The organism is Streptococcus sp. 27098_8_148 (assembly GCF_041432105.1).
Lineage (GTDB): Bacteria > Bacillota > Bacilli > Lactobacillales > Streptococcaceae > Streptococcus > Streptococcus parasanguinis_AE.
The window spans coordinates 229472-285684 of the sequence record NZ_JAPVYY010000002.1; the positions used below are offsets into that span (position 1 = coordinate 229472).

At 40.7% G+C, this 56213-nt stretch carries 60 protein-coding genes and 1 riboswitch (1 of these 61 cut by a window edge); of the genes, 9 read left to right on the top strand and 51 right to left on the bottom strand.

Annotated features, from left to right (window positions below; genetic code table 11):
* The 3 genes from lpdA to O3646_RS02640 form a co-directional block, all read left to right on the top strand.
* Positions 1-1419 carry the 3' portion of a dihydrolipoyl dehydrogenase gene (gene lpdA, locus O3646_RS02630; RefSeq protein WP_371610489.1) on the top strand. 288 nt of this gene lie to the left of the window's left edge, so only the last 1419 of its 1707 coding nucleotides appear in the window; its start codon lies beyond the left edge, outside the window; its stop codon occupies positions 1417-1419.
* A 229-nt stretch (positions 1420-1648) separates the two neighbouring features.
* Positions 1649-2638 carry a lipoate--protein ligase gene (locus tag O3646_RS02635; protein ID WP_003001407.1) on the top strand — a complete coding sequence of 330 codons (990 nt, stop codon included), beginning with the start codon at positions 1649-1651 and terminating at the stop codon, positions 2636-2638.
* 109 nt (positions 2639-2747) lie between these two features.
* A complete protein-coding gene (locus O3646_RS02640; protein ID WP_371610490.1) occupies positions 2748-3389 on the top strand; it encodes a hypothetical protein in 642 nt (213 codons plus the stop codon).
* An 84-nt stretch (positions 3390-3473) separates the two neighbouring features.
* Here the strand turns inward: O3646_RS02640 and xerS are convergent, their stop codons facing one another.
* The 14 genes from xerS to O3646_RS02710 form a co-directional block, all read right to left on the bottom strand.
* A complete protein-coding gene (gene xerS / locus O3646_RS02645; protein ID WP_371610491.1) occupies positions 3474-4544 on the bottom strand; it encodes a tyrosine recombinase XerS in 1071 nt (356 codons plus the stop codon).
* A 392-nt stretch (positions 4545-4936) separates the two neighbouring features.
* Positions 4937-5617: a zinc-ribbon domain-containing protein gene (locus O3646_RS02650; protein WP_371610492.1), complete on the bottom strand. Its 681-nt coding sequence runs from the start codon at positions 5615-5617 to the stop codon at positions 4937-4939.
* A gap of 164 nt (positions 5618-5781) precedes the next feature.
* Entirely contained in the window at positions 5782-6336 is a 555-nt protein-coding gene (locus O3646_RS02655; protein ID WP_371610493.1) for a helix-turn-helix domain-containing protein, read from the bottom strand.
* A 797-nt stretch (positions 6337-7133) separates the two neighbouring features.
* On the bottom strand, positions 7134-8117 hold the full coding sequence (locus tag O3646_RS02660; RefSeq protein WP_371610494.1) for an acetylxylan esterase: 984 nt from the start codon (positions 8115-8117) through the stop codon (positions 7134-7136).
* A 105-nt stretch (positions 8118-8222) separates the two neighbouring features.
* Positions 8223-8990: an alpha/beta hydrolase gene (locus O3646_RS02665; RefSeq protein WP_368397477.1), complete on the bottom strand. Its 768-nt coding sequence runs from the start codon at positions 8988-8990 to the stop codon at positions 8223-8225.
* A gap of 66 nt (positions 8991-9056) precedes the next feature.
* Complete coding sequence (gene ffh, locus O3646_RS02670) at positions 9057-10628, bottom strand: signal recognition particle protein (RefSeq protein ID WP_195412252.1); 1572 nt, start codon at positions 10626-10628, stop codon at positions 9057-9059.
* Between the two features lie 17 nt (positions 10629-10645).
* The gene (locus O3646_RS02675; RefSeq protein ID WP_037606554.1) at positions 10646-10861 is read right to left on the bottom strand and encodes a hypothetical protein; all 216 of its coding nucleotides are present in this window, start codon (positions 10859-10861) and stop codon (positions 10646-10648) included.
* Between the two features lie 2 nt (positions 10862-10863).
* On the bottom strand, positions 10864-11196 hold the full coding sequence (locus O3646_RS02680) for a putative DNA-binding protein (protein ID WP_003001435.1): 333 nt from the start codon (positions 11194-11196) through the stop codon (positions 10864-10866).
* An 80-nt stretch (positions 11197-11276) separates the two neighbouring features.
* Complete coding sequence (locus O3646_RS02685; RefSeq protein WP_371610495.1) at positions 11277-12221, bottom strand: 3-oxoacyl-[acyl-carrier-protein] synthase III C-terminal domain-containing protein; 945 nt, start codon at positions 12219-12221, stop codon at positions 11277-11279.
* A gap of 12 nt (positions 12222-12233) precedes the next feature.
* On the bottom strand, positions 12234-13499 hold the full coding sequence (locus O3646_RS02690; protein ID WP_070674138.1) for a F390 synthetase-related protein: 1266 nt from the start codon (positions 13497-13499) through the stop codon (positions 12234-12236).
* A complete protein-coding gene (locus O3646_RS02695; RefSeq protein ID WP_070674135.1) occupies positions 13465-14292 on the bottom strand; it encodes an MBL fold metallo-hydrolase in 828 nt (275 codons plus the stop codon). The genes O3646_RS02690 and O3646_RS02695 overlap by 35 nt, the downstream gene beginning before the upstream one ends.
* Positions 14267-15244, bottom strand: coding sequence for an NAD(P)-dependent oxidoreductase (locus O3646_RS02700; RefSeq protein WP_070674132.1), 978 nt, complete (start codon positions 15242-15244; stop codon positions 14267-14269). The genes O3646_RS02695 and O3646_RS02700 overlap by 26 nt, the downstream gene beginning before the upstream one ends.
* Positions 15241-16518, bottom strand: a complete 1278-nt coding sequence (locus O3646_RS02705) for a glycosyltransferase (protein WP_155169218.1) — start codon at positions 16516-16518, stop codon at positions 15241-15243. Before O3646_RS02705 ends, O3646_RS02700 begins: the two co-directional genes overlap by 4 nt.
* Before the next feature lie 239 nt (positions 16519-16757).
* Positions 16758-17456, bottom strand: a complete 699-nt coding sequence (locus tag O3646_RS02710; RefSeq protein WP_003007291.1) for a GntR family transcriptional regulator — start codon at positions 17454-17456, stop codon at positions 16758-16760.
* A 128-nt stretch (positions 17457-17584) separates the two neighbouring features.
* On the opposite strand from O3646_RS02710, the gene guaA reads away from it, so the two are divergent.
* Complete coding sequence (gene guaA, locus O3646_RS02715; protein WP_003001420.1) at positions 17585-19150, top strand: glutamine-hydrolyzing GMP synthase; 1566 nt, start codon at positions 17585-17587, stop codon at positions 19148-19150.
* Positions 19151-19323: 173 nt separating this feature from the next.
* On the opposite strand, the gene O3646_RS02720 is transcribed toward guaA, so the two are convergent.
* The 9 genes from O3646_RS02720 to O3646_RS02760 all read right to left on the bottom strand — a co-directional run bounded on the left by O3646_RS02720 (position 19324) and on the right by O3646_RS02760 (position 27061).
* Positions 19324-20334, bottom strand: a complete 1011-nt coding sequence (locus tag O3646_RS02720) for a DUF1002 domain-containing protein (RefSeq protein WP_368397474.1) — start codon at positions 20332-20334, stop codon at positions 19324-19326.
* Positions 20335-20572: 238 nt separating this feature from the next.
* Positions 20573-21175: a lysozyme family protein gene (locus O3646_RS02725; protein ID WP_003007284.1), complete on the bottom strand. Its 603-nt coding sequence runs from the start codon at positions 21173-21175 to the stop codon at positions 20573-20575.
* Entirely contained in the window at positions 21175-22149 is a 975-nt protein-coding gene (locus tag O3646_RS02730) for a nucleoid-associated protein (protein ID WP_118228179.1), read from the bottom strand. Before O3646_RS02730 ends, O3646_RS02725 begins: the two co-directional genes overlap by 1 nt.
* Positions 22150-22157: 8 nt before the next feature.
* Positions 22158-23414 carry a serine hydroxymethyltransferase gene (gene glyA / locus O3646_RS02735; protein ID WP_371610496.1) on the bottom strand — a complete coding sequence of 419 codons (1257 nt, stop codon included), beginning with the start codon at positions 23412-23414 and terminating at the stop codon, positions 22158-22160.
* Between the two features lie 38 nt (positions 23415-23452).
* Entirely contained in the window at positions 23453-24064 is a 612-nt protein-coding gene (locus O3646_RS02740) for an L-threonylcarbamoyladenylate synthase (protein WP_070594578.1), read from the bottom strand.
* Positions 24051-24887 (bottom strand): peptide chain release factor N(5)-glutamine methyltransferase, encoded by an 837-nt coding sequence (gene prmC, locus O3646_RS02745; RefSeq protein ID WP_371610497.1) that lies wholly within the window; start codon positions 24885-24887, stop codon positions 24051-24053. Before prmC ends, O3646_RS02740 begins: the two co-directional genes overlap by 14 nt.
* Positions 24887-25966 carry a peptide chain release factor 1 gene (prfA, locus tag O3646_RS02750; RefSeq protein ID WP_003007273.1) on the bottom strand — a complete coding sequence of 360 codons (1080 nt, stop codon included), beginning with the start codon at positions 25964-25966 and terminating at the stop codon, positions 24887-24889. The genes prmC and prfA overlap by 1 nt, the downstream gene beginning before the upstream one ends.
* A gap of 9 nt (positions 25967-25975) precedes the next feature.
* Complete coding sequence (locus O3646_RS02755) at positions 25976-26455, bottom strand: GNAT family N-acetyltransferase (RefSeq protein WP_371610498.1); 480 nt, start codon at positions 26453-26455, stop codon at positions 25976-25978.
* 21 nt (positions 26456-26476) lie between these two features.
* On the bottom strand, positions 26477-27061 hold the full coding sequence (locus O3646_RS02760; RefSeq protein WP_003001444.1) for a thymidine kinase: 585 nt from the start codon (positions 27059-27061) through the stop codon (positions 26477-26479).
* 114 nt (positions 27062-27175) lie between these two features.
* Here O3646_RS02760 and O3646_RS02765 point away from each other — a divergent pair, with 114 nt between their 5' ends.
* Positions 27176-27358 (top strand): 4-oxalocrotonate tautomerase, encoded by a 183-nt coding sequence (locus O3646_RS02765; protein WP_001117401.1) that lies wholly within the window; start codon positions 27176-27178, stop codon positions 27356-27358.
* Between the two features lie 59 nt (positions 27359-27417).
* On the opposite strand, the gene ilvD is transcribed toward O3646_RS02765, so the two are convergent.
* The 25 genes from ilvD to nox all read right to left on the bottom strand — a co-directional run bounded on the left by ilvD (position 27418) and on the right by nox (position 49211).
* Positions 27418-29136, bottom strand: a complete 1719-nt coding sequence (gene ilvD, locus O3646_RS02770) for a dihydroxy-acid dehydratase (protein ID WP_371610499.1) — start codon at positions 29134-29136, stop codon at positions 27418-27420.
* A 126-nt stretch (positions 29137-29262) separates the two neighbouring features.
* Positions 29263-30606 (bottom strand): MATE family efflux transporter, encoded by a 1344-nt coding sequence (locus O3646_RS02775; protein WP_371610500.1) that lies wholly within the window; start codon positions 30604-30606, stop codon positions 29263-29265.
* 110 nt (positions 30607-30716) lie between these two features.
* Positions 30717-31979: a nucleobase:cation symporter-2 family protein gene (locus tag O3646_RS02780; RefSeq protein ID WP_014713303.1), complete on the bottom strand. Its 1263-nt coding sequence runs from the start codon at positions 31977-31979 to the stop codon at positions 30717-30719.
* Positions 31979-32560 carry a xanthine phosphoribosyltransferase gene (locus O3646_RS02785; RefSeq protein ID WP_014713302.1) on the bottom strand — a complete coding sequence of 194 codons (582 nt, stop codon included), beginning with the start codon at positions 32558-32560 and terminating at the stop codon, positions 31979-31981. The genes O3646_RS02780 and O3646_RS02785 overlap by 1 nt, the downstream gene beginning before the upstream one ends.
* 90 nt (positions 32561-32650) lie before the next feature.
* Positions 32651-32746: riboswitch (purine riboswitch) on the bottom strand.
* A complete protein-coding gene (gene guaC, locus O3646_RS02790; protein WP_371610501.1) occupies positions 32736-33719 on the bottom strand; it encodes a GMP reductase in 984 nt (327 codons plus the stop codon). (Overlaps the previous riboswitch by 11 nt.)
* A gap of 182 nt (positions 33720-33901) precedes the next feature.
* A complete protein-coding gene (locus O3646_RS02795; RefSeq protein WP_070586192.1) occupies positions 33902-34627 on the bottom strand; it encodes an alpha/beta fold hydrolase in 726 nt (241 codons plus the stop codon).
* Between the two features lie 36 nt (positions 34628-34663).
* On the bottom strand, positions 34664-35236 hold the full coding sequence (locus tag O3646_RS02800; protein WP_343093092.1) for a hypothetical protein: 573 nt from the start codon (positions 35234-35236) through the stop codon (positions 34664-34666).
* Positions 35237-35289: 53 nt separating this feature from the next.
* Positions 35290-35883, bottom strand: a complete 594-nt coding sequence (locus O3646_RS02805) for a hypothetical protein (protein WP_343093073.1) — start codon at positions 35881-35883, stop codon at positions 35290-35292.
* A gap of 59 nt (positions 35884-35942) precedes the next feature.
* On the bottom strand, positions 35943-36410 hold the full coding sequence (locus O3646_RS02810; protein WP_343093072.1) for a hypothetical protein: 468 nt from the start codon (positions 36408-36410) through the stop codon (positions 35943-35945).
* Positions 36411-36428: 18 nt separating this feature from the next.
* On the bottom strand, positions 36429-36614 hold the full coding sequence (locus tag O3646_RS02815; RefSeq protein WP_343093071.1) for an endonuclease V: 186 nt from the start codon (positions 36612-36614) through the stop codon (positions 36429-36431).
* The gene (locus O3646_RS02820) at positions 36547-37014 is read right to left on the bottom strand and encodes an endonuclease V (protein ID WP_343093091.1); all 468 of its coding nucleotides are present in this window, start codon (positions 37012-37014) and stop codon (positions 36547-36549) included. The genes O3646_RS02815 and O3646_RS02820 overlap by 68 nt, the downstream gene beginning before the upstream one ends.
* A 65-nt stretch (positions 37015-37079) precedes the next feature.
* Complete coding sequence (locus O3646_RS02825; RefSeq protein ID WP_343093070.1) at positions 37080-37559, bottom strand: hypothetical protein; 480 nt, start codon at positions 37557-37559, stop codon at positions 37080-37082.
* A gap of 21 nt (positions 37560-37580) precedes the next feature.
* On the bottom strand, positions 37581-38309 hold the full coding sequence (locus tag O3646_RS02830) for a PoNe immunity protein domain-containing protein (protein WP_371610502.1): 729 nt from the start codon (positions 38307-38309) through the stop codon (positions 37581-37583).
* A 50-nt stretch (positions 38310-38359) separates the two neighbouring features.
* Positions 38360-39019, bottom strand: a complete 660-nt coding sequence (locus O3646_RS02835) for a DUF6572 domain-containing protein (RefSeq protein ID WP_343093068.1) — start codon at positions 39017-39019, stop codon at positions 38360-38362.
* On the bottom strand, positions 39016-39483 hold the full coding sequence (locus O3646_RS02840) for a hypothetical protein (RefSeq protein WP_343093067.1): 468 nt from the start codon (positions 39481-39483) through the stop codon (positions 39016-39018). The genes O3646_RS02835 and O3646_RS02840 overlap by 4 nt, the downstream gene beginning before the upstream one ends.
* Before the next feature lie 41 nt (positions 39484-39524).
* Positions 39525-39746, bottom strand: a complete 222-nt coding sequence (locus tag O3646_RS02845; protein WP_343093066.1) for a hypothetical protein — start codon at positions 39744-39746, stop codon at positions 39525-39527.
* The gene (locus tag O3646_RS02850) at positions 39746-40009 is read right to left on the bottom strand and encodes a hypothetical protein (protein WP_371610503.1); all 264 of its coding nucleotides are present in this window, start codon (positions 40007-40009) and stop codon (positions 39746-39748) included. The genes O3646_RS02845 and O3646_RS02850 overlap by 1 nt, the downstream gene beginning before the upstream one ends.
* A 422-nt stretch (positions 40010-40431) precedes the next feature.
* Positions 40432-40977, bottom strand: coding sequence for a hypothetical protein (locus tag O3646_RS02855; protein WP_049507749.1), 546 nt, complete (start codon positions 40975-40977; stop codon positions 40432-40434).
* Between the two features lie 434 nt (positions 40978-41411).
* Positions 41412-41609: a twin-arginine translocase TatA/TatE family subunit gene (locus O3646_RS02860; protein WP_023918087.1), complete on the bottom strand. Its 198-nt coding sequence runs from the start codon at positions 41607-41609 to the stop codon at positions 41412-41414.
* Positions 41609-42328, bottom strand: a complete 720-nt coding sequence (gene tatC / locus O3646_RS02865) for a twin-arginine translocase subunit TatC (protein WP_343093065.1) — start codon at positions 42326-42328, stop codon at positions 41609-41611. Before tatC ends, O3646_RS02860 begins: the two co-directional genes overlap by 1 nt.
* Positions 42315-44000, bottom strand: a complete 1686-nt coding sequence (locus tag O3646_RS02870) for an FTR1 family protein (protein WP_343093064.1) — start codon at positions 43998-44000, stop codon at positions 42315-42317. The genes tatC and O3646_RS02870 overlap by 14 nt, the downstream gene beginning before the upstream one ends.
* A complete protein-coding gene (efeB, locus tag O3646_RS02875; protein WP_118398258.1) occupies positions 43978-45183 on the bottom strand; it encodes an iron uptake transporter deferrochelatase/peroxidase subunit in 1206 nt (401 codons plus the stop codon). Before efeB ends, O3646_RS02870 begins: the two co-directional genes overlap by 23 nt.
* Positions 45184-45188: 5 nt before the next feature.
* On the bottom strand, positions 45189-46061 hold the full coding sequence (gene efeO / locus O3646_RS02880; RefSeq protein WP_118398255.1) for an iron uptake system protein EfeO: 873 nt from the start codon (positions 46059-46061) through the stop codon (positions 45189-45191).
* Between the two features lie 110 nt (positions 46062-46171).
* A complete protein-coding gene (locus O3646_RS02885) occupies positions 46172-47716 on the bottom strand; it encodes a ClC family H(+)/Cl(-) exchange transporter (protein ID WP_371610504.1) in 1545 nt (514 codons plus the stop codon).
* Positions 47717-47834: 118 nt separating this feature from the next.
* Positions 47835-49211, bottom strand: coding sequence for a H2O-forming NADH oxidase (gene nox / locus O3646_RS02890; RefSeq protein ID WP_003001563.1), 1377 nt, complete (start codon positions 49209-49211; stop codon positions 47835-47837).
* Between the two features lie 224 nt (positions 49212-49435).
* Here nox and O3646_RS02895 point away from each other — a divergent pair, with 224 nt between their 5' ends.
* The 3 genes from O3646_RS02895 to O3646_RS02905 are packed head-to-tail and all read left to right on the top strand — an operon-like array spanning position 49436 to position 52253.
* Positions 49436-50359, top strand: a complete 924-nt coding sequence (locus O3646_RS02895) for an FAD:protein FMN transferase (RefSeq protein ID WP_311638413.1) — start codon at positions 49436-49438, stop codon at positions 50357-50359.
* A 25-nt stretch (positions 50360-50384) separates the two neighbouring features.
* A complete protein-coding gene (locus O3646_RS02900) occupies positions 50385-50990 on the top strand; it encodes an NADPH-dependent FMN reductase (RefSeq protein ID WP_023918073.1) in 606 nt (201 codons plus the stop codon).
* An 18-nt stretch (positions 50991-51008) separates the two neighbouring features.
* On the top strand, positions 51009-52253 hold the full coding sequence (locus O3646_RS02905; protein WP_371610505.1) for an NAD(P)H-dependent oxidoreductase: 1245 nt from the start codon (positions 51009-51011) through the stop codon (positions 52251-52253).
* 37 nt (positions 52254-52290) lie between these two features.
* Here the strand turns inward: O3646_RS02905 and O3646_RS02910 are convergent, their stop codons facing one another.
* From O3646_RS02910 to brnQ, 3 genes are all read right to left on the bottom strand, one after another.
* A complete protein-coding gene (locus O3646_RS02910; protein ID WP_371610506.1) occupies positions 52291-52854 on the bottom strand; it encodes a TlpA family protein disulfide reductase in 564 nt (187 codons plus the stop codon).
* Between the two features lie 20 nt (positions 52855-52874).
* Positions 52875-53582, bottom strand: a complete 708-nt coding sequence (ccdA2, locus tag O3646_RS02915) for a thiol-disulfide oxidoreductase-associated membrane protein CcdA2 (protein WP_371610507.1) — start codon at positions 53580-53582, stop codon at positions 52875-52877.
* Between the two features lie 154 nt (positions 53583-53736).
* A complete protein-coding gene (gene brnQ, locus O3646_RS02920) occupies positions 53737-55053 on the bottom strand; it encodes a branched-chain amino acid transport system II carrier protein (protein WP_371610508.1) in 1317 nt (438 codons plus the stop codon).
* Positions 55054-55188: 135 nt separating this feature from the next.
* On the opposite strand from brnQ, the gene O3646_RS02925 reads away from it, so the two are divergent.
* A partial coding sequence (locus O3646_RS02925) for a YdcF family protein (protein WP_371610509.1) occupies positions 55189-56213 on the top strand: 1025 nt, incomplete at its 3' end.

Consider the following 56213-nt stretch of genomic DNA (forward strand, 5'->3'; position numbering starts at 1 on the left):
CCAGCTGCAGCAAGTGCTTCAAACGATGACAATAAGAGCGATGACGCTTATGATATCGTAGTGATTGGTGGTGGTCCTGCTGGTTACGTATCTGCTATTAAAGCAGCTCAATTAGGTGGTAAGGTTGCTCTTGTTGAGAAATCTGAACTTGGTGGAACGTGCTTGAACCGCGGATGTATCCCAACTAAGACTTACCTCCACAACGCTGAAATTATCGAGAACATCGGTCATGCAGCAAATCGTGGTATCGTAATTGAAAATCCTAACTTCACTGTTGATATGGACAAACTTTTAGAAACTAAATCTAAAGTTGTTAATACCCTTGTTGGTGGTGTTGCAGGGCTTCTTCGTAGCTACGGAGTGGATGTTCATAAAGGAATCGGTACCATTACGAAAGATAAGAATGTCTTGGTTAATGGTTCTGAATTGCTTGAAACGAAGAAAATCATCCTTGCTGGTGGTTCCAAAGTCAGCAAGATTAACGTTCCAGGTATGGAATCATCCCTTGTCATGACCAGTGATGATATTCTTGAAATGAATGAAGTACCTGAAAGTCTCGTAATCATTGGTGGTGGGGTTGTCGGGATCGAACTTGGTCAAGCCTTCATGACCTTTGGTTCAAAAGTAACAGTCATCGAAATGATGGACCGCATCGTTCCAGCTATGGATGCGGAAGTATCTAAGAACCTTCGTTTGATTCTTGAACGCAAGGGGATGACCATCTTGACCGATACAAAACTGCAAGAAATCATTGAAGAAGACGGAAAACTCCGTATCAAGGTTGAAGGCAAAGATGATATCATTGCTAACAAAGCTCTTCTATCAATCGGACGTGTTCCAGACCTTGAAGGTATCGGTGAAGTCGAGTTTGAATTGGATCGTGGACGGATCAAGGTCAATGAATACATGGAAACATCTGTTCCAGGCATCTATGCGCCAGGCGATATCAACGGTACCAAGATGTTGGCTCACGCTGCCTTCCGTATGGGTGAAGTAGCGGCTGAAAATGCTCTTAAGGGAAATCATGCTGTTGCAAAATTGAACTTGACTCCTGCAGCGATCTACACCCTTCCAGAAGTTGCAGCTGTTGGTTTGACAGAAGAACAAGCTCGTGAGAAATATGATGTTCAAATCGGTAAGTTTAACTTTGCGGCGAACGGTCGTGCCATTGCATCAGATGCAGCTCAAGGTTTTGTTAAGGTTATTGCAGACAAGAAATACGGTGAAGTTCTTGGGGTTCACATCATTGGTCCAGCAGCAGCTGAATTAATCAACGAAGCTTCAACCATCATTGAGATGGAAATCACTGTAGAAGAAATGCTCAAGACTATCCATGGGCACCCAACCTTCTCAGAAGTGATGTACGAAGCTTTTGCGGATGTACTTGGCTTGGCTGTTCATTCACCTAAGAAGAAATAATATTATTCTTTCTACTAAATTTTCTAAACGTACTACGGACGGCAGCGACCTCTCTTAGAGTTCCATGCCTAAAAATTGAGCCACTTGTCTCAATTTTTCCGAGAAATGTAACGAGTTATCGTTACATTTCTTTTTACTACTTCAGAAAATTCAAGTGAAATTCAACTATTTCTGTCTAATGCTCATCTTACTATGAGTAGGATTTATAAAACGAATTTTTGGAATTACTATGAAATACATTATTAATTATTCAAATGATACTGCTTTTAATATTGCTTTAGAAGAGTATGCCTTTAAGCATCTATTGGATGAGGATCAAATCTTCCTTCTTTGGATTAACAAACCTTCGATAATCGTTGGTCGTCACCAAAATACCATCGAAGAAATCAACCGTGACTATGTTCGAGAGCATGGGATTGAAGTTGTTCGCCGGATCAGTGGTGGTGGGGCTGTTTACCATGATTTGAACAACCTCAACTACACCATTATTTCAAAAGAAGATGAAAATAAGGCCTTTGATTTCAAGAGTTTCTCGACTCCCGTGATCAACACCTTGGCTCAACTTGGGGTTAAGGCTGAATTCACGGGTCGTAACGACTTAGAGATTGATGGTAAGAAATTCTGTGGAAATGCCCAAGCTTACATCAATGGTCGGATCATGCACCATGGTTGCCTTCTTTTTGACGTTGATTTGTCAGTCCTTGCCAATGCTCTCAAGGTATCTAAAGACAAGTTTGAGTCTAAAGGGGTTAAATCTGTTCGTGCACGTGTGACCAATATCATTGATGAATTGCCAGAAAAAATCACGGTGGAAGAGTTCCGTGACCTACTTTTGGACTACATGAAGAAAGAATACCCTGAAATGACGGAGTACGTCTTTTCAGATGAAGAATTGGCTGAAATCAACCGGATCAAGGAAACCAAGTTTGGTACCTGGGATTGGAACTATGGAAAGTCTCCTGAATACAATGTCCGTCGTGGCACCAAATTCCCAAGCGGTAAGGTTGAAATCTTCGCGAACGTCATTGAATCCAAAATCCAGGACATCAAGATCTACGGTGACTTCTTCGGTATCGAAGACGTTGCAGCAGTAGAAGAGGTTCTTCGTGGTGTCAAATACGAACGTGAAGACGTCCTCAAAGCCCTTCAAACCATTAACCTAGGTCGTTACTTCGCAGGAATCACTGCAGAAGAAATTGCTGAAGCAGTGGTGGAATAAAGTAAAAGATATCCATTTAACATGGATATCTTTTATCTTAAACTTGATATTCGAAAACTATGAGTGTACAATATAGAGGAAATCTGAACAAAAAAGGGGATTGAATTCGATGATGAAAATTCCAGTGGAAAATCTTGGTCTATTTGAACAGTTAGATCGTATAGTAGTGGCTTTTTTTAGCAAACAACAACCTTCCAGTCCTTACGATTTAAATGTCAGTATTACACAAGAACACCTTGACCAGAAAAAGCAGGAGCTAGAACCATTAGGTTATCAAGCTGTCCAACTACCATTAGGAATGGCTTTAGATAACGTCATCCAGCAACCACATTATGAAAACCTAATCATTGGTGGTCTTGCTCCTGAGGAAATAATCGTTAGCAAAGAAGAATTAATGCCTTTGAAAGATATCGTGGATAGCTTTTGTATTATGTACGCTGCAGCGAATAACAGATTGGAAAATAGTAAAGCTTATGAATTAATGAAAGATAAGACGGTTTATTTTATTGGTAAACTATTTACAGATTTTCCGAAGGCCGGTGATGAAATTGCTTATTTAGGAATTGATCGAATAGCGAGTGACGGAACACAATATGAAGCAGTTAAATGCTTTTTAACGGAAGAGAGTGCAGAGAAGTTCAATGATGAAAAAAGACCGGTCACCCCTGCAAACTTAGCCTATTTAAAATCATTCTGGGGAAAACCAGTCATTATTGAGCCACATCGTAATTATTGGATCGAATTTTTATAGAAATTATAAAAGAGCGTAAGATTCCATCAAAGATCTACGCTCTTTTTCTAACACTAAAACATTACATAATTTATATTATGTATCTTACAAGCTATCCAAGGCATTTTTTTGCTCGTCATTAACGATATGCGTATACAAGTCCGTTACCTGTGTGCTAGCATGTCCTAGCTGATGGCTGACCAAAACTTGGGATTTGGTTGCATCATAGAGACGGGTTGCAAGAGTATGGCGCAGTTTGTGGGGAGTTACGCGGACTTTAAAGTCTTCTGAATACTTGGCCACCATCTTTTCAACACTAGAAGCATCAATTCGGTTTGGAACACCTCGATACAAGGTCAGAAAGAGGGCTGTATCAGTCTTTTCTGTCCTGTATCGTTTGTCTCGAATAGCAAGATATTGCTCCAGATAAGGCTTAGCAAAGGCAGCAACATTGACTGAGTCTCGTTTTCCACCCTTTCGAGTGACGTCAATCACCATCATCTTAAGATTGAGGTCTCGAAGATCCAGGTTAACTGCTTCAGAAAGACGGACACCAGAGGCAAGAAGGAGTGCGATAATGGCTAAATCACGTTCTTTATTCTTATTAAAGGAAGATAAAGCGCGATTTGAGAGTGTTTGAGGGTATTCCTGGTCGATATAGTTAAGGAAACCTTCTGTCTCATCACCTAAAAAGAGTTTTTGCTTGATATTTTCAGCTCGAGCAGCTAAGGTTTCTTTCTTTTTCTTGGTAGCAACCTTCTTCATGACATTGCGGTAGAAATAAGGTTCCCCTTGCTCGTTTTCAACTTCCTCAGTCAAATACTTATACAGACTAGAAAGTGCCGAAAGGGTACGGTTAATGGTTGTTTGGGAAACCCCGTTTTTCGTCGTATTGGCATTGAGCAGAGGACGTTCACGCAAGTAAAGAATGAAGGATTCCATGTCTTTCTTGGTCATGTGCTCCAGAACGTCTAAGGGAATATTGGCCATGGTGTCAGCATCTGATATACCAGATTCCAAGACCCAGGTGAAAAATCGATCGTATTCCTTTAAGTATTCGTATAAGGTCGTAAAACTATATGGAACGGCCAGTTTTGATTGGTAATATTCTAAGACGTACCAAGGCATGACTTGTTTGAGTTTATCAATCCGTTCTAATAAGATCTCGCGTTTCATGTTTTTCTCCAAATCTTTCTATACTAGTAGTATAGCATAGCTAGATATATTTTTCAAGAAAATTATAGTTTTTCGGAAAGATGTTATAGGGGATCTATAGGACTGTTTTAGTTTTCTTTCTATACTGTATACCTTAGTGATGTAACTAAAAAAATTTTTTCGCCAAAAATTGAAAAAATGTACTTTATTTAAGTGAAAACTAAATTTTTTAGAAATCACAACTTTCACTAAAAATGTACTTTATTTAAGTGAAAACTGAAAATTATTTCATTTGTACATTCCGTAAAAATAGATTTGATGCATCAAATAAACTTCGTTTATGTATCTCCTCTAAAAATGTCGTTATCTCAACTCTCTGCATCTTAAAAAGCCAGTCATGATAGATTGGCTTTTTACTTATATGGAACAAAATGCTCTCGTTTTCGTCTGCGACCTTTACAGATAATGCAAGGTTCCATGCTACGTTTTTCTAATAGAATTCTTTCCTTAATCATTTTTTTGTATCTATGGTTAGGATTGTTTTTGCACTTCCACCAAACTCTAATTTGACTTTTACCTGTTACTCTTTCTGGATTAGCAAGAAGTATATTATTTAAATAATCCCATTCGCTCATTAGGTGAGGATGCGTTTCTTTTAGATTGTTTTGAACTACAGGAATTATCCGATCCGTGCAATTTGGACAAACATTATCTGTACTAGGTGGATTGCTCTTCAGATATCGTTCTAAAACAACATTAAGTCTTTCTCTGAAATTATAATGACATGTATTGCAATGCCAAAGATAGCGTTTATTAGATTTAGTATTTAATACGATTTCTTCCGTAGAATGATTATTCTCAACATCCCACATGCTATCCAAGTCAGGATAAAGGTCTAGTAACGTGTTTAATCCCTTTAAGGGTTCTTCGTCACTACAATAAGGGCAGCTATTTTTCACTTCTCGCCTTATAGGAATTGAACAAAGGTATTCGCCATGGCATTTGGAACAACACCACCAATATTTTTTAGTCTCAATGTTTGTTTGTGCAAGAAAAATAGGCATGTTGTTTTTCTTACTCCATTCTTCAACCAAGATTGGTTCGTTGTACAACGCATTGTTTTTGAAAATACTAGTTACCCATTCACAAAAGTTTGGGCAGGTTTGAAAATTCTGATTGTCTAGTTCACTATAACTTGTAATTTTTTATTTACTTAAAACTTTTCTTTGCCAACTTTTCTCATTACATTTTGGACATTTCATATATCTTGTAGTTCCAAAGTGCATTGCAAAATATACTTTACTGTATTTTGGAACATATTTATTATGGCATTTTGGCATTCATAATAACCTGTTTCTGTTTCTATTTTTAATGCAAATGAAACACCTATTATTAAAAGAACGAATGCTAATATAAACAACAATATTCTTGCTATATTATTCTCTATTAAAAATGATGTAACAAAAATTAGTGTTAAAAAAGATATTGTTGAGCCAAAACCAATAAAATTTTCATACATCATTAGTTTTTTATTTTGCATTTCTTCCTTTTTTGCCATTTCTAACAAATTTTTTTCTGCTATCTTATTATAATTATTCATATCAATCATCTCCCCACTTAATAATTCATTTACACTTATTTTAAGTTCATTACATAAATCTAGCATAATTGATGAATCAGGCATTGCTTTTCCATTTTCCCATTTAGATATAGCCCTATCTGTAATATTTAACTTTTCTGCAAGTTGCATTTGAGTCAAATTATTCTTTTTCCTACTTTCAGCTATAAATTTTCCAATTTTAATCTGATCCATAACTTTCACCTCCTTCAATTTAAGTGTAAATTATTATTATTAAAAAGTACACATACCATTGGTTGAGTGGGATATTTTTTATATCAACTAATGGTTGAATAAGTGTAAATTGTCTTTATAATAGTGATACAATTAAGTCAACAATTAAGTCAACAATTAAGCAGACAATTAGTCCAATAAGTTCTCCAATAATTGAGCCTTTTATATGAAACCAATAGTTATGATATTCTTGTATCATATCTTCCGTACCTTCTATTATAAATTGTTTACTATGGCAAAACCATATTATCATTAAAAAACTGCATAAATTTATCAGCCATAGTAGCTCCTATCATTTAAAAGTTTATACATAGTATTTTTACAACAATCCTTTAGCTTCATATAAATTCAATTATAAAATTAGGAATTTTACATTTAGAATTATTGTTCTATCTATTATTCATTATACCATCAACAAAATAAAAATCTATATCTTGTGTTAAGTAGGAACATAAATAAGTTTCAAAATAATGTACAATTGAACCACCACTTCTTCTGCTGTTACTTGAGTAAAAAATGTACAAATCAATTTCTTAGATTTGATTATATGATGTACTAGAAAATATACAAAATAACACTCCAGAATAATGTACAAAATAAAAATAAAGTACACTTTTTAAAGAATGTACTTTATGCTTCTAATTCAGTTATATCAATGGTTTAGCTCTTATTAAGTCAATTGTACATAAATTTTTAGTTTTTTTTAACAAAACAATCAGCAAATCTCACAGATCTACTGATTGTTTTTCTTCTGTAACTTATTTTTCTACATATCGAAAGGAAATCTTGCTACCACAGAGCCAATTGTACACACGATCATTGACTTGGACGTTCATAGCTTCATGGGCATATTCTGGCATGATTAAATGCTCTTTTGGACCTTCTAATCGATTATAAATGGCAAACTGTGTCACAGGATAACAGACATCATCATCTAATCCTGTAATCATGTGAACCTGTCCTTTAATACGATGGGCAAAATTTTTCACATCAATATAGGCTAATGTCTCCATGATTTGGTCTTCCGTTTCATGGAATGGATCATGGAATTTGAAATAACGGAAAAGCTCGTCATAGGCTTCGCTGGTGTTTCCAATCTCTAATACACGTCTGAAATCCGATAAGAATGGATAAATGGCTACCGTTCGTTGGATTCGGGGATTCAATCCAGCAGCTACCAGGGCCAAAGCACCACCTTGAGAGGCTCCATAGCTGGAGAGTTTGCTGTCGTCAACTTGAGGAAAGCTAGCTACAATTTCAATTAACTGGTAAAGATCTAAGTAGACATCCTTATAAAATAGCTCATCTGGACCTTCCACAGCTCCGCGGATAATCTGTCCTTTTACAGTATTTCCAAGGGGTGATTGATCTCCGTCTGTTGAATAGCCTGATTGACCTCTTACGTCCATAGACACAACTCCATAGCCAGCTACTGTATAAGCCAGCATGTCTGTCCAATCCCAACAACGGCCCATATAACCATGAAAATGGAAAATAACTGGAATCTTTTGATCTGTTTTTGGGAAAGTAATTCGCGCATAAACAAGACCATTTCGAGTTCCTTTAAAGCTTAATTCATAACAAACAACATTTGGAATGCTGAAATCTCGTTCTTCAAGCTTGTATTCAGGCAGTTCAGTCATCTTTGCCAGGGCTTGATCCCAAAAGGCATCAAAATCTTTAGGAACTTCATCCTGTCCCCTGTAATCTTTCATTAATTCTAGTAATTTAGGATCTTTCATAAAATCCTCCTCAGGTATATGTAATCGCTACCAAAAATGTACCATATTTACATAAGGATTGCAAGAGACAAACAAAAATTACATAACCTAAATTATGTAATTTTCTTATAGATTCAAAAATAGACTTAATTGCTTCACTAGATCTGGATTAGTGGGCAAGGCTGAATGATGAGCTTTACGACCGTTTAAATTTACTTCTGTATAGGCCTGATTGTCAAAAATAGATTGTGCTGCTTGTGCGCTAGAAAGAGGGACGATGCCATCTGATTTTCCAGCAAAGCTACCGACAAAATTAAGGACTTGTACTTCTTTTCCCAGGCGATGCTTCCATTTTTGAAAATCGTCAAACATTTCTTGATTGAATTGGTAAGGACTGCCAATAATAGCCAACTTGCTGACGGTTACCTTCTTTTTCTCTAAAAAGCCACTTTCCAATAAACCAGTCAAAACCAGTCCACCATTAGAATGCCCTACTGCCTTGAACTCTGAAAAATGATAGTGATCAAGAAGGTAGGTTAGAGCTATCTTAAGGGATTCAACTTGCTGCTTGATATTGCTGTAGCCATCTCGATTGTTCTCAAAGCCAATCACAATCATCGGATTCGGCTCTTTCGTATTCAGTCTTCCTTCCATCTCTATAGACTCATCTTTGTTGACTTTTATTTTTAAAAGACTTTGCTTTTTTCTAGAAAATCGATGGAGCATGCGGATGGTTCCATTGAATCGCTGGATACTGGCTGAACTCCCAGGTACAAAGATAATCGGTCTGATCGGAGGTTTCTTCGACCCTTTTGGGAATTCAAAGGGCTTGCTGTGCGAAGAAAAGAGTCTTCCAAAGAAACGAATGAGTTGTTGAAATAGTTTTTTTAACATCTTTCCTCTAGTACTATTTTCTAAAAGAACCCAGAACAGTGTGTTCCAGGCCCTTGCTAGAAATGATTATTTCCGTTTTTTCTTATTCTTGCGCATTTGTTTGGCCATCTTGTTCATCGCCCGTTTCATCATGAATTCGCCGGCTTTTCCTTTGAGACCACCACCGAACATTTGGCTCATGTCAGGCATCCCAGCGCCTCCGCCAAGAGCTGACAAGTCAGGCATCCCACCTTGTCCCATCATGCCTTCGAGGGCGGACATATCAGGCATGCCACCAGGCATATTCTTAGGCATATTATTTGGATTAAGCCCCATTTGTTTCATCATCTTGTTCATATCACCAGAGAGGACACCTTGCATCATCTGTTTGGCTTGGTTAAAGTCCTTGATGAATTTGTTGACTTCGACAAAGCTGTTTCCTGACCCAGCAGCAATCCGACGACGACGGCTAGGGTTCAACAAATCTGGATTTTCGCGTTCAGCTGGGGTCATAGAAGATACAATCGCGCGTTTGCGAGCAATTTCTCGTTCATCGACCTTGAGGTTCTTCATGGCTGGGTTGGTGGCCATACCTGGAAGCATCTTGAGCAGATCTTCCATTGGTCCCATGTTTTGAACTTGATCTAACTGGTCGATAAAGTCGTTGAAATCAAAGGTGTTTTCCCGCATCTTTTCAGCGAGTTCAAGGGAGCGTTTCTCATCGTATTCTTGAGAAGCTTTCTCGATCAGCGTCAGCATATCCCCCATACCGAGGATCCGACCAGACATGCGGTCTGGGTGGAAGGTTTCGATATCAGTGATTTTTTCACCAGTACCAGTGAATTTGATTGGCTTCCCAGTAATCTGACGGACAGAGAGGGCTGCACCACCACGGGTATCCCCATCAATCTTGGTCAAGATGACCCCGGTCACTTCGAGTTGTTCGTTAAACTCACGCGCCACATTGGCTGCTTCTTGACCGATCATGGCATCCACAACCAAGAGGATTTCGTTCGGTTCAGCAAGAGCTTTGACATCGCGCAACTCACCCATGAGTTTTTCATCGATTTGCAGACGACCAGCCGTATCGATCAAGACATAATCATTGTGATTGGCTCTCGCCTGCTCCAAACCTTGACGAACGATCTCAACTGCAGGGACTTCTGTACCAAGTGAGAAGACAGGAACATTGATCTGTTGACCAAGGGTCTTCAACTGGTCGATGGCTGCTGGACGATAGATATCGGCCGCAATCATCAAAGGACGTGCGTTTTCTTCCTTGACCAATTTGTTGGCCAATTTACCCGCAAAGGTTGTTTTACCAGCCCCTTGAAGACCGACCATCATGATAATGGTTGGAATCTTTGGAGATTTGATAATTTCTGCTGTTTCTGAACCCAAAATGGCTGTCAATTCTTCATCGACAATCTTGACGATTTGTTGGGCAGGGTTCAAGGTTTCGATGACTTCATGACCTACAGCCCGCTCGCGGACGCGTTTGATGAAGTCTTTTACAACAGGAAGGGCAACGTCGGCCTCTAAGAGGGCTAGACGAATCTCTTTGGTTGCCTCTTGGACATCCGCTTCAGAGATTTTCCCTTTCTTACGAAGATTTTTAAAGACGTTTTGTAAACGTTCGGTTAAACTTTCAAATGCCATTATTTTCTCCTATTTTTTCAATTCAGTGGAAATCGTCCGAAATGTTGCAAACATTCTAGTTCTTCGGGTGTGACTTCTTTCATGATTTCATTTGGATATCCCCAACAGCTAAAACCTATTTGCATAGCTTTGGAGATATCATTGGGCGAGATAATCTGTAGTCGAGTAGGAAATACTTCCTCTGCGACTAATAGTTTGCAAGGTATTCCTTGATAAATGACCAGACTGCCCATAATCACTCCCGATTGTCAATGCTTGATAAAATTTCAACCTGCTCTTGTAGAAAAGTATCTTCCGGATAGCGTTCTAAAATCTGATCAAAAATCTGGCTACGTACAATGTAATCGGAATACATATGGAGTTTCATTTCGTAATCTTCCAAAATCTTTTCTGTACGTTTAATATTGTCATAGACCGCTTGACGGCTCACTCCAAACTCTTCTGCAATCTCAGCCAAGCTGTAGTCATCTGCGTAATAGAGCTCGATATAATTCATCTGCTTGTCCGTCAAGAGCGCTGCATAAAACTCAAAGAGCGCATTCATTCGGTTGGTTTTCTCAATTTCCATACCTTTCATTATATCAAAAAAGCCCGCTAAAGACTAGCGGGACTTGATGCTTTTTGAGCTTGAAATAAGAGGATACATCATTAGAGTTTCAGTGCCAACATATTGACCGTCATCCCAGCTGCAGTTCCCATCAAGAAGATGGTATCTCCTTCCTTCACATAGCCATGATCCAGTGCATAGGCTAGGCCGAAAGGCACGGCCACCGAAACCATATTTCCATAATCACTGACAATATTGAGGTATTTGTCTTTGCCAACTCCCAATTTGTCCATGACGAGTGGTAAGGCACGACTTGCTTGGTGAGGGATAATGTAGTCTACAGCATCTTTAGAAATGCCTGATTTCTCTTGGAATTCTTGGAACATTTCTGGAATAACACGGGCAGAAAGCAAAAGAATCTTCTTCCCTTTCATATCAAACATGAAATCAGTCTTGGTTGCTTCAGAGTACAATTTCGGATGATAAGCTGTCAAACCACTACGAATTTCAGTATCATGGGCTCCCTCAGACCAGGTACGTTGCATACTGGCAATGATTCCTTTATCTTCCTTTGTTGCTTCAAAAATAAAGGCTGCAGCTCCATCACTAAACAATTCAAAGCTTTCTTTTTGTTTGGGATTTAGCCCTAGGCTTCCTACTTCACTAGATACAATCAGAACCCGACGGTATTCACCACCTTCAATCAGATAAGAAACAGTGCTTAAAGCAGATACAAAACTGGTACAAGTGGTATTGATATCCATAGCAGGAATCGTCAGTCCCTTGGCCACGCGCTCATGGATCAAAGCAGCTGTACAAGGAATGGGCTGAACTCCAACCGCACTAGCCGAAACCAGGCAGTCGATGTCTGCCATTTCAAGCCCCGCATGGTTTAAAGCCGCTTCAATCGCACGCGCTGCAAGATCAATCTGTGTTTCTTCTCCTTCTTTCACGCGGTAACGAGTCTGGTCTTTGAAAGTTACGGTATGAGCTGGAAGCGCTGTTCCATAGCCTTTAATTTGCAAATGTCTTTTTACAGTAGTCATAGGATTCTCCTTTTATTGAAGTCGTTGAACACGTTTTAATTTACGTGTTGGGTCCCATTGGTAATCGATAAATTGAATACTTGGGAGAATGAATTGTTTTTGCTGAGCTAAGAGTTCAAATTGAGCAAAGATCGCTTGCTCCATAGACTCTGTCCGGTGACTCAAGGCAATGGTAATGGATCCATCTGCCAACTGAGTTACTTGATAGTCCTGAATATTTTCGACAAAGAGAATGCACCGTCGAATAAAATCCGGATAGATTATCTGGCTACTGCCATCTTCTTTATTGAAATAGAAGATATCGTCCGATCGTCCTTCGATCTTTGCGATTCGAGTAAAGACGGAACCACAAGGGCAAGGAGACTTTTCTTCCACCAAAATATCATTGAGGCGGTAGCGATAGATAGGTTGACTGGTTCGTTTGAAATCCGTAATAATCGGATAAAAGCGGCTATCATCAAGATACTCTTTTTCGACAGACAAAATATCTTCGTTGAGATGTAGATTGCCTTCTGAACAGGTACAAGCTAAAAATCCCTCTGTCGCTTGATAGACCTGATCAACCTTGTCTAGTTGAAAAGCTTTGGCGATGGTCTGTGCATCTCGATCTTCTAGGATCTCTGCGACAGAAACAACCTTGACAGGTTGAATCGCAAGTTGCTGATTGCTGACATAGTTGGCTAACTCAATCAAGGTTGAAGCTGGTGCGACCACAATGGTTGGTTGATAGTCTTTGAGACGCTCTAAATGCTCCTTGCTATCCTTGAAAATATCAAAATATTCCAAGCGAATAAGGCCTGAATTAATGGTTTGATAAAGTTCATTGTCCGCTCGTAAGAAAAAGGCAATGCGATGACCAAACAGTTTTCCTTTCGGTAGCATCTTGGCTAAGATCGCTGCAGCCCACATGCTTCTTTCTTTTTCTGTGGTGACAAAAACTCCTCGGTGGCCTGAAGTCCCAGAAGACAAGCCTACTGCTACTTCTCCATTCATCTCAGTAAAATCTCGCGTCTGTTCTCCGCGAATCGCCATTTCTAAAGCCTGATCTCGATCCACCCCTAGGGTATTGAGTTCATTGAAATGTGTCATCATAAACGATTTATCCATCGTTCCAAAGGATTCGGGAGAATGGGTTTGAAAATAGGGAGATTGAGAAGTGATAAATGCATGGTAGCGTGCCAATTGCTTATCTTGGTATCGCTTCAAGGCCTCTTTTGAACGGAATCGGTGGCACCATCTGGTTTCAATAAAGGTTTTCAGAAAGACTGTTTTTTTCATTTAAAATCCTTTCAATCCGATCTTGCGGGTCGTGGCTGACAACAACTTGAATACCATCTTGCAAGAGTGTCTCCAGAAAATCAGCTCCTTTTAAATAAGCCTTCTTATCATCCTGAACCAAGGAAGGGATCAGTCGCATTTGCCGTGTGTAAGGCAAGAGGTCCACTCCCCAAGAAAGATCTGCTCCAATAAAGAGCTTGAGCTCATCCAGATAAAGACAGCCTTGCCCTCTCGCATGCCCATCGATGGACGAAACAAGAATGCTCCCATCCCCAAAAAGATCCGCAGTCGGGCGGTAAGGGAAAGCTGGATGCCTTTGATTTGCTTTGAGACAAGTCACCCGATCCTTGAAGTCAGCTGGCAAAAACTCTTTAAAAATCAGATCTTTAAACTTCGGTTTTTGGTACACCTCATAGACTTCCTGGGTGACAAAGAAATGAGCATTTGGGAAAAGGGCTGCTCCGCCGAGATGATCAGGGTGCAGATGCGAAAGAATCACATAGGAAATGGATGCCGGGTCAATCCCACGCTCATGCAATAAATAATCGATCTGGTCTTCTTTTTTCATCTGCATTGGGGTGGCTAGACGGTACCAGAAATACCGAGCTTTTTTCTTAATCTCGTAGTGATAGCCGGTATCGTACAAAATATAACCTTTTTCACGGTGCTGAATCAAAAAGACACCTGCAGGAAATTGCATTTTTTCATTTGGAATTCCTTTAAATAAGAGACCAGAATGACTGCTACAATAGCCTGCTGGAAAATAATCAATGCGCTTGATCATGTTGGACATAGTTGTCAATCCCTTCTTCAATAGTCATTTTTGGATAGTAGCCAAGTTCGGTTTGGGCCTTTTGAATATCGAGGGTTTGGCTATATCGAAGGAGATAATAGGTATAGCGAGTCAATGGAGGTTCAGCTTTCAGATGGAATAAACGATATACCCCTTCAAGGCTATAGGCCGCACCTGCTACAAGACCTGCCGGAATTTTCCGATAGCGAATCGGTTCTCCCAATCCCTTTAATGTTGTTTCGATCAAATACTTAAAGGACTTTGGTTCCCCATTTGTAATATTATAAACTTGTCCGTGAGCTTCTTTTGCTTCCAGAGCCAAGCGAATGGCTAGGGCAACATTTTCCACGCAGGTCATATCCATGAGCTGCTCTCCTCCTCGAATCAAAGGAATTCCAATTTTTCGACTGAGGCGTAAGACACGAGGCAAAATACTGGTATCCCCCACACCAAATAATCCTCTAGGACGCAAGATGATACTTGGCACATCCGGATAGTCAGAAAAAAGTTTTTCAGACACCAATTTGCTTCGGATATAATTGTTGAGGTGATTTTCTTTTGGAGCATCACTTTCCATGATGTTTAATTGATCTTTTCCAGCCGCGTAAATACTAGGAGAAGATACGTAAACCAAGCGTTTTACCGCATATTCACGGCACAATTCAAGGACATTTTGAGTGCCAACTACATTCGCCTGATAGAAGGCCTTCCAAGGTCCCCAGGCAGTGGATAAAGCTCCTGCATGAACTACAGCATCAACAGACTGAAAGGCTTGTCTTAATTCCTCAATAGAGCTCAAATCCCCTTTGATAAATTGGACGCGCTCACCTTCCAGAGCCTTCCCATTTTTTTCGTTTCGGCCAAAAGCTACAATGGAATAGTCGTGATCTAATAACTCTTCGATCACGTATTTTCCAAGGAAGCCAGTCGCACCTGTTACAAGAATTTTCATAGTTTTCCATCCGTTCCACGTCTTAATAACCGTTGAATCTCAAACTCCAAGGTGTCCAACGGCTTGTAGGTTTTTGAAAGTTTGTTTAGTCTCTCTAACTTTTCCCAAGATTCTTTTTCTAATAGGGCATTGAAACCTGCTTGAATCTCTTCGGTGCGATTGCGATGAGCTTGAAAAGCAATTCCTGCTTCTACTCCTCGAATCGCATAGTCAAATTGGTCATAATCATGTGGCAAGATCAAGGCAGGTTTTTTAAATTCGATACATTGATAAAAGATTCCAGCTCCTCCATGGTGAATGACATAGTCCATCTGCGGAATATATTCTTTGTAGGGCAGATAAGAGACGACCGTCACATTTGGCGCTACTTCTTCTTCAGAGAAGTCTTTTGCCCCATCTCCTAAGGTGACAAAAAAGTGGCATTCTGGATGCTCTTTGGCCAACTGCTTGGTTTGTTCTAGCAAATTCTCTTTTGCCCAAGGCAACTGGGTTCCACATGTCACGAGTACCTTCGTCTTGTCTTCGTAAGGACTGAGATCTAAAGGATAATCTTCAGCTTTTTCAAGAGAAGTCCCCAAAGGGCCAAGCCAGGCATATTGATGAGGGAAATGTTTCTTCAACTCTAGCTCCATCATACCAATTCCAAAGATGGCATAAGGAGAGTAGATGGTCTCCACTCCATTTTGATTGTACAACTTGAAATTGTAACGTTTTAAGCGTTTGCGTAAGAGGAAGGCGCCACAGTATTTTCCAATGCGTGTGAGTTTACGGCATAGTGCTTGGATCTTCTCTTCCTTCTTTGTGCGCGCGACTCCCATCCCTCCGAAGAAGCAAGGAGGACCATAAGGAGTTTCGATTGCAAATTGTGTTGCCATGGTGGTAATCCAAGGAATTTCTAACTCTTCTGCCACAAAGCCTGCTGATAGAGTGATAAAGTCAGCAATGACAATATCTGGATGGTTGACACGCCACTCCTCTAGCAATTGATCCGATACATGATTAATCAAATCAAGACTCCTAGACAATTGCCGATAAGCTGAAAAGAGATTGTGTTTTTTATCGTTATTAGCCACACGTTCAAATTCTTCTACTTTGTCCTCTAGAATCGGAACGACCGTGAAGCCGAGACTTTCTGCGACGGCTTTTTTCTGAGGACCCGTGAAAACTCGGATTTCCATAGTTGGATCATCTAATAAGGGTTTAACGAGATTTAAAGTTGGGTACAGATGCCCACTCAAGGGAACAGCTACCACATCGATTTTAATTTTTTTCATTTTTTCCTGCCTTATATCTTTTTTAGATCTAAAACTAGCTTCTATCTATTAATTCGTAAAATAAATCAAAAATTGAAGAAAAAATAAAATTTTTTTTTAAAATTTTTAAAAATTTTCAATGTTGCCTTTACTATCACTATTTAGAAAGAATGATTTCAACCTAAAAAAAGCTCCCAAATGCCAAAGAGAGTGAGTCTCTCACACATTTGAAGAGTTTTCTATTTTTACGATTTGCGAGCTTAGTTATTTTCTAAATAAAATTCGAACCGCTCGCCGACATACTGACTTTTTACATACTCAAAAGCCGTCCCATCTTCAAAATAGGAAACCTGTGTCAGACCTAAAATAGCCTGCCCTTTTGAAATCTGTAAGTACTCCGCAATCTTATCCTTGGCCAATCGCGCATAGATGGTCTGGTGCGACTTTCCAATCTTATAGCCATGACGCTCCAAGGTTTGGAAGAAATGGCTGGTAACCTCTTCACGATTGAAATTCTTAATAAATTTCTCTGGAATAGAGGCCACTTCATAAACAACAGGGATCCCATCGGCATACCGGACCCGCTCCATCCGAATGATGGTTTCTGTCTTATCAATGCCCAATTTGTCCACTTCTTGGAGGCTAGGAATGGTTTTACGGTAAGAAATCACTTGACTAGAAGGTTCCTTACCTTGCGATTTCATAATCTCAGTAAAACTGGTTGTTCCGCGCATTTTTTCTTGGACGCGCGTGCTAGTGATAAAGGTACCACTTCCTACCCGTCTTTCAAGCACTCCTTCTTCAACCAGAAGGGTAATGGCCTGACGAAGCGTCATCCGACTCACTTGAAATTTCTCAGCTAGATCGCGTTCGCTGGGAAGACGCTCCCCGATTTTCCATATTTTTTGATCAATCTCAGACTTAATCTGATCATGAATTTGAATGTAAGCTGGAATCATAACCTTGCTCTTTCTCTGTGTTATCTCTATTGTAGCGTAAAATTCCTAATTCTTCAATCAGAGATTGGTAAAGACAAGGCTTTTGTGTTAGAATAGAGGAAAGTAAATTTCTTTAAGAAGGGGATAAGATGACAAACCTATCAACTGATTTGCATGATGTTGAAAAAATCATCGTGCTTGACTACGGTAGCCAATACAATCAGCTTATTTCACGTCGGATTCGTGAAATTGGAGTCTTCTCAGAGTTGAAGAGCCACAAGATTTCTGCTGATGAAGTTCGTGCAATCAATCCAGTTGGGATCGTTCTTTCAGGTGGACCAAACTCTGTATACGAGGAAGGTTCTTTTGATATCGATCCTGAAATTTTTGAACTCGGTATTCCAATCCTTGGAATCTGTTACGGGATGCAATTGTTAACCCATAAATTGGGTGGGAAGGTCGTTCCAGCAGGTGATGCTGGTAACCGCGAATATGGTCAATCTGAACTGACTTTGACAGAATCTTCTGCTCTTTTTGCCGGCACACCAGACAAACAATTGGTCTTGATGAGCCACGGGGATGCTGTTACAGAAATTCCGGCTGACTTTATCCGCACTGGTACTTCTGCTGACTGTCCATTTGCATCCATTGAAAATCCAGACAAGAAAATCTACGGAATCCAATTCCACCCTGAGGTTCGTCACTCTGTTCACGGTTATGACATCTTGCGTAACTTTGCCTTGAACATCTGTGGGGCTAAAGGTGACTGGACCATGGACAACTTCATTGACATGCAGATCAAAAAAATCCGTGAAACCGTCGGAGACAAACGTGTCCTTCTTGGTCTTTCAGGTGGTGTTGACTCTTCCGTTGTTGGGGTTCTCCTTCAAAAAGCTATCGGCGATCAATTGATCTGTATCTTTGTAGACCACGGTCTTCTTCGTAAAGGGGAAGCTGACCAAGTCATGGAGATGCTTGGTGGTAAGTTTGGTTTGAATATCGTAAAAGCAGACGCTGCCAAACGTTTCTTAGATAAATTGGCAGGTGTATCTGACCCTGAGAAAAAACGCAAGATCATCGGGAACGAATTTGTCTATGTCTTTGATGATGAAGCAAGTAAACTCAAAGATGTGAAATTCTTGGCACAAGGAACACTCTACACTGACGTGATCGAGTCAGGTACAGATACTGCTCAAACCATCAAGTCACACCACAATGTGGGTGGACTTCCAGAAGATATGCAGTTCGAACTGATCGAACCACTCAACACTCTTTACAAAGATGAGGTTCGTGCTCTTGGTACTGAACTTGGTATGCCAGACCACATCGTATGGCGCCAACCATTCCCAGGACCAGGTCTTGCTATCCGTGTCATGGGTGAAATCACTGAAGAAAAACTTGAAACAGTCCGTGAATCAGATGCTATCCTTCGTGAAGAAATCGCCAAAGCTGGTCTTGACCGCGATATCTGGCAATACTTCACAGTCAACACTGGCGTTCGTTCAGTAGGTGTTATGGGAGACGGCCGTACCTACGACTACACAATCGCCATCCGCGCTATCACTTCTATCGATGGAATGACAGCAGACTTTGCGAAGATTCCATGGGAAGTACTCCAAAAAATCTCAGTCCGTATCGTAAACGAAGTTGACCACGTTAACCGCATCGTCTACGATATCACAAGTAAACCACCTGCAACTGTAGAGTGGGAATAAAAAAAGGTCCGGGGGACCTTTTTTTCATGAGCTAAGAAATAGAAAAGCGAGTTAAAGGTCCACTGGACCTTTTTTTATGACCTTAACATAAAAATTTCTATTTAAGTATAAAAATAGGAAACCACACACAAAAAGCACTCTGACATCTTATCAGGAGTGCTTTCGTGCTATTTTTAGCCAACTAAACCACTAAAGAATTTGACAATGGCATTCCAGATGGCTCCGAAGAAGCCGGCAATGGCATTCCACGCATTTGTAAAGAAGTTACCACTATCTTTTAAAATGGCATTGGTATCAAAATTCAGATTGATATTGTTAAAGGTATCGCCTGCCTTATCTACTATACTATCTTTCAGATCCGACAAGGTCTTCGTAAAGCTTTTGCTACTGATGACACTACTCTTTGAGAGGTTGACTGCGAAATTCACGATCAAATTAATCTGATCACCTGTTACAGTTGTATCCAGCTTATAATTTTTCAGGGTTTCTTCGACGATCTTTCGAATATCATCCTTGCTTAAATCCTGATTGTTCTGTTTGGCATTGGCTACTGCCGTTTTTATGTCGGTCAATGCTACGTTTAACTTATCCGCATCGAAGTTTTTCTTACCAGCGTTTTCTTCATTGATCCCGGATAAAGTCTTTAACTCTTCTTGGGCCAGATCTTTGCTTTCTTGAGAAACTTTGGCACCATTTTTCTCAAGCGAGTAATAGATCCCAGCCAAGGCACTTTCTCCGGTCACTTGGATAGGGGAAGCTACTGTAATTTGAGCATGCTCCAATCCAAGTGTAACGGCTGCATTACGATACATATCTGCAGTGACCTTGGTGATATTTTGAGGTGTCACGATATTCACTTCTAGTGGCTTATTTTTGCCTAATTTTTGAATTTTAACAGAGGAATAAAGTTCCAAACTATCATCGTTGGCAACGTTCATAATCGAAGAATAAACCTCTGGTGTCATGGTCTTCCACTCTTCTTTATCTTTTGAACTATCGTAGTTCAAGAGATTCAAGGTTTGTTCGATTTGACTTTGGTCCAGCGAATAGCCCAAAACATAGTCTGGTTTGACATAGGTTTCATCGATGACTTTCTGCACATTGCTATCTGCAGAAACACGTGGGACAGCTGTAAACAAAGCCAAAGTCGTCGTTACAAACAATGCAATCTTCTTTAATTTCATCTTTTTCTTCTTTCTAATTCAAATTACCTCTGGGTATCTCATATTACCTTTCTTACCTCACTAGAGATGAAAAAAGAAGTAAATAAAGAGTTTACCCACTTCGATTTTCATTATACAGTTGATTTCTTAAAACTAGCTTACAGTTTTTTTAAGAATGCATGACATTTTTATTTTCCCTAAAAACCGGAGGCAGAACTGATCAGCTTAAAAAAGAGCCAATTGGCTCTCTGGAAAATGATTAAAACCATGAAAATAACTTCATAATCGTCATATTGGTTTCTACTAAACGAGAATAATAAATGTTCCCCCCATTAATGTAGAGTTCCATCCCGTTTAAAAGAGAGATAGGGTGGAGGTAAAGATAAGTTTCACCGGTTACATTGCCAAGACTTGGCGCTACTACATCCCGTGAATAAGCTCGGGCCAACTCTAGGGAATTTGTCCCACCGTGTTTAGCCACATAATCAATGTAGTCTTTCCCGAAATTATAGGCTTGAACGGCTGTCCAGCTATCAACGCCTTTTTTCTTGGCTTCTTTTAACTCATCTGAAAGAGTCTGAATACCTTGGCGAATACTGGCCTTATTATCACTAATAGTATTGGTCTCACCACTTGCACTCTCACTCGCCTGCATGACATCGTCTTCTCTGCCTTTGGTCTCCGTATAGATCATAGCAAGAATGAGGTTTTCATTGGCCGTGGTGTCCTCTTCAGCAAGGACTTCTCTAACCAGGGAGCGGTACTGCATGACTTGTTTGACATCATGGTGGATCTGAATTCCCTTGTAGATTCCAAATATTAGTAAGATGAATAAGAAGATCTTCACTATACGTTTAATCATTATTTACTCTGTATATCCTCAATATTTTTGATCAAAATAGAATAGGTTCCGTTCTCGTTTAGAATAAATTCAACAGATTCTGCATCTTCATAGACATTATTCGGAACGATCAGTTCAATTCCATTTGACAATGACAATTTCTGATTTTCGAACTTCTTCAACTGGCGACTGGCATCAATTTCTTCAAAGGTGACAGGCTCAGGTACAGCTTCTTTGACTTGGTCAATAAAACTGAGGCGAGCTGTCAGATTATCATCGAAGAGATCATTCGCTAATTTCTCAGGAGAGAGTTTATTTTCTTCCTCAATATGGTTAAAAATAGCTGATTTAACCTTTGATTGAAATTGAAAATCATCTGTGTTGAAGCTTTCCGCAATCTTCTGGGCTGTTTTTTCTAGTGCCTTGATCGATTTTTTAGGAGAGATCTTGGGTTGCGCCTGCAACAGATTCTCAGAAAAATAGTTTAAGAACGTCCCGTTGTACTTGATCCGTTTTTCAATCAAGTGGTATTTGCGACTTTGAAGATTGATGACCAAGGCCTCATCAGCACCAGTGCCAAAACCAGGTAGATTATTTTGCGTCAGCTTAATCGGATTATCCACTTCACCACCAAGATGCGTCAGGGTTTCCCGTAAGGCAATCCGAAGAAAGGCAAAATGGTCCACCCCTTCTTTTGAGAATTGAATGAACACCAAATCATTGGTCTTTTGATTCTCAGAGACGACAAATTCTTCCTTCCAACGATTCGCTACTACTACCGAAGTTTCTAATAGGTCATCTGAGATCATCTCAAGAAAAGGATTGTCCTCTTCGAAAATACCGGTCCTGGCTTCATCCGAGTAGACCCGTTCAATCTTCTTACGCAGGTATTCCTCGATTTTAGGTGTGATATTGAGAAATTTATCTGCCAGATAGAGATCGGTATCGTCTGGGCTAAATTGATGAATGATGGCTTTTTTTACGTAAATATCCATAAGATGGTTTAGTCCTCGTAAAGTGGAAAGGCGTCTGTCAAGGCTTTAACTTGGCTACGCACTTTATCTAATACTTCTTGATTGTCCGCATTCTTCAGCGCTTTGATCATCAGTTCAGCAACGGTGCGACTTTCTTTTTCACCAAAACCACGAGCGGTGATGGCAGCTGCACCAATCCGAATCCCACTGGTCTTAAATGGAGACAAGGTTTCATAAGGAATAGAGTTCTTGTTGAGGGTGATATTGACTTCATCCAACAAGTTTTGCGCCACTTTCCCATTTTCAACGACTTTAGTGACGTCGACAAGGAAAAGGTGGTTCTCTGTTCCGTCTGAAATGACACGGAAATCACGATCTTGCAAGAAGACATCAGCCATGGCCTGACTGTTCTTAATCACGTTAGCTGCATACTCTTTAAAGGCAGGATCCAGCGCTTCTTTAAAAGCGACAGCTTTGGCTGCAATGACATGCTCCAACGGTCCTCCTTGAATACCAGGGAAGATAGCTGAATTAATCTTCTTAGCCAAGTCTTCATCGTTGGTCAAGATCAGACCTCCACGAGGGCCACGAAGGGTCTTGTGAGTGGTCGTAGTCGTGATATGGGCATAAGGAACCGGACTTGGATGAAGACCCGCTGCCACGAGACCAGCAATATGGGCCATGTCAACCATGAGCTTTGCTCCTACTGCATCCGCAATCTCACGGAATTTAGAGAAATCAATGATATGAGAGTAGGCTGAGGCACCAGCGACGATGAGTTTTGGCTTCACTTCTTGGGCTTGTTTTAAGATGGCGTCAAAATCCAAGAGCTCTGTTTCAGGATCTACACTATAGGACACAAAGTTATAGGTTTGGCCAGAGAAGCTCACAGAAGCTCCGTGCGTCAAATGCCCACCAGCAGCTAGATCCATCCCCATGACAGTATCACCAGGCTCAATCAAGGCCATATAGGCAGCACAGTTTGCCTGACTTCCTGAATGCGGTTGAACGTTCGCAAATTTAGCGCCAAAGATTTCTTTGGCCCGTTCGATCGCGAGACTTTCGACCACATCGACCACATCTGTCCCCCCATAGTAACGACGACCAGGATAGCCTTCGGCATATTTATTGGTCAGAATAGACCCTTGAGCAGCCATCACTGCCTTAGAGACGACATTTTCAGAAGCAATCAACTCAATATTGTTTTGTTGACGCTCTTCCTCTTTAGCGATCGCATTCCATAGGTCTGCATCATAGGCTTTGTAATCTTCTTTATCAAAAATCATCGGTCTACTCCTTTATAAAAAATTATTTATGTACATTATCACTGAGGAAGTTCATCTTCCTCAAAGGAAATCTCGGGCATTTGTGCAAGCAAATCAGCTTTGGTAATCGAACCTTGCCTCAAAATCCTGGCCTTGGAACCAGAGATATCCAAAATAGTTGAATCTTGTCCAGTCAAGAAGTCATCATCCTCTATACCAGGAACCACTTGATCAAATTCGCTTATAATAGCCTTATACTTTGTTCCACTTGCATGACCTGAAAGATTAGCCGAGGGACCAACCAAAGGGCCATATTTACGAATTAATTCCAACGTTTTTGGGTGAGCCGGTATACGGAAACCAACTGTATCCAATCCTGAATGAATCCAGTCTGGCACCTTGTCATTCGCCTGAAGAATAATAGTCAGAGGTCCTGGTAAAAATGAATCAATCAGTTTTGTTAAATAACTAGGTTGATTTTTCGAATAAAGTCGAATCGCTTTTTCATCGGCTACATTTAAATTCAGAGCCTTGTCTCTCGGTCTACGTTTTAATTCGTATATATAATCGACTGCCTCTTGATTCAAAGCTTTGGCGAAAATACCATAGACTGTCTCAGTTGGCAGAATAACTGCACGTCCTGCTTCTAATTCTTTCTCAATGTGATCCATTGTCTACTACTACCATTCTATCTTGTCCAAATTGGTCTTTCAGAACGCGAACTCGTTTGTTAGGAAACGCTTCTTGAAAGAGCTCTTTTACTTTGGCTCCTTGCTTATAGCCAATTTCTAGATAGATCTTTCCGTCTGGTGTTAAAACACTTGGTGCTTGCTGGGTAATCTTTTCGTAGATAGCATATCCATCACGGTCTGCAAAGAGAGCTAAGTGGGGTTCAGAGGCTAAAACATTGGCTCCAACCTCTTCTACATCATCCCGAGAGATATAGGGAGGGTTGGATACAATCAGGTCATAAGGACCTTCTAGTTCGTCCAGTACATCTGACGACTTGAATTCAAGGGCAGCTTCTAATTGCTTGGCATTTTCTTGAGCTAGGGCTAATGCCTCTTCTGAGACATCACTAGCTTGAACCTGCCAGGTAGGTCTAGCAAGGGCTAAGCTAATAGCGATAGCACCACTTCCTGTACCAATATCCAGAACTCGTAAGGATTTCTCATCGTTTTCTTCGAGAATTAGAGCCACCAACTCCTCAGTTTCTGGTCGTGGAATCAGCACGCGCTCATCAACTGTAAAAACATGGCCACAGAATTCTGCACTACCAATAATATACTGGGCAGGGACGTGATGTTTCAGCTGCTCAAAGATGGATAGAAGCAAGGCCTGATCCTCTACTTTTACTTCTTTTTGCAAGGCAAGGACAAAGTCTGTAAAGGTCCAGTTTTTTAAAGCTCGATACGCGAAGGAGAGGCTTTCTGGTTCCTCTCCAATGGCTATTAATTCTTCTTCATACTGGGCTAATAATGGTCCCAACAACATTATTTGTTCAACTCTTCTAGTTTTTGTGTTTGATCATACAAGACCAAAGCATCGACCACTTCATCTAATTTACCAGATAAGATGGTGTCCAATTTTTGAAGGGTCAAGCCAATCCGGTGATCAGTCACACGGTTTTGAGGAAAGTTGTAAGTCCGGATCCGCTCTGAACGGTCACCAGTACCGATAGTAGACTTCCGCTCAGCGTCTTGCTCGTCTTGGGCAATCTGAGCAAAGTGGTCAGCCACACGCGCACGGATGATCTTCATGGCTTTTTCACGGTTCTTCTGTTGGGTCCGTTCTTCCTGCATCTCGACCTTGATATTGGTTGGCAAGTGGACGATACGAACGGCTGTAGCGACCTTGTTGACGTTCTGTCCACCCGCACCAGATGCGTGGTAGATGTCAATCCGAAGGTCTTTTGGATCGATGTCGTACTCGACTTCTTCGATTTCTGGCATGACCAGAACTGTGGCAGTTGAGGTATGGACACGACCTTGGCTTTCTGTCACAGGAACCCGTTGCACCCGGTGGGCACCAGATTCATACTTGAGTTTTGAATAAACCGATTGACCAGAAACCATGGCTACGACTTCTTTGATCCCACCAACACCATTGTAGGAAGCTTCCATGACTTCAAAACGCCAACCTTGGCTTTCCGCGTATTTTTGGTACATTTGTAAAAGGTCGCCAGCAAACAATTGGGCTTCGTCTCCTCCTGCTGCTCCACGGATTTCCAAGATAATGTTCTTGTCATCGTTTGGATCTTTTGGAAGAAGTAAAATCTTCAGTTTTTCTTCGTACTCTTCTTTTTCAGCCTTAGCATCTTTTAGCTCTTGCTTGGCCATTTCTTCCAAGTCCGCATCGCCGCCTGCTTCCTTAATCATTTCCTCAGCGTCGACAATGTTTTGAAGGACTTGCTTGTACTCACGGTATGCTGTCACCGTATCACGAGTGGAAGCCTCTTCTTTTGAAAGCTCCATAAAGCGTTTGGTATCAGAGACCACATCTGGGTCACTCAATAATTCTCCTAACTCTTCGTATCGGTCTTCTACAGCTTGTAGTTGATCATAGATATTCATGTTTGCTCCTTAATTCTTGGTTGTTAGATCATAGATTGCTACAATTTCGTCTTCTATGACTTCGCCAGTTTCTTTAAATCCATAATGGAGATAGCAAGATCTCGCTTGATTATTTTCCGGTTCATAAGATAACCAAAGACTTCTTGCTTTTCCAGCTGGCTCTGTTCGAACAAAGTCAATGACTGCATCCATAGTCGGTTTAAAATAGCCTAAACCTTGAAATCGTTTATCGATCATAAAACGAAATAACAAGTAGTTCCCCTTGCTGATTCCAATTTTCTGGTCATAGGCAATCATAACAAAACCAACTAATACTTCCTTATCATAAACTGCTAAGGGAGCTATAAAATCACCATTTTTATCATATACATAAGCTTCAGCTAAACTAATGGAATTGGATGCAATAAAATTCCTTTGGTTTGGATGAACTTCTAGATTTAAAACGTCAAAATAATTCTCTATTGTAACATCTTTTAAACAAATAGACATTATTATCCTCTCTATAACATTCTAGACGCTTTCAGTTGGAATGTCTGGATTAAAATAATGCTTGCGGCAAACGGAGATATAGGTCTCGTGTCCACCGATCTGGATCTGCTCTCCATCATAGACAGGTTTACCTGCTTGGGTACGCAAGACCATAGTCGCCTTGCGGGAACAGTATTGGCAGATGGTTTTGATCTCCTCGATCTTGTCGGCTAACAAGAGGAGGTGTTTAGAACCTTCAAAGAGTTCATTTCGGAAATCATTTTTGAGGCCAAAAGCCATGACCGGCACATCTAGTTCATCCACGACTCTTGCCAGATCATAGACATGGTGTCGTTTCAAAAACTGAGCTTCATCGATCAAGACACAGTAGGGTTTGATTGCTTGGTTTTTAATAAAGCCAAAGATATCGGTATCGTCTTCGATCGCAACAGCTTCCCGTTTCATACCGATCCGGCTAGAAACCACTCCTACTCCATCTCGTGTATCGATTGCCGAGGTCATGATGACGACGCTCTTGCCTTGCTCTTCATAATTATGGGCCACCTTCAAAATCTCAATGGTTTTCCCCGAGTTCATGGTCCCATATTTATAATATAATTGTGCCATTTTCCTTTTGTTCTCTCTAAAATGTGTTTCATTATCATTTTACCATAATTTCGCTAAGCTTTGTATCCCAAAATGTGATAAAATAGTCCTATAAAAAATTTAGGAGGTGGCCATATGCCATTTGTACGAATTGACCTATTTGAAGGACGCACATTGGAACAAAAGAAAGCCTTGGCCAAGGAAGTAACCGAAGCTGTTGTCCGCAATACTGGTGCTCCTCAGTCAGCTGTTCACGTCATCATTAACGATATGCCTGAAGGAACCTATTTCCCTCAAGGTGAAATGCGCACCAAATAATGGTTCCACTAAAAAAGCCTTTCTTGCTTGTGATATCACATAGCAGGAAAGGTTTTTTCTTATTTTTCTTGGGCTTGACGTTCTGCTTTCCGTTCTTCGAATTCTTCGTCACTCATCAAGGTTCCGCCAACATTGGCTGATTTGGCAAAGGCTGTATAGCGACGCAACCAACCGCTGGAGATTTTTGATTTGAAAGGTTTCAAATGTTTGCGACGTTCTGCAAGAGTTGCATCATCGACAAGCAAATCAATAGTACGATTTGGAAGATCAATCACGATTTCATCCCCATCTTCGATTAAGGCGATATTTCCACCTTCTGCTGCTTCTGGAGAAACGTGACCAATAGCAATCCCACGAGTAGCTCCTGAGAAACGACCATCCGTAATCAGTGCCACATCCTTACCAAGACCGCGTCCGACAATCTTAGAGGTTGGCGCTAGCATCTCTGGCATACCAGGTCCACCTTGAGGACCCTCGTAACGAATGACAACAACATGTCCCTTCTTGACTGTTCCATTGTCAATCAACTCAAGTGCTTGATCTTGTGAGTCGCAACAAATAGCTTTACCACGGAAAGTGGTCACAGACGGATCGACTCCACCGACCTTGATAACAGCTCCATCCTGAGCAATATTTCCGTAAAGGATCGACAAACCACCTACCGGTGAAATAGGATGTTCGATTGGATGGATAATTTCTTCATTTTTGATTTCAGCACCAGCTACGTTTTCTTTCAAGGTTTTACCAGTAACCGTAATACGATCACCCTTAATGGCACCTTTTTTGATCAACTGATTGATAATGGCTGGAACACCACCAGCTTCATGCACATCATGCATAGTGTAGACACTTGAAGGGGCAATTTTAGAAAGATAAGGTGTCTTCTTGGCAATTTCGTTGATATCTTTGAGATCATAGTCAATCCCTGCTTCACGTGCAATAGCGAGTGTATGAAGCACAGTATTGGTAGAACCACCCATGGCCATATCGAGCGCAAAGGCATCATCAATGGCCTCTTTGGTCACGATATCCCGTGGACGGATATCCTTTTTAATATTCTCTACCAATTGTTTGGCTGCTTGACGAACCAATTCCCGACGTTCATCTGAAACGGCTAGGATAGTACCGTTACCTGGAAGGGCAAGACCCAAAACTTCCATCAAACAGTTCATGGAATTGGCGGTAAACATACCAGAGCAAGAGCCACAAGTTGGGCAGGCATTTTTTTCCAAGAAATCCAGCTCATCCAAGCCCATATCACCAGCTTGATAAGTACCTACAGCTTCAAACAAACTGGAGAGAGTCGCTTGATGCCCCGTCATGTCAACGCCACCCTTCATGGGTCCACCAGAACAAAATACAGCTGGCACATTGGTCCGCATGGCTGCCAAAATCATACCTGGTGTAATCTTATCACAGTTGGGAATATAGAAAACACCATCAAACCAGTGGGCATTGATGACCGTTTCAGCAGCATCAGCGATCAACTCGCGTGATGGCAAACTATAACGCATCCCGATATGGCCCATCGCAATCCCGTCATCGACCCCGATGGTATTAAATTCAAAAGGAATCCCACCAGCTTCGCGGATTGCTTCCTTAGCAACATCTGCTAATTCACGCAGATGAACATGTCCTGGAACGATATCAATATAGGAGTTACAAATGGCAATAAAGGGCTTTTGCATATCCTTTGCTGATTTTACTTGCCCTGTTGCATAGAGGAGACCACGTGCTGGTGCTCGGTCGATCCCCATTTTGATCATATCACTTCTCATCTTGTTCTCCTTCTAGTTCTTCATTTCTACCTCCTAATCTTACCACTTTGACATCAATTGTCAAGAACTTTCAGAAAATTTATAATATTCACGGTACACAAAAAGCCTGGTTTCCCAGACTTCATTTTAGTTTGTTTGTTTTTTTTCGATCTGCCAGAGCCGAAGTTGGTAACAAATTCCACTCACGACAAGGCTAGAAATAAGGCCGATCCAATAAGCATAGGGACCCAAGTTGGTCACATGGTCAAGGAAAATCCCTAGCGGGATAGAGATGCACCAATAACTAAAGACACCTAATAAGAATGGAACGGTTGTATCCTTATAGCCCCGCAAAATCCCTTGAAGGGGTGCTGCGAAGGTATCGGCTACTTGGAAAAAGAGGCTATAGGTCATGAAAATAGCTGTTTGTTGCACAAAGACTGGATCCTTGCCATATAGCCCTGCCAGTTGGAAGCGGAATGTATAGAGAAAGACCAGGGTGACAATGGCAAAGCCAAAGGCTGTCAGTCGTCCCAAACGGCAATATTGTTTGACCACTTCTGGTCTTCCTGCTCCCAGTTCGAAAGAAACGATAATCGCCATAGTACTGGAGATACTGACTGGGAAAGCATACATCAGGGTAGAAAAATTCATGGCCGATTGGTGGCTCGCAATGGTCAGTGATGGGAATTTTGCCATTAACAGACCAACCAGCGAGAAGATGATGACTTCTGCAAAAACAATTCCACCGATTGGAAGCCCAAGCCGCAATACTTCTTTCATCCCTTTAAAATCATAAGGTTGCGGCTTCCACAATTGGAAAGGTGCTACCTTAGGGTGCTTGCACAAGATTAAAACCGCAATAACCAGCAAGACCCAGTAGGCCAGAGAGGTTCCAAGACCTGCTCCTGCTCCTCCCATCTCAGGAAAACCAAATACCCCATAGATCAAGATATAGTTAAAACAAGCATTCAAAGGCAAGAGCAAGAGCATCAAGTACATCGATAGTCGCGTCATTCCCAACGTATCAAGGAAGGTCCGCACGATACTAAAGAGCAACAAGGGTAAGATTCCTAGAGAAAGGAAATATAAGTAGCGAATGGCTATTTGGGCAACAACATTTTCTAAACCGATCTGCTTGAGAATCATGGGTGCAATGCCCCAAACAAAGCCTATTAAGAGAATAGCCATACCAAATGACATATAGACGAATTGGTAAAAATCGCCAGCAATCCGTTCTTTATTTCCCTTGCCTAAATGATGCCCAACAATCGGCGTCAGTGCAGAGACAATCCCGGTCAGGAAAGTAAAAAATGGATTCCACAGACTGGTAGCTGTAGAAACACCAGCCAAATCAAGGGTCCGGTACTGACCGGTCATGGCTGTATCGACAAAGCTGGCTGAATAATTGGCCAATTGGTAGATCAAAATCGGCAAAAATAGACTCAAAAACAAGCGCAAGCGCTCTTTAAAGTGATAGGTTACATACATGATTCTAACTCTCTTCTCATCAAATAAGATTTTCTCCTCTTCCACTCTACTATATGTTTCCTTAAAAGTCAAAAAAACCGAAGATCCAAGGACCTCCGGTTCATGTGAGATTAGTTTTTGTTGCGGTTTAAAATAGCATTGAGAACGATCGCCAAGACACTGGCAACGACAATTCCGTTAGCAAAGAACATTTGGAATCCTGTTGGAAGGCCATTAAAGAGGGTGCTGTTGTTCAAACCAACCCCTGCAGCAATTGATACAGCAGCGATCAAGAAGTTGTGCTCATTATGTTCAAAATCAACACGCGCAAGAATCTGCATCCCTTGAATCGATACAAAACCAAACATGACAAGCATCGCTCCCCCAAGAACTGGACTTGGAATGATTTGTGCCAAAGCTCCAAACTTAGGAAGGAGACCAAGAAGAACAAGGAAACCAGCCGCATAGTAGATTGGAAGACGAGTCTTGATACCAGACAATTTCACCAAGCCAACGTTTTGTGAGAATCCGGTGTAAGGGAAGGTGTTGAAGATACCACCGAGGAGAACAGCCAACCCTTCAGCGCGGTAACCATTGCGAAGGCGCGTGCTATTAATTGGATCTTTAGTAATATCAGAAAGTGCAAGATAAACACCTGTTGATTCAACCATAGAAACTGTCGCGATGATACACATCATGACGATTGAGGTGATTTCAAACTTAGGAGCTCCAAAGAAGAAAGGCGTTGGAACGTGAACGACTGGTGCTTGAGCCACAGGTGTGAAGTCTACCAAACCCATAGAAGCCGCAATGGCAGTCCCTGCGATCAAACCAATCAAAATTGAAATGGATTTAATAAAACCAGTCGTATAGATATTAACGACTAAAATGATGAGAATAGTCACCACAGCCAAAATCAAGCTTTGAACGGTTGGTTTTGGCGCATTATTTCCCATATTTCCAATCGCTACTGGAATCAAAGTCAAACCAATGGTTGTAATAACAGATCCCGTTACAATTGATGGGAAGAGATTGGCAATCTTAGAGAAGAAACCAGAGACAAGGATGACATAAATCCCTGAGACAATCAAGGCACCAAACATGGCACCACTACCATGGCTAGCCCCGATCATGCTGAGAGGTGCCACAGACTGGAAGGCAACCCCAAGGACTACCGGAAGACCGATCCCAAAGTATTTATTGAGCTGCACTTGAAGGAAAGTTGCGACCCCACACATGAAGATATCTGTAGAGATGAGGTAGGTTAGTTGATGAGCGTTATAGCCCAAAGCTCCTGCGATCATGATCGGCACCAAAATAGATCCCGAATACATGGCCAAAAGATGTTGCAAGCCTAGAATGGCCGCCTGTGAATGGCTTTCTTGTTTTTGCATTAGATGTCTGCCTCCTTAAATACAACCTGACCATTTTCAAAACGGTCCAAACGTGCGAGGGATACAACTGGATATCCCAACTCTTCTAACAATCCCCGTCCATCTTGGAAGGATTTTTCAATCACGATCCCAATCGCTTCGACTTGAGCACCAGCTTGTTCGATGATTTGAATCAAGCCTTTAGCTGCTTGACCATTTGCAAGGAAATCGTCAATGATCAAAACCTTATCTGATGGATCCAAGAATTTACCCGCAATTGAAACGGTGCTGGTGACTTGCTTGGTAAAGGAATAAACCTCAGCCGTCAAGATGCCCTCATTCATCGTGATGTTTTTCGCCTTCTTAGCAAAGATCATGGGAACATCCAAGGCTTCAGCTACATAAAGGGCTGGTGCAATTCCAGACGCTTCAATGGTCACGACTTTGGTCACACCAGCATCTTTAAACCGGTCCGCAAAAGCCTGACCAATTTCTTTCATCAATTTGAAATCCACTTGGTGGGTCAAAAAGGAATCCACCTTGAGGATATTCTCACCTAAAACATTGCCATCTTTTAAGATGCGTTCTTCAAGTAATTTCATACTTCCTCCTACTTTTTAAAAAATCCTCTACTTCATTCACAAAACACAAAAAGGCCTGCTAAGCAAGCCTTGAAATCTCTCTAGAAAGAGAAATAATCCCGACTTACTTATTGTTAGGTGTTCCGGCACCTTGTAGAAACATCACGCCCATTCGTGAAATAAATAAGTAATTCAATTAGTGTGCATCGCCATTCCAGATAGAATTCTTAACGATCACATAGTCAACATGTTTCAAATCTGCTAATTTTCGGCCTCCTGCATAAGAGATCGAACTTTGCAAATCTTGTTCCATTTCCGTTAAGGTGTCTTGCAAATGACCCTTGGCAGGCAATAAAATCTTCTTACCTTCGACGTTCTTATATGCACCTTTTTGGTACTCTGAAGCAGATCCATAGTACTCTTTGAAAGACTCTCCATCAATCTCTACTGTTTTACCAGGACTTTCAATATGTCCTGCAAAAAGCGAACCGATCATGACCATAGACGCCCCAAAACGAATCGATTTGGCAATATCACCATGAGTCCGAATACCACCGTCCGCAATGATTGGCTTACGAGCTGCTTTTGAGCACCAGCGAAGAGCAGCCAATTGCCAACCACCTGTACCAAATCCAGTCTTAACTTTGGTGATACAAACCTTACCAGGGCCGATTCCGACCTTAGTCGCATCAGCTCCCGCATTTTCCAATTCACGAACAGCTTCAGGAGTTCCAACATTTCCAGCAATGACAAAGGTATCTGGCAATTCTTTCTTGATGTGTTGAATCATCCGAATGACACTATCCGCATGACCGTGTGCGATATCAATAGTGATGTACTCAGGCGCATCTGCCTTTAATTGACTCACAAAGTCGTATTCGTATTCCTTAACACCAACCGAAATGGAAGCGATCAAACCTTGATCATGCATGCGTTTGACAAAAGGAATCCGACCTGCTTCATCAAACCGGTGCATGATATAGAAATACCCACCACGCGCCAACTGCTCTGCTACACTCTCATCCAAGATCGTCTGCATATTAGCCGGAACGACTGGAAGCTTGAAGTTATGCTTTCCAAATTGGACGGTTGTATCTGCTTCTGACCGGCTATTGATGATACATTTGTTGGGAATCAACTGAATATCTTCATAGTCGAAAATAGGAAATTCATTTAACATAGATTGAAAAATCTCTTTTCTAAAAACTGACCTACCTATGCGCAAGCGCATCGCTACGTCTCTTGACGTTTCCTTGATAGATTATACCAAAGATACGGACCTAATGCAATGGGAATGATTTTATAGGAAATAACGTTCGGAAATTACAAGACAAAAACCCGTTTCAAAAAGAGAAACAGGTTTTATTTATGAACATTTTGGAGCCAATTGTTCACTTCTCTAGCTACAATTTCAGGCGCCTCTGTATACAGTTCGTGCCCCAAACCATCTAGCAAGACTTGCTCGATCTGGGGATCTAGTTGCTTCAGAGCTTCTTTTCTCCATTCAGGCTCTTCTTGGTATCGAGGCCCGATAAATAGGACAGGCTTGTCTGCAACTGAAATCTGGTTAGCTTTGATCTGACGCCGTAGACGCAATAAGGCCATGACCTTTTCGAGATCCAGATTTAATTCATATTGTTCACTCACTGGATTCCAACGATAGCTAGCCTCTACTGCTTTTCGCGCTATAGGAGTAGGATCTGCTCCATCACCAAGTTCTGATAACACAGCCTCTTCTAAAGTCGCAAAAACTTGCTGCTTCATGAAAGACGCCGTTCCTTCTAGTTCTTCTTCAAGAGGCAGGATCTTTTCCATATCCAGATACCCCCCATCCAGGAGAATCAAAGCCTGAATCTGAGGAAACTCACTAGCCAGATAACGAGCCAAATCTCCACCTAAGGAATGACCCAATAAACAGATTTCTCCCACCTGGCCAACCCGACCTTGGAACCAATCACGAAGATCGTTTTCTGTCTGAATCATTTCCCTATAGGGATCTAGAAAGGTCACAGGAAAGCCTAGCTCATCAATAAGTGGAGCCAGATGGTAGCTATTGCTACCGAGGCCACCAATAAAATAATACTGCATGTGTTTTGTCCTTTCTTTTTCATTCTATTTCATTGGTTAGCGCCATTCCCACTCATTTCCTTTCCTAATTTCTGTATTATAGGCAACTTCTGCTTTTAGACTGCCTTTTTCACTTTTAACCACACCTTTTAGGTGACCAGTATTGACAAGCGCTACAATATTTTCATCCATTGAGGGGTTAATTGTTAATTTAGCTTTTGGAGGTAAGCTTTTGTAATTCGTTATGTCAAGAAATTTACCATCTACATCAATTTCAATCACTTCCTCATCAAAACCATTAAAATCTAACCGTAGATCTCCTAAAAGACCGTAGCTTGCATATCCATGCTTACCAACCTTCTGCCCTAAATAAGCCTTATTCCCATGATTGTCATAAATTACGGTAACGATATTAGCATCGAACATAATCTGCCCATCCCCACCTTGCACAAAAATTGGCGAAAACTCAATTTTACTAACACCAGAGTAATGCTCTTTAATGTAAGTTGCCAGTTGTTCTTCCAACAAACGAAATCCTCGTTTGTAAAGTTTCACTCCTTTGTCGTCTAACACAGTACTCACGTTGTATGGATCTTTCTGCTCTTGCATCTTTTTGTTAAGATACAACATACTTGCAGCAAACAAAATAGCAAGAACTAAGGCAAGCCTAAAGAACTTCTTCTTCATTCTGCTCCTCCTTTATGGAGTTCCGTATTATAAACGATTTCTGCATCAGGACTCCCCTTATCATCCTTAACAACATCTTTTAACTGACCATCTTCAACCAATAATTCAATATTTTCATCTATAAGCTCCTGATTAGTCAGTTTAACTTCATTAGGTAAGTGTTGTTTATTGGAGACATCAATAAATTTCCCATTTGAGTCCATTAATTCTATAGATTCACTTCCATCTCCATAAAAATCAACTATTATATATGAGACGATACCAATTTCACTTGGAATTACATTTTTAACTTTAGTACCAAGAGTGGCTTTATTTCCATGCTTATCATAAATAGTTGGACGAATATAGACACTTGAGAATGTTGACCCTTCCTCAGTAACGTAGATTGGGGAAAATTCAATCTTCTCAATCCCAGTATAGTGTTCTTTGATGTAGGTTCCAATTTGCTCTTCTAGCAAACGAAAGCCATGCTGATAGAGTTTGGTTGTTTTAGGGCCAAGATTTGGTTTTGTTATTTTATGGTAGACAAAGTAACTACCGGATAGGATTAAAATTGAAATAGCAATGATTTTTACCCATTTCCTTCTCATCAGTTGCCCCTCCTTCTATCTACTACTATATTTATCCTCTCTCTGTTCTTCAATTGTAATCAATCTTCGCCATATACATCGGTGCAACTAGTCAACCAGAATTTTTCTTCTTCTGGAATCTTATCCCAAATTGATTTATATTGACCTTTCCATGGTTCTGAAACATATTCTTCAAATGATACGTATTCTGCGTACTGTGAGTACAGTTCCATCTGATCCATATCAATAAACAAGGAAGGTTTAAAATCATAAACTGCGTTCAATCTATCTTCCTGATACGATTTAGCAAATGCTTCTCCTAGCTCATTTCGATCATATTTGTATGCTTCCATATCTTCTAAAAAATATGGCAGTGTTTCATGGGTCAGTTTTGAAGAACGTTTTCGCTCATCATAAAGAGTATCAAGCGAATAGCGTGCTACCTCATAATCAATATACCAGAATTCTAAATCCGAAACATACCAGGTATATTTATTTTCATGTTTAAAAAGAACAACAATATTTTCCCCGTACTTAGGTTCGATCATATTTTCTCCAATCTGATTTCAATTTTTTCTCTTATTTCTTTCCCGATGTGTCATGATATCAGCGAATCGTGTTGTGATTGGCAAACGGCTATCTTTTGTAACAAATTCTAAAACAAATTCCCGAGTCGTTTCCAGATCAATCCAATTTCCACAAGAAATATAGATTGGTTTGACATCTTGATGAGTCCGTAAAACTTGCCCCATAAATTTCACCGTCTTTTACAATATTTGTATAAGCTCCCTCACGATTTTCCGGGTCAGTATATTGTGCCCCGTCAATATGGTAATAGTTTTTAGCGACGCCAATCGTCGGCTTATTTAAGTAGAAAGAAGCGTGTGTCGCTATCCCCATATTGCGCGGATGCAAATATCCATTTCCATCAAACATATACAAATCTGGTATAACACCTAAAAGTTTTACTGCCTCTAAAATCAAAGGTAACTCTCGAAAAGCTAAATAACTAGGAAGATAAGGAACATGGATTTCGTCAGAGTAACTCACTTCCTCCAACACTTCCATAGTTTTACGGTCGATGACAACGATACATGCAACACCATATTCCTTATCTCCTTCTTTCCAATAAGCAAGGTCCACTCCTGCCACATACTGAATATCAGAAGGTATGAAATGATTCGTTAAATCAATCTGAGATCTCAAGCGATTTTGTTCTACTTCAAAGTCATGTCTCGTTTTGATAAATCAACACCCCACTTCTTTGCTCTCTCAAAATCCGCGTCAGTCGGTTCTAATTTTTCATCGATAATATGGCCAGCCTCATCGTACTCAATATAAGTTACTCTTGCCCCTAGAACACAATATGTCTGTGATTTTAATGCGCCGTTTTCATAGTATTTCTTTTGAAGCCCATCAGCTGCACCGCAATCTTGAGAATTGATGCTTTCAATATTTCCATTAGGATAAAACAATACATTCATTCCATGACGGAACCCATCTTTAATATAACCATAATATTCTAATTCACCATCTGGGTATAAATCATAAGCTAAACCTGTAAATGGAATTTCTTCGCCAGATTCGTTCTCACAAACAATCTGTTCATAATACCATCCACCCCAATCAAGCTCTTCTTCAAAACAAACACCATTTTGAAGCACTTCTTCTTTTGTTAAAATCTTTTCTTCCATCATTCTTCAACCTTAGAGTTTATTTTATAGCGTTCCTTCCGCAACCAAATCATAAGGAAAATACGAAAATCCTTCTAACTGTTTATAATCTAAGCCCTTAATCTTGCAGAGAGCGCCAGATTCAAAGGACCAATAGCCATAATAATTATCAATATTCCGCTTATGCAAATCATACCAGCCTTCATCTCTGCTTCCCTGATACCATTTTTTAGTCAAGTATTCTTTCAAGAGAGATACAGCCTTTTCAGAATTTTCTTCCTCTATAATCTTTCGGGTAAAGCCATAAGGTCTTGGAAAATTATAGTTTATCCGAATTGTCCACTCTGGATGACGAGACTGGATAAGGTAATCGATCAAATAGTCCTCTGGATCATCTTTCCTTACCAAATCTACCAATTTATCAAAAGTCGTTTCATCAACCTCTAACATAATACCAATGGAAAGAGCCCAGAGCATTGCATCATATCCTGAATTACTATACCAAATAGGGAGAAGGCTATCGACATATTTAAGGTACTCTTCTTTGAATCTCTCAATAGAATATCCTGCAGTGTAGGTGGCTATCATATTTTCTTTTTGGCAAACAGAGTTATCAAGCTGTATTGATCTGGTAACTTTTTCTATCGGGCGCTTGTATGGATTGACACCTTGCTTTAATTTTTCCAATTCTTCAGTCCACTCATCTATGGATGATTTATTAATTTGAATTAGTTCATTAATTTTCTCTTCAATAAAAATAGTATCTCTTTTCATCGTCACTCTTTACCTTATACTACAAGAATCATAAATATTGTAGGCCTATTCTATACCGGTAATTCTATCTTCAAACTCATATCTGTGGGTTGCAATACTTTCTGAACCGCTGCAAGAAAGGCCAAACCGTTATCAGATGGAGAGTACTGGAATGTGATATGGATGACTTTTTTGTCAAAATTATCACCATATCGTTCCACATACTGCTTGCTTTCGAGGAAGTGAATGTATTTGTTAATTTTTTCTTGCAGAATTTCCAAATGGACTGCTTCTATCTCTTCCTGCCAGCCAACTGGATCCACTAGAAGAAGCTCTAAATGATTATCAACTATACCAATTGCATCAAGTTCGCTAGGTTCCAGTTCTGAAACAATGGCTTGGGTGACGATTTGGGTAAATTCCTCAGGAGAAAATATTTTTTGGTTATAAGATAAATCATTGAAAATTAAGTCAGGATTATTTTGTATAAAAATTTTATTCGACTCTTCTTGTGTATATTGTTTTTTAGATTTCCAAAAACCATATTGCGCATAAGTCATCAACTCTTTGCCAGCATGTTCTCCCGACATGTAACTATCAGCAACTTCTTTGGGAATTTCTCTAATCACTTCTGGGCAGGTAATATTAAAAGTTGGATAACGCAAGAAATACTTATCACCATCTTGACAAATTTCCAACATATCTTTTTGACTTACATAAATTGTTTTCATATTTTTCTCCTTCGGTCTACTGGCAAATCCTTTCTCCGACGTAGAATCGTTACTTCACTAATAGGGATTTTTCCTGATGCATACGTAAAATGACCGTACTTATCATCCATCAATGATGCACCATCTGCTATATTGTTTTCATTTAAAAATTCTTTATCAGAAACCAATATTCGCACATAGGAATCAGGTGCTGTAAAATCATCATCTCCACGCTTGTGACCAGCCATTGCAAATTCCTGACCTTTATATAGGACACGATCATAAACCGAATACCTCTGACTAACCTCACTATAAGACAAAAACTTCCCGTATACGCCTTCTCCAGCATCACATACATAGGAACTATAGGGAATGTAGCCTTCTTCCAGCATTGTTGGATCTTTTGATAGAAGAATATATCCATTTATATAATTCACAAAATTAGAATATACTTTGTTTTGATAAACGAGAAATTCTTTACGCATACTATCCCTCCATAAACTGGCATATTAACTACCTTTATCTTCTATTCATCTTGTTTTCTTATTTCGCTTGAAATTTCAAATTCGATCATCCGATCATGATCACTCACGAGAACACCATTGAAAAATAGAACCAGATAAAGCACAATCGGTACAATTAAGAATAGCCTCAATTGGACAAAATAAGCAAATAAGAATATTGGAAAAATGAAGACAAGGAATAACAATCCATAACCCAAGCCTTTTTGAAAAATTCGTTTCTTCATTACCAAAAATCCACTCCTTCTTTCGTTAGTTTTAATGGATTCAGTGTTTTAACTCTACCAATATACTTTAAATCCGCCTTTTTTCCTTTAAGAAAGGCTTTTAATTTCATTTTTCTAAACACAGCAACAAGCATAAATGAGAAGGTCACCGCAAGAGCCAAAGATAGTAAATGTACCATACCTTGAAAATAGTTTGTCGCTTTAATAGTAGGTCCTAGCCAAAATTGATACGGAGTAAGTAAACGAATAAGTGCAGCTATCACAATAGTTGCTCCAAGGTATGATAGACCTTTCCTACTTCTCACGTTTTGGTTATGTGTATGTTTGATAAATGAATAGTTTGTTTGATAAATGAATAGTTTGTTTGATAAATGGCAAAGGATTTCTTAGTAGACAGACTCCAATTTCTTTGCACTAAGTATTCTTGAGGTTGGTCTGTCACAATCAAATACCATCCTTTTTGAAACGTCTGGTCATTTAAGGAGATATTGTAGACACGACCTTTAATTTTTTGTTTACGAACCATGAAAACAACCTTTCGATTAGATGAATATTCTTTAATGATAGAGTACATTACCATGAAAGACCAATGCTCTGAATAAAATATTACAAAGATGTTTATTTTCAATAATCTTCTTCATCTTCTCCCCTATTTGATTAGTTTTTCAAACAAAAGCCATCCTTGCTACTTCATGTAATCCGTATTGATATATTTTTCAAAATGAAACCTTTTTGTAAAAAATCCATTCGTATAAAATAGATAAGAAGAAAAAATTACATAGTCCATCACTAGTAACAAGAAGATACTAGGAGTTGAAAGATATAGAAACATTGAGACAGAAAATATAACAATAAATAAAATGGTGAGTAAAACGATGGTTTTGTTATGTTTTTTTACTTGCTGCTGAAATCCTGCGTACTCATCTTTTGTCAATTCAACCTTTTCAAACTCTATATTCTTATATAGTCGTTTATTAAACACAATCGCAGCAATGATCGAAAGAACAAAGGACGCAAACAAGAGATAATTACTTAAGACCTCGTTGGATTCAATGCTTTTAAATAGACCAAATCCTAGAACATGGTAACCAATGATAGATGACAAAAATATTTTGGATGTAGATGCCTTATGAGCAACTGACTTTTTCAATTCGCCAGTAGATAAATCGATATAAAAGGTATCTTCTTTATAATCTCCCAAACAAAGAAGCGATTTATAGGTGTACTTCATTCCTTCTCCTTCTTATCTACAGCCTTCGCATATTACTCAGTCAGATCCTCGCAAACAAACCGTAAATCTATTACCTACTATCATACCGAAATACAGTTTGAAGTTCAAGTTAGTCGCTAGCTAGGGAAATCGGATTAGCAAAAAGAGACCACAGGGTCTCTTACTATTTGATTCTATACTGAATGAACGAGACACAAAAAAATCCACTCACTCGGGGTGAAATGGATTGTTTCTTTATTAACGGTTCAACAAGAAATTGAACAATTTTTCGACAATTTTTACGACCAACCAGCATAAGAATCCGATATAGCTGAAATAGAAAATGAGTGACAAAATCGTAATAATCATGGTTTCCTCCTTCGTCGATTGCAAGTACTTGTCTTATTATACCTTTTTATGCAATCGAACTCAATAGAATTTTGAAAATTGTCTGATTATTCTTTTTCTTCTTTAGCTTCTTTGGCGTCTTGATCAGCTTCTTCACTGCCTTTATTGACAGCTGTCTTAAATTCAGCAAACATTTTGCCGATGGACTGACCCAACTCTGGCAGGCGTTTTGGTCCAAAAATCAAGAGGGCGCCCAGAATGATGATGATCAAACCTGGTGCTCCAATATCACGTAAAATTCCCATTAGTTTCTCCTTTTTCTTGAATAGATGACTTTACTGATGGCGACACTGACTTCAAATAATAAGATCAAAGGGAGTGTCATGGCCAAGTCACTGATAAAGTCTGCAGGGGTTAGCACGACGGCTAAGACCAGCAGGACAAAGTAAGCATATCGTCGGTAGATTATTAAAAACAGTGGTGTCAAGAGACCAATCGAGGTCAGAAAAGCGACCAAAACTGGTAACTCGAACAAAACCCCTAAAGGCAAGGTGGTGTGCCATAAGAAGGTTAAATAATTTTGTGCCGTCAATTGGGTATCAAACAGCCCTTCTCCTAAACGCATCAAGACCTCTAAAATAGCTGGACTGACAAAGAAATAACCAAATGCAAGCCCCAGCACAAAGCAAATAAAGCTAGCTGGGATGTAGGCAAAGACAGCACGCGCCTCCTTCTCCTTCAGAGCCGGCCTTACAAATTGCCAGATCTGGTAGACAATAAAGGGCAAGGTCAGGCTAAAGGCTGTGAGATTGGCCAGCGATACATAGATCCAGAGGATATCATTCGGTCCCAGCACCAGCAGTTTTTGATGCAGGCTAGCCGTCAAGGCTTGGTAGAGCTCTCCACCAAATACAAAAGCCACCAGAAAGACGATAATATAACACAAGACCACTGCGATCAATCGTTTTCGAAATTCGACCAAATGTTCAACAATGGTCATTTCATCTGTTCTACTCTTTGCCATGTTGTCTCACCGTAACGAGTGCGATCAAGGCCACAAAGATACCTTGAGGAAGAAGAACTTCCCAGCTTGGATAGATGCCCGCCCAATCGATGGTTGGAAGTCCATTGACCAAATGGCTAGGTAGGATATTGGTCAACTGCAAGGCGTGAATGCTGACACCGAGCATCTTGAAGGCCAAGGCGTAAATCAACCAAGTCAGAATGAAAAAGATTCGATGAGGTTTGATAGCTTGACTAGCCTTGGTCATGGCCACTGCAATGATGATGAGAACGGCTATAGCAAGCCCGATTCCCAGTAAGAAATTCGCAGTTGTAATCCGCGGAATGATCCCGACATAAAAGAGAATGGTCTCAGCCCCTTCACGAAAGACTGCTAAGAAACTGAGAGCAAACATCGATACAAAGCTTCCTGTAGCCGTCACTGTCTTCATTTGACGGTCCATAAAGGCATTCCACTGTTTGACAGAGGACTTGCTGTGGAGCCAAATTCCGATGAGGATCATCATGACCACAGCGAAAATCCCAACCCCACCTTCAATGATTTCCCGATTAGACCCCGAAGTAACGGCTGGAAATGCTACTTGCAGAACAAGAGCAATCGCTGCACTGGCAAGAACACCAGCTATAGCTCCACCGTAAACCCATTTGAGGCCTTTCCTCATCTTAGTGGCTTTAAGGGTCGTTACAAGCGCCATGACGATCAGAAGAGCTTCTACTCCTTCACGCAGAAGAATTAACATGGCGTCAAAGACGTTGTAAGAAGCTGTCGTATCGATCGCAGACAGGTCCTTGATCAAGGCTTGTAATTTCTCTTGATAGGCCTTTTCTTTCCCCTTGACCATAATGACCGGGGATTCGCTCTCTACGCGCGTGTAGAGACTGGGATTGGTCGTGCTAACATCTCCCTCGATGGTTGGCCAGATCGTGATGAACTGCTTCATAGTCGCTGCAGCAGATTTATCGTCGCCGGATTGAAATTGGCTTTGCGCCTTCTCCAAAAGCTTGATCCCATCTTTCAACGTCAAATCCGTACTGGCACTGCTAATGGCTTCTCCTTTTACAAAGGCATCAATCCCAATTTTGAGGTCATTATAAGAGGACTGGATGTTAGTGAAATCAGTAGGCTCTGTTTCAATACTACTGCGCAAGAGCGAAATGGCCGTCTCGATTTTGCCATAGTAGGCTGTGCTGTGATCTCTTACCACCGCTTCGTTTCGCGTCCAGGTGTTATTGAGATCAGCATAGGTTTGACGGGTTTTATCCAGATCCTTAGCTGTAATGGCCTCTTGTAGGTTCTTAAAATAAGGTGCGAGCCGACTCACGAGTTTGTCTTTTTCCGCCTCTAAATCGACCGGATTTTGCTCTTTTTCAAAAGCGAGCAAGGCTGATGAGATCTTGGTAAGATCGTCTTTGGTTACCTCCCCTTTTATAGCCAGGGCTTGGTTAACTTTTTTCCCTGCCTTGGAATCATGGTGATCTTTGGATTCAAAATCAGCCTGAATCTCAGCGATTAATGCCTTGGCCTTTTTCTGGTCCTTATTTTGTACAGCGGTTGTTGCATCCGTGATCTTGATAAAGAGATCGCTATAAGACTCCGCAGCCACTGGATGAGTCCAGAACAAGGCAAGAAGGCCTAAAAGGATCAAGAGTTTATTCAAAGAGTGCTTGACCAAGATACCCTCCTTTCTCAACGCCTGCAAAGCAAGCAAAGAGTCCACTTCCGATATGAGTGATATACTCGTTCATTTTGTCTACTGCGCCCAAGTTGGTTTGGATTTTGACAAAGCTGTTCGGATCCTTTTGAAAGGCGATAAAGATCAAGCCTGCATCAAATTGCCCGGTTTGTTCATTGATGCCATCCGAATAGGAATATGACCGGCGTAAAATCGGTCGATCGACTTCTTTGGCCAAACGGACATGTGAATCAACTGGTAGTTTAGATAAATCTACTTCATCAAATTCGTTGGTTTTACCAAAGGGAGCACCGGACTCCTTGTAGCGACCAAAGGTATTTTCCTGTTCCTGCAAATTGGTTCGATCCCAAGTTTCCAAGTGCATTTGCACTAGGCGAAGAGCCATATAGGAACCACCCTTCATCCAGTCCTTGCTGTCAGTCCAGACGACCTTGTCAAAATCCTTCTCAGTCGTGACATTTGCTGTTCCATCCTTGAAACCAAAGAGGTTGCGCGGCGTTTCTTTTCGGTCACCAATAGCTGCAAAGCCTGATTTGCTCCACTTCATGGTAATGGTATTGCGACCCTTACGAATCAGATTTCGCACCGCATGAAAGGCTACTTGCTCATCATCTGCACAGGCTTGAATGACGATATCACCACCAGTGTATTTGTCCTGCAACTGCTCCTTTGGAAATGGAGGCAAATCACGAAAGAGTTTCGGACGCTTGGACTCCAAGCCCAGTTTCTTTAGAAAGGAAGCCGAAACCCCAAACGTCAGGCTCAAGCGATAGGGGTTAAGTCCTACTGTTTCACCAGTATCTGTTGGTGGCAAGAGGGCATTGGACCCATCTTTTTTGACCAACTCTCCTTCGACTAATTTACTACTATAATCAGTCCAGTCTTTAAAGAGCTGGATGACTTCTTTTTTGTCCGTCGTGTGAAGGTCTAACACCACCAAGTAGCAAGCCTTCTGCATGGCCGTCGTAATCCCTGCTTGGTGCTTGCCATAAAAGGAGATGTCTTCATCCCCATCATAAGCTTTTTTGCTGGAACTTTCTTGTTTAGCGAAAAAAGCAGATGCACCAGAGAGACCTAGCGCTAGACCAGCCCCTCCAATACCTGCTTTTTTAAGAAATTCACGACGGTCCATTTTTTTATCTAAAAATTTTTCGTCAGCCATTTTTCTTATTTCCCATCTAAAATCACACCCATTTGAGACAAAGGTTCACCAAGTTTGGTCACAGCTTCAGCCAATTCCTTGGTATCTTCCTTGGATAAATCTGTGTAAGACTTATAGTTTGAATCATCTGTCATGTGTTTGTCCAATAAAGCATTAACATTCTTGAACTCTGCTTCCAAGGTTTTAACCAATTTAGCATCTTTTTTCTCAATCAAGGGTTTAAAGAGAGAGAAGATCTTTTCAGCCCCTTCAATATTGGCACGGAAGTCGTAAAGATCTGTATGAGAGAAGACTTCTTCTTCACCCGTAATCTTTTGCGTTGCCACTTCATTGAGCAAATCGACAGCTCCGGTCAACATGATATCCGGTGTTACTTCTACTGTAGCAATTTTAGCTTTCAACTCCTTGATATCGTTCACCAGTTGGTCAGCGTATTTGTCTGTTCCATCTGTGGTATTGTTTTCCCAAAGGATACGCTCAATCCGGTGGAAACCTGACCAGCCATCTTCTGATTTATTTTCATCCACATAATCCACCAAACGGTAGTCGATCTTGACATCCGATTCTCCGAAGGTTTCAGCAATCGGTTCGGAACGTTCATAGGCCATACGGATCAAGGGATATTGTTTTTTAGCTTCTTCCAAATTCCCGTCTTTTAGGGTAGCTCGGAATCCTTCTGTATCCTTGAGCAATTGGTCAATTTGCATTTCAACAAAGTCTTTGTATTCAGCTGTCGCATTGTCCAAGGTCTTCTGGTCAGCCTTTGACAACTGCACCGTTGAGCTGGTTTGCGTCTTTTGACTGGACTGTTTGCTAGTAGTATTTGCACACCCTGCTAAAAGAGCAACACTCAATAAGAGTAGACTATATTTTTTCATGAAAGACTTCTCCTCATTTGTTCTTGCCCTTATTTTACTAGATATTTTCTCATTTTTCAATAATTGTCTGAAAATTTAATAATAGAAAAACTTTTCTGAGAATCTGTCTTTTACAAAAGAATATCTTTGACTCGTCCGATTTCGGATTCTTTAACCACCACAAAGATGCTATCACCTAGATACAAGCGGGTCGCACCATTGACCGTATAGCTCTTACCACTTCGCATTTGCGTGGTGATCAAGATATCTTGAGGGAGGTGCAGTTCATGGACTTGCTTTCCTGCGATCTTTTCTGATACAGGGATCTCAATTAAAGTCAACTCTCCTTCTTCTTGCGCCTTATCTGGCAAGAGTTGCTCCAGCATGGCTTCATAGACTGGCGCACCATGGAAGAGATCCATAATCATATAAGCTACCAAGGTGACCATCCCTAGTGGCATTAAACTTCGAATATCGCCTACCATCTCTGTTACCAAAATCATCGCTGTTAAAGGAGCTTTCGAAATAGCCCCAAAATACCCACTCATTCCTAAAATAATGAAGAGAGGTAATTGATTTTGAGAGATAAAGCCAATATTTTGGAGGAAAATTCCAACAATGGCCCCTAAAAGAGATCCTAAAGCTAGAATGGGCAAGAAAATTCCGCCAGGTAGACCACTACCATAGCTCAACATACTCCAGATAAACCGGATCGTAAAATAGAGAAGGATCGATAGAACTGGATACGGTACTCGAGCTAAATCTAACACCAATTGGTTCCCGCCACCAAGAATTTGTGGAAGAAAATAGCCGATTGGAAGAATCGAGACAAAGGCAAATAAGGAAGAGTAATGAGAGGGAACATGAAAAATCTTCTCTAGCAAACGATACAGGCGACCGATATTGAGCACCACTATTTCGTAGACATAACCTGCTGCCCCTAAAAAGACTCCAAGAAAAAGATAAATCCAGTACTGAGACAGATGGAGTGGCGGAATATTTTGTGGCATATGAAGCACTGGTGTTTGACCAAAGACATTGAGTGAAATAAAATTAGCAGTTAAACTAGCAGCCAAGGTCGAAATCCAAAAGAAACGTGAAAAATGATGGTAGACCTCTTCAACCACAAATAAAAGCCCCGCTATAGGTGCATTAAAGGCAGCGGCAAGACCAGCAGCAGCCCCACTTGCAATCAAAGATCGCTCCTCAACCGGACTGACCTTCAAATGATGGGCCACTCCTTTTCCACCCATTGCTCCTAATTGAATACTAGGACCTTCACGACCAAGCATCAAACCACTTCCGATGGCCAAGACACCTAGAATATACTTCTTCCACAAGGTATCCCACCAGCTCACCGCCAAGAGGCCCTTGAGTTCCGCTTCGACTTGCGGAATTCCTGATCCCTTGATATCCCGATTGGTGCGAATGAGGCGACCAGCAATCAGTACGATCACCCCATACCCCAACAGCATCGCCAGCAAATAAAGTGGTTGACCAGACATCTCCTTGTAAACGCCTTGAACAAAATGAAAAATATGTTCGATCAAAAAACGAAAACTTGAGACGATGCAGCCCACAACGATCCCAACCAGAACACCTCTGACAATATGGGCCACAATCGAACTAGAGGCAAAATGAAATTCCTTTTTTAAGGCTTCTTCTTTAGCAGACATTCCCTAACTCCTTCAAACTCTTATCCTATTCATTATACCTTATTTCACTGCCTCTGAATACATGGAAAGACAGAAAAAAACAAAACTAGCAACGCTAGCTTTGTTTTTCAGTTATTCATTATTCAGCAGTTAAAGCTGCCATTGTGATGTAGTTGTAAGGTTTGTTGAAGTGTGGCAAGAAGAACAAGTCTGTCAAAGCCAATTTATCAATCGTCACGTGTTCTTGAATCGCAAGTGAGAACATGTGGATAGCCATTGAGATGGCGCTATCACGTGATACCATTTGAGCTCCAAGGATTTGACGAGTGTCTTTATCGTAGACGATCTTGATACCAACTTCATAGTTATCGTGTTTGATAAATTCAGGTTTTTGAAGGTCGTTAAAGCCAGTTTCAGTGGCATTGAAGCCTGCAGCTTTCGCTTTTTCAAGAGTCAAACCAGTTGAAACCATGTGAAGGCCGTAGATAGAGATACCGTTAGAACCTTGAACACCGATTCCTTCTAATTCATGACCAGTCGCATTGTAGGCACCGACAATACCTGAACGAACCGCATTAGAAGCAAGAGCGATGTAGCTCATTTCGTTACGAGCGTTATCGAAGATAGTCGCACAGTCACCAACTGCGTACACACCTGGAAGTGACGTTTCTTGTTTCTTATCAACAAGGAAAGCACCATTGCGGAAGAGTTCGATCTTACCATCAGCAAGAGCTGTATTAGGACGGAAACCAACAGCCAAGATAACCATATCTACATCGAAGGTCTCTTTATCGGTTACAAGGCGTTCTACCTTACCATCTCCTTCAACCGCTTGAACCGTTTGTCCAAGCGCCAAACGGATATTGTGGTCTTCCAAGTTTTTCGCCATGATGTCTGTGAAGTCTTTGTCGTAGTAGCCATTCAAGACAGTGTCCACGATATCTACCAAGACAACATCTTTACCAAGACGTTCGAAAGCTTCCGCAAGTTCAACACCAATGTAACCACCACCAACTACGGCGATACGATTCAAGTGTTTGCTGTTGTCCTTCAATTTTTCGATCACTTCTTCAGCGTTTTGGTACAATTTAACGAATTGAAGATTTTCAAGAGTTGCTTTGAATTCGCGGTTACCAGGAACGATTTCAACTCCTTTAATTGGAGGAATGATTGGTGTTGATCCAGTCGCAAAGATCAATTTTTCGTAAGATTCTTTGTGTTCTTTTCCATCAACTTCTGCAGTCACCACTTTGTTGTCATAGTCAATTGAAAGAACAGGAGAGTTCATGTAGACTTTTGCACCTTTTGCTTCCAATTTTTCTTTGTCAGAGTAGAAAAGACCTTCAGGACCATCGATTTGCTCACCGATCCAAAGCGCCATCCCACATCCAAGGAATGAAATGTTTGAGTTTTGGTCAAAAACCACAATTTCATTTTCATTTCCGAAATTATCTAACATAGTGTTGATACAAGCTGTTCCGGCATGGTTAGCCCCTACAACAACGATTTTACTCATAGAATAAATCCTACCTTTAATTTAATTTACTTCTTGAGTATATCATAAAAATGATATCGGTTACAATTATTTTGCTCAGAATTTGTGATCTTTTTTTCAATTTTCCAGAAAATCCCACTTCACATGTTTCCAAAAATCTCAAACAATATGCTTGAAAGGATTGTGAAAACGATATCTTTTTGATATACTGTAGGTAAGTGAAAATAGGAAAGGATAGATTTTTAGTGGACCTAAGTAGTCGATCCGAACATTTGATGGGAACGACCATCACTGTTTCGATCTGTCACCCACAAGCGAATGAACTCTTAGCCCGCTGCTTTGAACTTCTTCGCTCCTACGAACATCGCTTCAGTGCTAATGATGCAAGTTCTGAACTCATGGAGGTCAATCACCAAGCTGGTATTGCTCCTGTCCAAGTACATCCAGATCTTTTTGAACTGATTGCATTAGGAACCTTGCATAGTCAAGCTCAGAACAGCCATTTAAACATCGCCATTGGTCCTCTTGTACAGACCTGGCGAATTGGATTTTCAGATGCTAGACGTCCCCAGCAAGGGGAAATTAATCAAGCTCTGACCATGATCGATCCTCACCGAATTCAGCTCGACCCAGAAAACCATACGGTCTTTCTTATGCGTCCTGGAATGAAGATCGACTTGGGAGCCTTAGCAAAAGGCTATAGCGCAGATCTAATTGCTACCTATCTGAGAGGTAAGGGAATCAAGGATGCCTTGATTGATCTTGGAGGAAATATCCTAACCGTTGGTCAACACCCTGTTAAACAGCAGCCTTGGCGGATTGGCATTCAAAATCCTGTCGAAAAAAGAGGAAATCACTTACTGGTCCTCTCAGTCAAGAATAAATCTGTTGTCACCTCTGGCATCTACGAGCGTCATTTAGAAGTTGAAGGCCAGTCGTTTCATCATATCTTTGATAGCGCGACGGGCTATCCGGTCGAGACAGACTTAGCCAGTATCACTATCATATCTGATCGATCCGTAGACGGGGAGATATGGACTACCCGCCTGTTCGGGGAATCTCCTGCTTCTATCCTCAATACTGTTGAATCACTTCCTGGTATAGACACCTTATTGGTTTCTCAATCAGGCAAGATTGCCTATACAAGTGGGCTCCAATCATATTTATAATTCTCCTATCAGAAAGGAATTTTCCATGATAAAACTTATTGCGATTGTGGGGACTAACTCCAAACGTTCTACAAACCGTCAACTACTTCAATACATGCAAAAACATTTTGCTGATAAGGCTGAGATCGAATTGGTCGAAATTAAAGATATCCCTGTCTTTAACAAACCAGCCGACAAACAAGTTCCTGAAGCTGTCTTGGATATTGTTGCAAAAATTGAAGAAGCTGATGGGGTCATTATTGGAACTCCAGAATACGACCACTCTATTCCAGCAGTCTTGATGAGTGCACTCGCTTGGCTCTCATACGGAGTCTTCCCATTGTTGAACAAACCGGTCATGATTACTGGGGCATCATACGGTACGTTGGGATCTTCACGCGCCCAACTCCAACTTCGCCAAATCTTAAATGCTCCTGAAATTAAAGCGAATGTCTTGCCAGATGAATTCTTGCTCTCCCATTCATTGCAAGCCTTTGATCAAAATGGAGACTTGGTGGATTTAGATGTCATTCAAAAATTAGATGCCGTCTTCAATGATTTCCGTGTATTTGTAAAAATCACAGACAAATTGCGCAACGCCCAAGAATTACTTCGCAAAGATGCTGAAGAATTTGACTGGGAAAACTTGTAAGATAGGAGACATACTAGCATGAAATTTGTTGGACTTGTAGGATCGAACTACGATCAATCATATAACCGTAAACTTTTGGAATTCATTCGCCGCCAATTTAAGATCAAATTTGAATTGGAAGTTCTTGAAATCGACGAAGTTCCAATGTTTAATCAAGATGAAAAATGGGACGAAAGTTTCCAATTACGTCTTTTATATAACAAAATCACTCGTGCAGATGGTGTCATCATTGCCACTCCAGAGCACAACCATACGATCTCTGCTGCTCTCAAGTCTGTTCTTGAATGGCTATCTTTCGAGGTGCATCCATTTGAAAACAAACCGGTTATGATCGTCGGTGCTTCTTACTATGATCAAGGGACTTCACGCGCACAGGTTCACCTCCGTAAGATCCTTGATGCTCCAGGTGTCAATGCTTACACTCTTCCAGGGAATGAATTCCTTCTAGGAAAAGCGAAAGAAGCTTTTGACGAAAACGGCAATATCATCAACGAGGGAACCGTCAAATTCCTTGAAACCTGCTTGGATAATTTTATGAAATACGTTGAGGTTGTATCGAAATTGAAAAAACCAAAACCAATTGAACCAGAAGACTTGGATTGTAATCATCCAATCGCTACAACTGTTACTGAAGTCGATCCTGACGATCCAGACTGGGTAGAAAAAGTAGCTGAAATCACCGGTGCCGTTTCTGGCGATACCTATGTCAAACTCGACCACGGTATCCTAACCGTTAACCAAATTGATATGTTCTTGAAGGCTATGCCATTTGAATTGACTTATGCCGATGATAACAACCAATTCCTCTACTACAACAATGCCCATCAAGATCCAGATACCATGTTTGCTAAACGCGTGCCACCTCAATCAGGAAGCCGGATGTCAACCGTTCACGGCTCCCTACCACCAGCACGTATGAAAAACGTGGAATGGGTGATTGGTACCCTTCGTAACGGTAACCAAGACTATGTTCGGACCATTGTTCCAGGATCTCCTGAAGGCGTGATTAACACTCACAACTACCAAGCTATGTACTATGAAGATGGTTCTTACGCTGGTATCAATGAGATTGTCTTCAACTTCAAACCATGGTTGGACTGGTACCTGCAAACAACAGGTCAACGTCTAGTTGGCGGAAGGGGTCCATTTGCTCCTGCTGGTGGACACGGTAGTGCAGATGCAACTTCTGGTGCTTCTGATGCTGGAGGACATGGTGACGGAGGGCACGGAGATGCCGATGCCACTTCTGGTGCAAGCAACTAAGAAACTAGAAAAAAATGAAGCTTCATGCTTCATTTTTTTATTGTAAGTCTTTGATGATCTTCTTAGCATCTTCGTTTGAAATAGCCCCTAATTGGACATGTCCAATTTTCCCATGACTGTCTATAAAGACTTCTGTAGGAATAGAGCGAACCTGATAATCTGCAAATGCAGAACCATCTGGATTATACAAGACCGGTACTGACTTGTAATCTTGTTGATCAAACCATTTAACGAATTCTTCTTCTGTTTTTTCACCTTGGAGTCCTGGTGCCATAATGGTCAGAATTTCAAAGTCTCTATCCGTATCCTTGACCAATTTCTCTAATTCGGGCATACTTTGCCGGCAAGGACCACACCAGGTTGCCCAAAATTTCAAATAAACCTTCTTCCCTTTGTAGTCTGAAAGTTTGACCGTATTCCCCTGCATATCCTTTAGTTCAAAGTCACTAGCGTCTTTTCCTACCAAAGGATGCTTATTCGTTGTTGTATTCATTGTTGGCTGATTGTCCATACTACTCTCACTGGATTGATTCATGGAACAAGCTGACAGCAAAGCCAGAGAAAGTACTGAGAAACAAGCGTATTTAATACCTTTCATCATGCGTTAAACCTCCGATATTTTTATGAAAAGATAGATGACAAACTGTTCAATTGTCCCAAGAGTAAGAGAATTCCCATCAGAATAATGATGGCTCCGCCGATTTTCTTCAACAACAACAAATGGGGTTTGAGACGATTAAAGTAAGGTAGGACCAGACTAGATGCTAAGGCCAAGAGTAAAAACGGAAGAGCCATTCCCAAGGTGTAAACTAGGAGATAAACAGCTCCCATAAGAGCATCCTGCCCATCTGATGCTGCTAAAGCAAGAACTGATCCTAATACCGGACCAATACAAGGCGTCCAACCAAAACTAAAGCCAAGACCAAGGAGAAAAGCTGAAAACAATTCATTCTTCTGTTTGTTGGCTCCAAAATCTACTGATTTTTGCTTTTCAAGGAAATGAAAATGAAAGACTTCCATTTGATGAAGACCAAGGATAATGATGAGGGCTCCCATCAGATAACGGAACCAATTGGTGTACATGATCTTTCCAAGCAAGCCCGCTCCAAAACCAATGAGGAGGAAAATAACAGAAATACCGGCAATAAAACAAAGAGTTTTCAGCAAGCCATGCCAGCGAATTTTTTTCCCGAACAATTGGATAGCCTTTTCCTGATCACTTCCTAGTAAGATTCCAATATAAACCGGAAGCAAAGGAAAGACACAGGGAGAAAAGAAAGACAGAATACCCGCAAGAAAAACTGTCAATGAAAAAACGATTGGATTCATAGTTCACTCCGTATATTGATATGCTACATTCAGTATAACATTGACTGACAAAAAATAAAAATTTCTGCTACGTTTTTTTACTAAAGTTTGGATTTAGATACTAGTTTCAAAAGAAAAACTCTAAAGCACAAACCTTTAGAGTTTTTAATATAACTTATTCTTCTGCCGTTTGTTTATTTGGTAATACGAGCGATAAAAGAATCCCGATGACTACTGGCACTAACCATGGAAGAGATTGAGCCGCAAATGGAAGCAAAACAATCCCCTTTTCTACTAGTGAAATTTTAAAGGTACTTGCCAGAACACTTGCAAGAGAGACCAAGCTGGCCAAGAAAATAGTCAGTTGCATTCCTGGTTTTGAAAGAGCCACAAATTTATTCACTATCACAATCAATACAATGGTAATGGTGATTGGGTAAAGAATCATCAAGACTGGCAATGAGAAAGCAATAATGGTATTCAAGCCAAGGTTGGCAATCGCAAAACCAATCAGAGTGAAGACACTTGCATAGACCTTGTAAGAAACCTTAGGGAAGGTGCTATGGAAGAATTCACTGGTAGAGACGATCAAACCAGCTGTTGTGGTAAAGCAAGTTACCGTCACCATTCCTGCTAGGAAAATCTGAGCAGTCGGACCAAAGATCGCTTTGGTCGCTTCTGATAATACATACACCCCTTTATTGGTATCAGATGCCATAACAGAAGCTGGAATTGGAAAATGATTTCCCAGATATCCTAAGCCAATATACAGCACACTAAAACCAAGGGCTACAACAATTCCAACCAACCAAATGGTCTTGATATATTCTTTCTTACTTGAAAATCCAAGTTGATTCAAGGTAGTCACTGCGATCACACTAAAGGCAACAGATGCCAAGGCATCCAAGGTATTGTACCCCTCTAAAAATCCTTGCCCAAAGGCAGAAGCCTGATAGGCTTTGGTGGCCACCATTGGAGCGTGTCCACTGTATTTCAGAGCCCCAAGAACGACCAAGATCAAAATGAGAATCGCAAAGATCGGGGTCAAAATACGACCGATCCGATCTAGAATCTTAGATGGATTCAAAGCAATCAGAAAGGCTAGCAAAAAGTAGACCAGGGTAAAAATGAAAAGTGCTAAACTGGCATTCATTCCACCTAATAAGGGGGCTATCCCCACTTCGAAAGATACCGTCGCCGTTCTTGGAATGGCAAAGAAAGGACCAATCGAAAGATAAAGCGCAACTAAGTATACAATCGCGAAAACAGGTGAAATCTTACGAGAAATCTCATCAATATATCCTTTGGGATTAAGTGTACCGATAATCAAGGTCACAATGGCAATTCCCACGCCTGAAAGGACAAACCCAGCAATAGCTGGCCAAAATTGATTACCCGATAAAGCACCAAGAGTCGGTGGGAAAATCAGGTTTCCAGCACCAAAAAAAATACCAAACAGTAATAAACCTGTCAGGGAACCTTTTCGTAACATACGATCTCCTTAAAAAAACGATAATCTTAACTTTATCAAATTCATTTGAAGAAAGCAACTTATTTGCATGAACAATCCGCTAGTTCTATCAGTCATTATGGTACAATGGATGTAAGATTTTACGAGGTGCAAAACATGTATCTATATCTATTCTGGTTATTTCCAGCTCTTATTTTTTTATTGTTCTTTATGAGTGATCGCAGAAGGCTTTTCAATGCTTATCTCTTTTCGATAAACCTGGGGCTTCTTCTACTGATTTCTGCATTTCTACTAGTCGTTCGAACTGAGCTATGGTTTAATCAACAAATTGCAATGATTGTTTTTGTAGTGATTTCCATCCTCGTTTTTCTCAGCATTATTTTCTCATCTATCTTTCTCCTTTTTAACGGCCGTCAAATGATGCTTTTTGAAGGAAAAAGACTGGCCAACCTCCTCTCTCTGCTTTATGGACTGTTTATTATCGGAGCTTTGGCACTACATTTTCTACCCTATTTCCCAGGGAATGACATCCTCATTTATCTGACTGACTTTGCCCTGTTTTACATGACCTTTCTCTACCTCTCTTATGTATCCTATGGGACCTTTTGCAATCTCTTTCCGGTTCGCAAAGAGCCAGACGCCATCATCATCCTTGGCTCAGGTTTGATCGGAGACAAGGTTCCCCCACTCTTGGCCCAACGTCTTGAGAAGGGAAAGGCCATTTATGAGCAGTTCAAGGAACGACCAAAGCTGATTGTTTCTGGTGGTCAAGGATCAGATGAGCTGATCGCAGAGGCGGAAGCTATGGCCAGATACTTGATGGAACATGGGGTGCCAGAAGACGCCATTCTCATCGAGAATCGCTCTCGTACTACTTTTGAAAACCTGACCTTTAGCAAGCGTATCCTTGAAGAACAGGGGCTTGGCAAGAGAGTCCTTGTGGTAACCAATTCTTTTCACGCGCTCCGTGCAGGTGTCTTTATGAGACGATTGAAAATACCTGGTCGAAGTATCGGTTCAAGAACAGCTTTTTACTATCTCCCATCCGCTTGGATTCGAGAAACCGTTGGCTTGGTTTCACTTTATTGGAAATGGCATGTTACCTTCCTAGCTCTTCTATTTCTGCCTTGGTTCTTTACACAAATCATGAAACTGATTGAGTTCTTCATGCAACATCTAAA

Excerpts from the sequence above, each read along its gene's own strand:
- efeO (WP_118398255.1), bottom strand. The coding sequence starts at position 46,061 with ATGAAAAAATATAGTCTACTCTTATTGAGTGTTGCTCTTTTAGCAGGG.
- O3646_RS02685 (WP_371610495.1), bottom strand. The coding sequence starts at position 12,221 with ATGACTACTGTAAAAAGACATTTGCAAATTAAAGGCTATGGAACAGCG.
- O3646_RS02855 (WP_049507749.1), bottom strand. The coding sequence starts at position 40,977 with ATGAAGTACACCTATAAATCGCTTCTTTGTTTGGGAGATTATAAAGAA.
- efeB (WP_118398258.1), bottom strand. The coding sequence starts at position 45,183 with ATGGCTGACGAAAAATTTTTAGATAAAAAAATGGACCGTCGTGAATTT.
- glyA (WP_371610496.1), bottom strand. The coding sequence starts at position 23,414 with ATGATTTTTGATAAAGAAGATTACAAAGCCTATGATGCAGACCTATGG.
- O3646_RS02905 (WP_371610505.1), top strand. The coding sequence starts at position 51,009 with ATGAAATTTGTTGGACTTGTAGGATCGAACTACGATCAATCATATAAC.
- O3646_RS02730 (WP_118228179.1), bottom strand. The coding sequence starts at position 22,149 with ATGGATATTTACGTAAAAAAAGCCATCATTCATCAATTTAGCCCAGAC.
- tatC (WP_343093065.1), bottom strand. The coding sequence starts at position 42,328 with ATGGCAAAGAGTAGAACAGATGAAATGACCATTGTTGAACATTTGGTC.
- O3646_RS02725 (WP_003007284.1), bottom strand. The coding sequence starts at position 21,175 with ATGATTAAACGTATAGTGAAGATCTTCTTATTCATCTTACTAATATTT.
- ilvD (WP_371610499.1), bottom strand. The coding sequence starts at position 29,136 with ATGAGAAGTGATATGATCAAAATGGGGATCGACCGAGCACCAGCACGT.
- O3646_RS02635 (WP_003001407.1), top strand. The coding sequence starts at position 1,649 with ATGAAATACATTATTAATTATTCAAATGATACTGCTTTTAATATTGCT.
- O3646_RS02660 (WP_371610494.1), bottom strand. The coding sequence starts at position 8,117 with ATGAAAGATCCTAAATTACTAGAATTAATGAAAGATTACAGGGGACAG.
- O3646_RS02805 (WP_343093073.1), bottom strand. The coding sequence starts at position 35,883 with ATGAGAAGGAAATGGGTAAAAATCATTGCTATTTCAATTTTAATCCTA.
- O3646_RS02710 (WP_003007291.1), bottom strand. The coding sequence starts at position 17,456 with ATGATTCCAGCTTACATTCAAATTCATGATCAGATTAAGTCTGAGATT.
- O3646_RS02720 (WP_368397474.1), bottom strand. The coding sequence starts at position 20,334 with ATGAAATTAAAGAAGATTGCATTGTTTGTAACGACGACTTTGGCTTTG.
- brnQ (WP_371610508.1), bottom strand. The coding sequence starts at position 55,053 with ATGTTACGAAAAGGTTCCCTGACAGGTTTATTACTGTTTGGTATTTTT.
- O3646_RS02885 (WP_371610504.1), bottom strand. The coding sequence starts at position 47,716 with ATGTCTGCTAAAGAAGAAGCCTTAAAAAAGGAATTTCATTTTGCCTCT.
- O3646_RS02825 (WP_343093070.1), bottom strand. The coding sequence starts at position 37,559 with ATGATGGAAGAAAAGATTTTAACAAAAGAAGAAGTGCTTCAAAATGGT.
- O3646_RS02775 (WP_371610500.1), bottom strand. The coding sequence starts at position 30,606 with ATGTATGTAACCTATCACTTTAAAGAGCGCTTGCGCTTGTTTTTGAGT.
- O3646_RS02810 (WP_343093072.1), bottom strand. The coding sequence starts at position 36,410 with ATGATCGAACCTAAGTACGGGGAAAATATTGTTGTTCTTTTTAAACAT.
- O3646_RS02760 (WP_003001444.1), bottom strand. The coding sequence starts at position 27,061 with ATGGCACAATTATATTATAAATATGGGACCATGAACTCGGGGAAAACC.
- O3646_RS02845 (WP_343093066.1), bottom strand. The coding sequence starts at position 39,746 with ATGAAGAAACGAATTTTTCAAAAAGGCTTGGGTTATGGATTGTTATTC.
- guaA (WP_003001420.1), top strand. The coding sequence starts at position 17,585 with ATGACAAACCTATCAACTGATTTGCATGATGTTGAAAAAATCATCGTG.
- O3646_RS02700 (WP_070674132.1), bottom strand. The coding sequence starts at position 15,244 with ATGAAAATTCTTGTAACAGGTGCGACTGGCTTCCTTGGAAAATACGTG.
- O3646_RS02765 (WP_001117401.1), top strand. The coding sequence starts at position 27,176 with ATGCCATTTGTACGAATTGACCTATTTGAAGGACGCACATTGGAACAA.
- prfA (WP_003007273.1), bottom strand. The coding sequence starts at position 25,966 with ATGAATATCTATGATCAACTACAAGCTGTAGAAGACCGATACGAAGAG.
- O3646_RS02640 (WP_371610490.1), top strand. The coding sequence starts at position 2,748 with ATGATGAAAATTCCAGTGGAAAATCTTGGTCTATTTGAACAGTTAGAT.
- O3646_RS02830 (WP_371610502.1), bottom strand. The coding sequence starts at position 38,309 with ATGAAAAGAGATACTATTTTTATTGAAGAGAAAATTAATGAACTAATT.
- O3646_RS02910 (WP_371610506.1), bottom strand. The coding sequence starts at position 52,854 with ATGATGAAAGGTATTAAATACGCTTGTTTCTCAGTACTTTCTCTGGCT.
- O3646_RS02740 (WP_070594578.1), bottom strand. The coding sequence starts at position 24,064 with ATGGATCACATTGAGAAAGAATTAGAAGCAGGACGTGCAGTTATTCTG.
- O3646_RS02785 (WP_014713302.1), bottom strand. The coding sequence starts at position 32,560 with ATGAAATTACTTGAAGAACGCATCTTAAAAGATGGCAATGTTTTAGGT.
- ccdA2 (WP_371610507.1), bottom strand. The coding sequence starts at position 53,582 with ATGAATCCAATCGTTTTTTCATTGACAGTTTTTCTTGCGGGTATTCTG.
- O3646_RS02690 (WP_070674138.1), bottom strand. The coding sequence starts at position 13,499 with ATGAAAAAAACAGTCTTTCTGAAAACCTTTATTGAAACCAGATGGTGC.
- nox (WP_003001563.1), bottom strand. The coding sequence starts at position 49,211 with ATGAGTAAAATCGTTGTTGTAGGGGCTAACCATGCCGGAACAGCTTGT.
- O3646_RS02835 (WP_343093068.1), bottom strand. The coding sequence starts at position 39,019 with ATGAAAACAATTTATGTAAGTCAAAAAGATATGTTGGAAATTTGTCAA.
- O3646_RS02795 (WP_070586192.1), bottom strand. The coding sequence starts at position 34,627 with ATGCAGTATTATTTTATTGGTGGCCTCGGTAGCAATAGCTACCATCTG.
- xerS (WP_371610491.1), bottom strand. The coding sequence starts at position 4,544 with ATGAAACGCGAGATCTTATTAGAACGGATTGATAAACTCAAACAAGTC.
- O3646_RS02705 (WP_155169218.1), bottom strand. The coding sequence starts at position 16,518 with ATGAAAAAAATTAAAATCGATGTGGTAGCTGTTCCCTTGAGTGGGCAT.
- prmC (WP_371610497.1), bottom strand. The coding sequence starts at position 24,887 with ATGTTGTTGGGACCATTATTAGCCCAGTATGAAGAAGAATTAATAGCC.
- O3646_RS02695 (WP_070674135.1), bottom strand. The coding sequence starts at position 14,292 with ATGTCCAACATGATCAAGCGCATTGATTATTTTCCAGCAGGCTATTGT.
- O3646_RS02815 (WP_343093071.1), bottom strand. The coding sequence starts at position 36,614 with ATGGGGCAAGTTTTACGGACTCATCAAGATGTCAAACCAATCTATATT.
- O3646_RS02675 (WP_037606554.1), bottom strand. The coding sequence starts at position 10,861 with ATGGGCAGTCTGGTCATTTATCAAGGAATACCTTGCAAACTATTAGTC.
- O3646_RS02780 (WP_014713303.1), bottom strand. The coding sequence starts at position 31,979 with ATGCAAAAACAAGAAAGCCATTCACAGGCGGCCATTCTAGGCTTGCAA.
- O3646_RS02680 (WP_003001435.1), bottom strand. The coding sequence starts at position 11,196 with ATGGAAATTGAGAAAACCAACCGAATGAATGCGCTCTTTGAGTTTTAT.
- O3646_RS02655 (WP_371610493.1), bottom strand. The coding sequence starts at position 6,336 with ATGGATCAGATTAAAATTGGAAAATTTATAGCTGAAAGTAGGAAAAAG.
- O3646_RS02800 (WP_343093092.1), bottom strand. The coding sequence starts at position 35,236 with ATGTTGTATCTTAACAAAAAGATGCAAGAGCAGAAAGATCCATACAAC.
- O3646_RS02665 (WP_368397477.1), bottom strand. The coding sequence starts at position 8,990 with ATGTTAAAAAAACTATTTCAACAACTCATTCGTTTCTTTGGAAGACTC.
- O3646_RS02840 (WP_343093067.1), bottom strand. The coding sequence starts at position 39,483 with ATGCGTAAAGAATTTCTCGTTTATCAAAACAAAGTATATTCTAATTTT.
- O3646_RS02860 (WP_023918087.1), bottom strand. The coding sequence starts at position 41,609 with ATGGGAATTTTACGTGATATTGGAGCACCAGGTTTGATCATCATCATT.
- O3646_RS02900 (WP_023918073.1), top strand. The coding sequence starts at position 50,385 with ATGATAAAACTTATTGCGATTGTGGGGACTAACTCCAAACGTTCTACA.
- ffh (WP_195412252.1), bottom strand. The coding sequence starts at position 10,628 with ATGGCATTTGAAAGTTTAACCGAACGTTTACAAAACGTCTTTAAAAAT.
- O3646_RS02755 (WP_371610498.1), bottom strand. The coding sequence starts at position 26,455 with ATGTCTATTTGTTTAAAAGATGTTACAATAGAGAATTATTTTGACGTT.
- guaC (WP_371610501.1), bottom strand. The coding sequence starts at position 33,719 with ATGTTAAATGAATTTCCTATTTTCGACTATGAAGATATTCAGTTGATT.